Below are 56,398 nucleotides of genomic sequence, written 5' to 3' on the forward strand. Positions count from 1 at the left end.
CCGAACGCATGCTCGATCCCGTGCATCTGCAAAACCTTAACAAACGCCTCTTCCGTCGTCATCTTCATGTGGGTGCTCTCCAAACAAGAGTGAGTGAAACCGGGCACTGTGCCCGGCGTTTGATATGGTTTTGGCGCAAGGGTGCGACCTGCGTTAGGGCCAAAACGAAAGCCGGATTAGGTCCAGATGAGGCTTAAACGGCCCGAATTGCATCTGCGATCAGTTTCACGCCGGGCGAGATACGGTCAGTTGGAATTGAAGAGTAGCCAAGTCGATAGAAATTCTGTGGCCTGTCCGGTCCCGAGAAGAACGGTGCGCCGGGCTCAATGTGAACACCCTGGTTTTGCAGTCTTAATGCCAGTTGAGTTGTGTCGACATGCTCAGGGGCTGACATCCACATTGAAGAGCCGCCGATCACACCCCGCCCAGCCACGGTCAGCCCACTTTCCGCGATGGCTTTGTCCATCGCGTCGCGCCGCTCCTGCAAGGCCTTCGACATACGCCGAATTTGCGCGTCGTAGTGGCCCAACGACAGGAAATACGCCGCCGTGCGTTGAATGTGGCCTGGTGGGTGGCGCAGGACCAATGAGCGCAGCGCACGTGCCTCGCGGATAAAAGGTTCCGAGCCGACCATGTACCCGAGTCGCAGCCCTGGAAACAGCGACTTGGAAAAACTACCGACATAGATCACGCGGCCATCCCGGTCCATGGATTTCAGCGCCGGCGAAGGCGCACCCCGAAAGGCCATCTCAAACTCGTAATCATCCTCGACGACCATCGCGTCGAGTTCGCGTGCCCGATCCAGCAATTGGTTGCGGCGGTCGATCGGCATCGTCGCGGTCGTCGGGCTTTGATGGCTGGGGGTGGTAAAGATGACGTCCGCTTCGTCGGGAATCGCCTCGGGAGGCAGACCGTCCCGGTCCACGCTCAAGGGTGTGACCGCGCAGTCCCAATGGTTCAGAAGGCTGCGCAGCGCATAGTAACATGGGTCTTCTATGACGGCCGTGCGATTGTGGGTCAGCAAAATGCGCGATGCCAGCCAGAGCGCGTTTTGTGCGCCCAGAGTGATCAAGATCTCTTCGGGGCGGGCCGCGATGCCACGGCGTGGTAGAGTGTGACGGGCAATAAACTCGATCAACAACGGATCATCCAGATCCACGTAATCTCCGGTCAGTGAATCGAAATCTTTATGCCCCAGCGCGCGGACGGCGCATAACCTCCAATTGGCGTGGTCAAACAAGGTTCGGTCAGCCTGCCCGTAGATGAACGGGTAACGGTACTCTCGCCAGTCGCTGGGTTTTGGCAGAACGTCGCTGTCCAGAAAGCGGCGTGCCAGTGCCTTGTCCCAGTCGACGGATTCGGTGCCGCGCTGGACAGGTGAATACTTGGGGGGGACAGGTGCGTTTTGCGATACGTAGTACCCGGACCGCCCCTTGGCCGTCAGGTAGTCATTGGCCAACAGTTCGGTGTAGGCCAATGTCACCGTTATTCGGCTGACCCCCAGATGCGCGGCCAGTTTGCGTGACGAAGGGAGTTTTTCTCCGACGTGAAAGCGACCCGACAAGATGCCTTCGGCAATCATCTGCTGGATCTGGGCCTGCAATGTGCCCTGACCATTGAGTTCAAGAAAGAATGTATCGACCGAAATCCCCATGCCTGCTTATAGGGTGGACTTAAGGGCGGGGCAATCTGGACTTACATCGCAGTCACGAATTTTTGTCAGCAGGGTTGACCGAAGATCCCCTTCGAGCTAAATAACTAAAAATCTAGTTTAGTGGAGATAATGGATGTGGGAAGCTGCTGCTGCGGGGTTTTCTGCCATGGGCTCTGAAGCCCGGCTGAAAGTCCTGAAGACGCTGGTCCGGGCTGGCAAAGCCGGATTGACCGTTGGCGAGATACAGGACCGGACAGGGATTGCCCCTTCGACACTGGCCCATCACCTGCGGTTTCTTGCGGCCGGTGGTGTGGTCGAACAGGAAAAGGTCGGTCGCACCACGATCAACCGCGCCAGTTACGACGAATTGAGAAATCTTGCGCAATTCATTCTCAGCGAGTGTTGCGCCGACGAAGTTGGAAAGGCTGCGAACGATGGCTGAGTTGACACAGAACCCGCGCATGACTGCCAAAGGGGTACTGGACCTGATCAAGACGCCCTGGACGCTGATCGTCGTCATTCTTGCGGCGGTGGCAATCCTGGATCCCGGAAACTTGACCGGGGTGGTGACATTCGCAGCCAAGGCTCTGGCGCATACAGGGCAATATATTCTGTTTGCAGTGCTTCTGCTGTCTTACCTCAAGGCGACCGGCGCAGAGGTGATGGTGGCGCGTGCCTTTGAAGGGCGCGAAACCCGGATGATCTTTCTGGCTGCCTTGTTCGGTGGTCTTGCACCGTTCTGTTCTTGCGAGGTTATCCCCTTTATCGCGGGTCTTCTGGCCCTTGGTGCGCCGTTGTCCGCAGTCATGGCGTTCTGGCTCAGCTCACCCTTGATCGATCCGCCGACGCTTTTGATTACCGCCGGTGCGCTGGGATGGCCCTTTGCCATCGGCAAGGCTGTCGCTGCGGTTGCGCTTGGCCTGTTCGGTGGGTTCGCGGTTCGGTTGCTGATGCGCAAAGGTGCGTTTGCCCAGCCTTTGCGCGAATACAAGCCCGCCGGATGCTGCGGGTGTGGTCCGAAAATGGACGACAAACCTGTCTGGAAATTCTGGCAGGAGCCCGAGCGCCGCGTCCGGTTCCGTTCGGAATTCATGCACAACGGTCTGTTCCTGTTGAAATGGCTAGCGCTGGCTTATGTGCTTGAGGCTCTGCTGGTTAACTATGTGCCTGCCGACCTGATCGCCGGCGTGGTTGGCGGAGAAGGCGTGCTGCCAATCGTCGTTGCTGCGCTGGTGGGTATGCCGGCATACCTGAACTCGTACGTGGCACCGCCTTTGCTGGCAGGGTTGATGGAGCAAGGTATGACGGCGGGTGCTGCCATGTCGTTCATGGTTGCCGGTGCTGTCAGTTCCATCCCGGCGATGGCCGCGGTCTGGTCATTGGTCAAACCACGCGTCTTTGCAGCCTATCTGACCCTGGGCGTCGGTGGCGCAATCGTTGCTGGTATCATCTTTCAATTGGTATGAACGCAAAAGCCGCCCGGTGTCAGCATCGGGCGGCTTTGTTCTTTCGGTTCCGTCGATCAACTGCCGTCGCAGAGACGCGGCAATTTGAACCGGTATCGGGCTTCTCCGCTTTCGACATATACGCGCTTTTCGATACAGGCCGTCGTGCCCACTGTCTGCGAAATCTGCGCATCCGTGGACGTAATCGATGTAGCGGAACCATCCGGCAAGCGGACCGATGCCACGACGCCGTTTTTCAGATCTCCGTTCACCGGAGTTGCAGACAGTACCGGGACGGTCAGGAACGCCTCATGCTCGTGTTCGCCTTCATCCCCCAGCAGGAACAATGTCGTGACGATGGCAATCATGACAACGCCGCCGGCCAGACCAAGCCCCCACGTTTTCAGAAAGGCATAAATCGTGACGGCGCGATGCGGGCCAAATACCGCGGATAGAACATTCAGCATGGCAAGTCCGTGAAAAAAGCCCCAGCCGAAATGGCCGAGGCTGTTTGCGTGTTATGTGCGAGGATCTTCTTCTTCGTCATCCGCCCCACCCTTGGGCAGGTTGAAGAAGCTGTCTGCGTCAAGGATCGGCTCGTCTTCTTTCTCGTCCGACGGCTCGTCGGACAGCGAGAAGGTTTCCAGACCTTCAATTGCGGTCGGGATCTTCGGCGCTGCGTCCATTTCCAGCGACTGCTCGGTCGACACCAGCTTGCGACGTTCGTCATCGCTCATCACGCCGCCTTCAGCCGCTTTCTTGGCCGCCGCTTTCTGCACGGCGGTGTCCAGTTCGGACTGTTTGCACAGACCCAGAGCAACAGGATCAATCGGCTGCATGTTGGCGATGTTCCAGTGCGTGCGTTCGCGGATCGACTGGATTGTGGGCTTGGTGGTGCCTACCAGCTTGGCTATCTGGCCGTCGCTGAGTTCCGGATGGAACTTGACCAGCCACAGGATCGAGTTCGGACGGTCCTGACGCTTGGACAAAGGCGTATAGCGCGGACCACGACGCTTTTCCTCGCCAGCGGCCGACGGGTTGAACTTGAGCTTCAGCTTGTGAAGCGGGTTGTTCTGCGCCGCGTCGATCTCTTCCTGGGTCAGCTGGTTGTTGGCGATCGGGTCAAAGCCCTTGACGCCGGCGGCGACGTCGCCATCAGCGATACCCTGCACTTCCAACTCGTGCATTCCTACGAAATCCGCGATCTGCTTGAAGCTGATCGTGGTGTTGTCCACCAGCCATACGGCGGTTGCCTTGGCCATAAGCGGTTTTGCCATCAGCCCGTCTCCTATACATACATCTGTCCCGTCGCCGGAATTCGGCGGCCCCTTGGTTTTTGGGGCAGGTTTCCGTTGTCGGGGAACTTGGCCCGTATATAGTCGCGCAAAGGCAAGAAGGGAAGAGGCGAATGCGCCAAGGGATTATGGGGCTGGTTTTGTGGGTCTTAAGTGCGATGGCTGCGCTGGCCGAGGGCGAAAAGGCGGGCGAGTTCGACTACTACGTTCTGTCGCTCAGCTGGTCGCCCAACTGGTGTGCGCGCGAAGGTGATGCGCGCGGATCGGATCAGTGTGATGATCGGCATGATCACGGTTGGATACTGCACGGGCTTTGGCCACAGTTCCATCAGGGCTGGCCGTCCTACTGCCGTACCCCCGCAAGCCCACCTTCGCGACGCATGACGCGGGAAATGGAGGATATTCAGGGCAGTTCCGGCCTTGCTTGGCATCAATGGAAGAAACACGGCACATGTTCGGGATTGTCGGCATCCGACTACTTTGCCTTGTCCCGGCGGGCTTATGAAGCGGTCAAGCGCCCTCAGGTGTTCCGCAAGCTGGATTCGTCCGTCAAACTGCCGGCTTCGGTGGTCGAGGAGGCATTCCTGAAGGCCAACCCGGAATTGGAGCGCGACATGATCACGATCACCTGCAAACAGGGCTATATCGAAGAGGTCCGCTTGTGCCTGTCCCGTGATCTTGCGCCCGTCCCCTGTGGGCGTGACGTCATCCGCGACTGTACGGCCAAGGACGCGCTTTTTGATCCGATTCGTTAAAGCTTTTTGTTCTGACAGTCCCGCGCATACTCGAGCGCTTTGGACGTTCCCTTGAGGTCGATGGCCATCACCACCTCACCTGCGGGGTTGTAGACGGTCATCGTTTTGTTCTGAGCAATAGCGTTCACAAAGCTCCGATCGGTGAAAAACACGGTCGCGCCCGGCACGTCGCGCTGGTTGAAGCCGATGGCAGTGGCATCATAGCTTTTGCCGTCCAGATCAAACCGGATCGGGTAGCTCTCACCCTGCTTAATGTCGCCCCAAGCCTTGTTGTAGACAGCGAAGTACCCGCGATTGTCCAATGCGTCATAGCCCAGTCGCACGACTGAGAGATCCTGATACACCGTCTGGATCAGGCACCCGTTGCCAAGTGCGGGGTCCATCATGATGTTCCAGCCTTCGACGTAGCCTTTGTCGATCAGCTCTTTTGAAAGGGCGGCGGTTGCGGTGAAGGCGGCGAAGGTAAGGGCTAGAAGGCGGGTCATAGCACATCCACAAATCAGACAATCTATTAATGTCATTGTAAATTGTCGTAGAAGTTAGACAATCTGTTAATTTCCAAGGGGCTGTGTCAGGTCTCGTCGCCGTTGGAACAAATCTCAAGTCTCAGGTTAACAATTGCCTGGTTTGGAACGTCTTCTGAATTCAGCGACCCTCCAACAGCTAACCATTCGGAGTATTCAGGGTTAATGCAATCAACGTATAGAACGCCGAAAAAATCGCCATACTTACCTTCACCGCGAACATAGACGTGCCTGTCTGTTTGTTCATCATATCTTTTGTCTTCCGGAATAGCGCTCCACCATTGTTTGTATGGCGGCGGTAGATCGTGGGTGTCTTCGTATAAGTAGAGAGTTTCAGCGGCAATGGGCGAGGAGAAAGCAGCAACAATTGCAACAAACGCTAAGTGTTTCATCGTGTTTGATAATCCGTCAAATTAACAGAAAGCAACTCATCCAATAACTATACCGCTGTCAAGGTGGGTACCGCGATATTTGAGCGAGCGCTGTGCGCTGTGCAGGCGACGACTGACGCAAAAGCCGCGCGAACAAAAAGAACTAGGAAATAGAACTACAGTTCCTTCCGCGCCCGCAGCGCGGCCGTGATCGTCCCGTCGTCCAGATAATCCAGTTCTCCGCCAATCGGCACACCCTGCGCCAGTGACGTCAGGCGGACCTGCCCCTCAAGCTGATCGGCGATGTAGTGGGCGGTGGTCTGGCCATCGACGGTGGCGTTCAGCGCCAGGATGACCTCGGTAATCCCTTCGGCCACAACCCGGTCCTTGAGGCGGGGAATGCGCAACTCGTCGGGGCCGACCCCATCCAGCGCCGACAGCGTGCCGCCCAGAACGTGGTAGCGGCCTTTGAAGACCCCGGCGCGCTCCATCGCCCACAGATCGGCCACGTCTTCGACCACGCACAGCTCTCCGGTCGCGCGGTCCTCGCTGTTGCAGATATCGCAGATGTCAGTGGTGCCCACGTTGCCGCAATTCAGGCATTCGCGGGCGGTGATCGCGACCTGCTGCATGGCATCAGACAGGGGCGTCAGCAGCAGGGCACGTTTGCGGATCAGATGCAGAACGGCGCGGCGGGCCGAGCGGGGGCCGAGGCCGGGCAGCTTGGCCATCAGGTCGATCAGGTTGTCGATGTCGCTGTTCGAACTCATGGCCAATCCTGTCTTGCGCCGGAGGGAGCCTCCGGCGGGAGTATTTTGGAAAAGATGAAGATCAGAACGGCAGCTTGATGTCTGCGGGCAAGCCCATGCTTTCTGTCAGCTTGGCCATTTCTTCCTGCGAACGTTCGGCTGCCTTGGTCTGGGCATCCTTGATGGCCGCCAGGATCAGGTCTTCGACCACTTCCTTGTCATCGCCGTTGAAGATGGACGGGTCGATATCCAGACCTTTGAGTTCACCCTTGGCTGTCGCCGTTGCCTTGACAAGGCCTGCACCGGATTCGCCGACAACCATCATGTTGTTCAGCTCTTCCTGCATCTCGGTCATCTTGGTTTGCAGGTCTTGCGCGGATTTCATCATCTTGGCCATGTCGCCCAGACCGCCAAGCCCGCCGAGTCCTTTCAGCATAGTATTCTCCTGTGTCTCCGTTTGCGCTCTAGATACGGGCAGCAGCCACATGGCACAAGGGTTCTCCCGCCGGTGGGTGGCTCAACCGTTCCGTCCGGCATGTTGACCGGCGCAGGCGCCAGCAGGAACCTACCGCCCATCTGCGACGCCAGATTTGCCAGCAGGCCCGACAAGCGCAGATCGTCCTTGGCGCGCATTTGGTCTGCAACCGAGAGTGATTGAATGGGGCACAGAAACTCGGGGCGGGGTTCGAATGGCCAGGGAGCACCCGGATCAGAGTTGTCACGGGTCACCTTCCGCTGGCCGATGTCGCAACAAACGATCTGAGACATGCAGGCAGAGGGGATATGCGCACAAGTCCCTGCCTCACATCAAGGGTGGATGTGTTCGATTGAAACCGGGGGGAAGGGCGGCGCGGGGTCAATCTTCCTCGAACGGGTCCCACTCGTCTTCCACCTCGGGAAGCGCTTCGGTCTCGACCTTGGCGGCGCGTTGTTCCGGCGTCTCGATACTGGTGATTCTCGCCTTGGGGAATTGCGCCAGCACAGCCTGAACCAAAGGGTGTTGTTCGGCCTCGGATTTCAGCGCCAGCTCGGCTTCGTCCCGTATTTCTGCAATTGTGGGGGCTTCTCCGTCCGAGACGATCGAGACCGCCCACCGGTTTCCTGTCCAGCGTTGCAAGGCAGAGCCCAGCCGTGGAGCCAGATCCGCCGGTGCCTGGGCGGCTGGTGTGAATTCGATTCGTCCGGGTTGATAGGACACGAGGCGCACGCCGTTTTCCACCTCGACCAGCAGCTTCACGTCGCGATTGGTCCGGATCAGTTCGACCACGTGGTCGAAGGTCGGGTACCGCGCAAGGGCCGTTTGGGTATCCTGCGCCAGGGCTGCAACCGGCGCACCACCGGCACCGCGAGAGGGCGATGCGAAGGCAGGCGGATGGGCCGCGCCAGCCGGCGCCGGACCGGCGGCGCCCGGTCGGGATATCGAAACGCCGCCATTGGGCCCGCCCGGCGGCAGTGGCGGGGTATCCTGCAATCGCTTGATCAGTTCTTCGGGGCTGGGCAAATCAGCCACATGAGTCAGGCGGATAACGGCCATTTCAGCGGCCATCATGGCGTTGGGGGCAGCCGAGACTTCCTCGAGTGCCTTCAGCAGCATTTGCCACATCCGGGTCAGGACCCGCATCGGCAGAGCCTCGGCCATCTGTTGGCCCCGGGTCCGTTCGTCCGGAGAAACCGTCGGGTCCTGCGCCGCGTCAGGCGTGATCTTCACGACGGACACCCAATGCGTGATCTCGGCCAGATCGCGCAGCACCGCCAGCGGGTCCGCGCCTTCGGCGTATTGGCCGCTCAACTCGGTAAGTGCTCCGGCGGCATCGCCGCGCAGGATCATATCCATAAGGTCCAGAACCCGGCCACGGTCTGCCAGTCCAAGCATTGCACGAACCTGATCGGCGGTCGTCTCGCCAGCCCCGTGTGAAATCGCCTGATCCAGCAACGAGGTCGCATCCCGGGCCGATCCTTCCGCTGCTCGGGTGATCAGCGCCAGCGCGTCTTCGGCGATCCGGGCGTTTTCCGATTCGGCGATCTTGCGCAGAAGGCCAATCATGTCTTCGGGTTCAATCCGGCGCAGGTCGAACCGCTGGCAGCGGGAAAGCACAGTGACAGGCACTTTGCGGATTTCAGTGGTCGCGAAGATGAACTTCACATGCGCGGGCGGTTCTTCCAACGTCTTGAGCAGCGCGTTGAAGGCGCTGGTCGAGAGCATGTGGACCTCGTCGATGATATAAATCTTGTAACGCGCGCTGGCGGCGCGATAGCGCACGCTGTCGATGATCTCGCGGATATCGTTGACGCCTGTGCGGCTGGCGGCGTCCATCTCCATCACGTCGACATGGCGGCCTTCCATGATGGCGACACAATGTTCGCACTGACCGCAGGGTTCGGTTGTGGGGCCGCCGGTTCCGTCCGGACCGATGCAATTCATGCCCTTAGCGATGATCCTCGCGGTCGTGGTTTTGCCGGTGCCACGAATGCCAGTCATGATGAAGGCCTGCGCGATCCGATCGGCCGCGAACGCGTTTTTCAGGGTGCGCACCATGGCATCCTGACCCACCAGATCGGCAAAGGTTTCCGGGCGATATTTGCGGGCGAGAACCTGATAGGCGGGGCTGGAGCTGTCTGTCATGTCTTCTCGTTGGGATTCGGGGCTTGGGCACAGCGTAGTGGCCACCGTTGCCCGCGTCCACAGCGTGGTGTGATGATTTTTGTTTTAGAAACGAGTCGCTTTCGCACTAAACTGCGTTAGCAGATTTAATGGCTCATTTTTGTAAAGAGTTCTTTGGGGAGGACACGTTTCATGTCGCAGTTGGTGATCTACGCCCTGCAAGTCGGTGGCGGAACGCTGGCACTGACCTCGATGCCCGGACGTGGCGGGGATTATTTCAGCGATCTGGATATGATCGCAGGCTGGCAGCCGGGGCTTGTTGTATCGATGACAACGGATGTCGAGATGCTTCAGGATGGGGCGAAGGATTTCGGCAGCGACATTCAAAGCCGCGCCAGCAGATGGGTTCACCTGCCGATCGAAGATTTCGGAGCGCCGACACAAGCGATTGATGACGCGTGGCCGTCCGTCAGCGCCGCAGCCCGACACGCGCTGTCAGGAGGAGGTCGCGTTTTGGTGCATTGCCGTGGGGGCTGTGGCAGGTCAGGTATGGTTGTTCTGCGGCTGATGATTGAATGCGGCGAACGCGCGGACACAGCGCTGGAACGATTGCGGGCGGTGCGCCCCTGCGCCGTCGAAACGGATGCGCAACTGGCCTGGGCCTCGCAGCGTGCGCAGGCACAGGTCAGTCTGGACTCAGATTGAAATCTGCGCGGGCGCGCAAACAGGTTTTCGCGGCCGGATCGTGGAAACTTCGATCATCGCGCAGGGTGGGGTTTGCACGACGCCGGATGGCATCGCACTGACCGTGTTTCGGAAGATCAGGTCGGCATAACCGTTCAGCGGCTCAATTGCGGCTTCGGGCTGCGTGCCGCAAAAGACACGAATGCTGTCTGATTGCGCGCGGAAAATTGCATGACATCCTTCGGTGCAATGTGACAGCTCGCTGCTGCCCTCAATCTCGAAATCATCACTTGTGGCCGAGGTCGCCTGGGTCATGGCTTCGGATATCGAGCGCGCCAGCCGCGCCAAAGCGGGGCAGGTTTTGCCCGTCCGCTGACATACTGTTGCACTGAATTCATGCGTTTTTGTCTTCCAGATCATCCTGCGCCCTCCGCGCGTGGTGGACAGGATATTTGGGACAGGTGGGACAGCGTGATGCCGTCAGGACCTGCCCGGACACCCCGTCCGAGTTTCGGTTTCGTTTCCGATGGCAGGTCTCCTGACTTGCGGGTCATCGCTTTGCCGACCTTCCCAGCCTTTGGGGCCAGTGGTGTTTTGGCATCGCTTACCGTTTACAGTTGCGGGGGCAGTCGCGGATTTGGTTGTTGCCTGCATGACCAGACATTACCGCACCGTGTTCCCTTTTCATCCCGACCCCTTGTGGAGGCCGGAAACCATCACACAACCGCTAGCGTTTGAGTACGCATCGAGTCAAGCCGATCTTTTGGCCGGACGCTTGGTCATGCTGGATACGATGTAGGTTCATGCATAATGTCGAGGGTGTCGAGGTTCGGAAACCGGATTTACCAAGCGAAAAGCAAGAGATCATGTTGGATACAGAGCAAACGGTATTGACCGAGGAGTTTCGCTTTCCTTCCGGGCAGAAAACACTGTCCGCCCGATTGTATAGCCCGCTGACTTCGCCCGAAATCGTCGTCGTGCTGAACAGTGCAACGGGTGTGCCGCGTGATTATTACCGTCATTTCGCACGATGGCTTGCCGCTGAGAAGGGTATGGCCTGCCTGACCTATGACTATCGCGATTATGGGCATTCCTTGACCGGCCGCCTGAAAGACTCGCGTGCGACCATGGCGGATTGGGCCTTGATCGACATGCCCGCGGCACGGGCGGAAATGCGTCGGCGATACCCGAATGCGAAACACTGGACCATCGGCCATTCCGTCGGCGCGATGTTGGGGCCTGTGCAACCGGATATCGATCTGATTGACCGGATGATCTGTGTGTGTTCGGGGCTTGTGACCCTAAGCGACCATCCGTGGCCCTATCGGGGTTTGGCGGGGTTGTTCTGGTACGGCCATGCTCCGCTTTTGGCCCGAGCCCTTGGCTACCTTCCCGGAAAGGCGATCGGGTTTGGCTCGGACCTGCCGGCATCGGTCTATTGGCAGTGGCGCAAATGGTGTACCGCGCCTTTGAATTATGTGCCTGAAATCGGGCATGAGTTACCTGCGGCGCAGTGGAAGGATTCTGGAACGCCCGTGGATTTGCTCACCTTCGAGGACGACCAGATGGTGCCGCCGGAAGCGGTTTGGCGGCTTGCGGAACTATACGGCCCCGATGCCAACCGTCACCTGCTGAGCCCCGCCGATTTCGGGTTGCCTGAGGTTGGACACATCGGAGCATTTGCCCGGCGCAACGCAGCGGTTTGGCCGCGACTGATCGCCTGACCAGACGCGGCGCAGGACGGGCCGGGCACCGTCCTGCCATCACCGGTTACGAAGCTTCTTTTCCTTCATGACGCCACGGACCATCTTGCCGAACGCTTTGTCCCGCGCCCGGGACTGCGCGACAGTTTCTGAGTTGCGCTGATCTTCGCGCCGAAGCTTGCGCCACCGGTCCAATCGAGCCGGGTCAAGCGTGCCGTGGCTGATCGCCTTTTGCACGGCACATCCGGGCTCGGAGTTGTGCTGGCAATCCGAAAAACGGCAGTCCCGGCTCAACGCGGCAAGGTCCGAGAAAACGTCGTCGATCCCGTCCTGAGCGTCCAGCAGGCGCAACGCGCGCATACCGGGTGTATCGATCAACCAGCCGCCGTTGCGCATCCGGTGCAGTGCCCGAGCGGTCGTCGTGTGCCGGCCCCGCGCGTCATCCTCGCGAATGTCCGAGGTGGCGAGATCCTGACCGGTCATGGTATTGGCAAGCGTCGTCTTGCCAACGCCCGACGAGCCAACCAGCGCTCCGGTCTGGCTTTTGGGGCACCAGGACAGAACCTTTTCAACCTCTGCCGGGTCCAGCGCGTTGATCGCCAGAACCGTCAGGAACGGGTCCAATGATTGTACCTGTCCCGAGAAACTGTCAGGGTCCGCCGATTTGTCGGCCTTCGTCAGAACGACGACCGGGTAACACCCGGCCTGATGCGCAAGCGCCAGATATCGTTCCAGCCGGGGCAGATTGAAATCGGCATTGCAGGAACTGACGATGATCAGCACATCGACATTGGCTGCGATCAGTTGCGTCGCGGCACCTGTTCCGGCGGCGCGCCGGTGCAGCAGGCTGCGCCGGTCGAGCAAATGGCGCACGCGTTTGTCGTCGTCGGTGAGAACCCAGTCGCCAACGGCATAGGTGCCGGTTGACTGATCAAGGGTCAGCAACGGGACTTCACCATCCGGGTTCAGCCCGATCAGGCGGTCCCGATGAACGGAAGTGATGCGAAAAGGTGTGCAGGAAGGATAAGCCGCGTGTTGCGCAGCAAAGTGAGAGGACCATCCCAGGTCCGAAAGTGTAAGAAACATTGGTCTGCCTGTCGTCAGAAACAGCACTCCCGACGGATGGCAATCGCTCATCCCCGGGTCATGTGTTCAGGCAGTCAGTTGATACCGTGAGGTCAGAACCGTGCTGCCCGAAGGGTCTTTGCTACAATCATAAAGCCCTCCTGCGGCCAAGGTTCATTAAGGTTCATAAAGTGAGAGGTTGGACATCGACCCAAGCGGGGCTCGTTGTGGCTGCTTCCTTCCGGACCTGACCAGGTTGGCGAGGCGCTCGCCCGCGCCAACCTCTCGACTCTGGATATAGGGAAGGCTTCGGCAAAAGACAACCCGTCAGAGCGTCAGGCGAATGCGCGCAAAACCCTGTTTGTCAGGTTCCAGAATCTTGGGGGCGAACCTGTTCAATTCGTCGACATATTTCAAAGCACCGGGCCCTGTCCGAAGAATGGTCTTCATCCCCGATTTCGGCATCAGCGAGAACGGATAAGGTTGCCGGGCCAATGGGTCGGGTGGCAGGCGGTGCGTCATGTAATCCCGCAAAATGTCCCGGATATCCAGCGGGGGCAGATCTATGGCAGGGGCCGATGACACATGCGGGAAATGTCCGCCTCCGCTTGCGCGATAATTATCGAGCGCAACGACAAATGTCTGATCCGGCCGCACGGCTTGGCCCGCGCAAGTCAGATGATGCACTCGCCTGTGGCCGGGATGGATCATTTGCCCCCCGACATCGTAACGCGCCTGTTGCGACGGGTCGATCTGATAGGACAGGCCAAAGATGACATCGAAATTGTATCCCGCCCGATCCCGGTCGAACAGTTCTGCCTCGGCATCGGGGAATTGTTGGTTGAATGCACTGGCTGACATCTCCAACCATTCCAGCAGCTGCGCGCCCGTGATCTGAACCGCGCGCAACTCGTTGGGAAAGACATGCAGGTCCGCCACGTGACGCAGACAGATTTCACCGGGCGGCACGTCCGTGTAGTGCCTGGGGCCAGAGCGTCCGCCGCATTTGGCTGGTGACGCGGCTGACAACAGCGGCAGCTCTGCAAGCGGGGTGCCGTGTAAAAAAGGGCGCAACGCGGCTGCTTGTGCGGCGGCAACAAGCGTCAATCCACGATCCGGCGCACAGAAGCTGAAATAGCTGTGCAATGTCTCCGAGACGTGCGCAACGGGCGCTGCCATGTCCTGACGGGTCTGCTGATGTGCGTGTTCAACCAGATTCGCGATTGCCAAATCTTCGCCAATCGCGGTGCCGTCCACCGAAACCGGGCGCAATTCGGCGTGGCTGTCAACAACACGCAGCCCCGACTGGGGCTGTAGGGTAACGGCCAGATCGATTACTCCAAGATATGCGCCTGCCGAGCCGGGCATGACAACCGGCGTTCCATGCACCAGCCCTTTCACGTAATCCACATTCGGGGTTTGCGCGCCGGTGCGTGCGGGAAGGGTCAGGTGAGTGTGCCCGGCGACCACAGCGTCGATGCCCTCGATCGCGGCCAGGGGAATAACGGCATTTTCAGTGTCGGTCGCTGTGTCCGGGTGTCCAAGCCCGGAATGGGCGAGCGCCACGATCAGATCGCACCCCTTTACGCGCAAAAGACGCGTCAGGGACCGGGCCGCGACAACGATGTCGTCCGCCTCTACGGTTTCGTTCAGATTGTGTTCTTCCCAACGTGTTGTTTGCGGTGGCAGAACCGAAAACACGCCGACGCGAATGGGTACATCCTTGTTTCCCACCGACACGATACGGTCGAGGATCGCAAAACGCTGCCATGATTGTCGTTCTCCGGACCGATGAAGATTGCCGCACAGAACCGGGCACGGGGCTTGCGCAAGGGTCTTGTCCAATGTCGGCAGCCCGAACCCGAAATCATGATTGCCCAGACCAATCGCATCATAGTCCAGCGCCTTGAATGCCTGCATCATCGGGTGTGGCGTGTCGTTCCGAACGGCCCATTCGCCCATCGGCGTTCCCTGGAGCGAATCCCCGTTGTCGAACATCAGTACCAGCGCGTCTGTGGCCTCGTGTCGGGCCTTGCGGATCAGGCTGGCGGTGCGAGTCAACCCAAGCGTTGGGTCTGGTGTGTCCGCGTAATAGTCAAAACCGGTCAGATGCATGTGCAGGTCGGAGGTGGCAAGAATACGAATACGCCCACGGTCTTTTGTGGGGTGAGCCTGCGTCGTTGGGTTTTGCTTCACTTTTGTTGTTCTGCTTTTGAATGTGGCAATGGGCTAAAATCATCAAAACGCAGTCTAGATGATTTTTCCGAGGCTGCCATGCGGCTTTTCGGCGGCGCGTCTGTGCGTTTTGCGTCTTGAATTGCCATTGCAACAGGGCCTGAGACATGGCAGCCCTGTGCGCAAGACCAGAAGGAATTCCAATGAAAAAAGCAGAGCAGGTGACTTTCGGCGGCTCGGGCCTGAATCGGGCAGCACATCTTCGTGGGGATTCCGAGAAGCTGTCCGAGATGGCGCGCAACCCTGCCGCGCGATGCATATTGTTGTGGCGAGGCAAGCTTTTGGTCGTGGGCGCGGCGCTGGATCAGCTTGCCCTGACGCAGATGACCCACCCGCTGGTCAGCGATGGCCCCGGCGGCGTAATCGAAGCACCGGTTTTTCTGGGCCTGAGTGCCGAGGGCGCTCCCCTGTTTGCCGCGGATATCTCGGCCTGGGCGGCAGAGGGATTGGATCTGACCGGCCTGGGAGAGTTCGTGGACAGATCCGAACAGCAGCATCCTGATTTGCCCCAAGGACATGTCTTTGCCGAGCTTCGCCGGATCATGGCGCGATTGTCGCCCCGTGATGCCGAACTGGCCGCATCGGCCAAGGCGGTTGTCGGTTGGCACGAAACACATCGCTTCTGTGCCCGCTGCGGCGCAGCCAGTGATGTGTCGCAAGGGGGGTGGCAGCGCAGTTGCCCGTCTTGCGGCGGGCAGCATTTTCCGCGCACGGATCCGGTTGTGATCATGTTGATTACGCATGGAGACAGTGTGCTTATAGGGCGATCTCCGGGGTGGCCCGAGGGGATGTTTTCCTTGCTGGCAGGATTTGTCGAACCCGGCGAAACGCTGGAAGCGGCGGTGCGCCGCGAGGTGATGGAAGAGGCAGGCGTACCTGTTGGCGAGGTGTCTTACCTGTCCAGCCAGCCCTGGCCTTTCCCGGCATCCCTGATGTTCGGATGCGCCGGCGAGGCCCTGTCGCGCGACATCGTGATCGATCCGGTCGAGATCGAAGAGGCGATGTGGGTCAGCAAATCCGAAATGATGCAGGCATTTGCCGGCGAACATCCCCGGTTGTTGCCGGCGCGCAAGGGGGCTATCGCTCATTTTCTGCTTCAGAACTGGCTTGCGGATACGCTGGACTGAGGAAAAACTGGTGAAGCCATAAACAGCAAAGGTCACTATGCAGTTTTCAGCGCGGGAAGATATCGAAGCCCCTATCAATTCGGTATTCGACATGGTGTCGGATTTCGAGAGGTTCGAGCGTATGGCGATGCGTCGTGGCATCGATGTGCGGCGTCTGGACACTGATGCAATGGTGATTGCTGGCACCGAATGGAAAACGGAATTCAGGTTGCGTGGAAAGCCGCGTCAGATGTCGGTGGTGATGACGGACTATGACAAGCCGTCGCAAATGCGGTTCGAGGCGGCCAGCAAAGGGATGACCGGCCTGACGACAGTGGATTTTCTGGCCCTGTCCCCGCGTCGGACACGCCTGAGCGTTGAGATGTCCTTGGCCGCAAAATCCTTGCCCGCGCGGTTGCTGTTGCAGTCCATGAAGCTTGGACAGTCAAAGTTCCGCAAGCAATTCCAGCTGCGGTTCAGCGAGTTTGCGCGTGAACTGGAGCAGCGCCATTTCCACAGCGGGCAGTAAGACCCGGCGGAGGATGCTTTGAACATGTACGACCCTAGAGATGTGCGGGAAAGCGACGCAGACGGTCTAGCTGACGTACTGAGCGAGATATTCAAAGCAGGAAAACGTTTGACCGCAGGCAGCAAGGACTTTGTTCACGAGCGCTATATTCACGACCCCCAACGTATCAGGTGCACGGTCGCAGTTGATCCGGACGGTCGAATTCTGGGCTTTCAATCCCTGAAGGAGGCAGAGAAAGACAACCTGTACGGAACACCTGTTGGATGGGGCGTAATCGGAACGCATATCCGTCCGTCTGCTGCGCGGATGGGAATTGGTCGAAAGCTGTTTGCCTGCTCACTGGAAGCCGCTCGAGCGCATGGTTTGCCAGCCATCGACGCAACGATTGGCAAGGACAACGCCGAAGGTCTGGCCTATTACGAGGCGATGGGTTTCAGGGCATACAGGCATGCCCCCGGTGAGATATCCAAGGTATTCAGACTGGATGCCTAGCGGTTCGGAAGCTGTGGAGGACGGATGGCGAGCATAATCTTCCTGCACGGGGCGTCGAGCAGCGGAAAGAGCACGATTGCGCGGGCATTGCAGCAGAGTATCAAGGAGCCGTTCTGGCATATCTCGATTGATCATCTGCGCGATTCCGGTGTTCTGCCTACGGCCGGGTACAAAAACGGAGCGTTTGACTGGAAGGCAGACCGCGCAAAGGTTTTTGACGGGTTTCATGCATCACTGGCCGCCTATGCGGATGCGGGTAACAACCTGATAATAGAACATATCCTGGACACCCCGAAATGGGCTGATGATCTGAGATCGCTGTTGGCTCAGCACGACATCCTGTTCGTGGCGGTTCATTGCCCGCTGGCCCTGTTGGTTGAGCGCGAGCGCCTTCGGGGCGACCGCGAACTGGGCAGCGCTGCGCGCGACCATTCCTTGATTCACGACGGCAGGGTTTACGACATCGAGATCGACTCGGCCGAAGGTGTCGAGGCAAATGTTCAATCGATACTTCAGGCGTGGCGCGGTGATACGCGCCGATCCGAGTTTGGCAGGAATGCCGAATGATGTCTCAGCCGCGCGGATGGGCCGCTGGGTAGACGCCAAGAATCTCGACATTGGTCGTGAAATGTTCCAGCTCGTCCATGGCCAGCTGCACGTTGCGGTCTTCGGGATGTCCAACGATGTCCGCATAAAACTGCGTTGCCGTGAAGGACCCGTCGACCATATAGCTTTCCAGCTTGGTCATGTTGATCCCGTTCGTGGCAAAGCCACCCATTGCCTTGTAAAGCGCGGCCGGGATGTTGCGGACCTGAAACACGAAGCTGGTGATCATTTCATACTCACCCCGACGAGACAGATCCGCCTCTCGTGACATGACAAGGAAACGGGTCGTGTTGTCGTCATTGTCCTCGATATGGCGGGCCAGCACGTTCAGGTCGTAGATTTCAGCCGCAAGTTCGCTGGCCAGAGCGGCGGAATGCAAATCCCCGATTTCGGCCACTTCACGCGCAGCGCGGGCATTGTCGGGACTGACACGGCCGCGAATACCGTGTTCTTTCAGGAAGCCGGAACACTGCGGCAGCAGCACCAGATGTGAATGCGCTTCGGTGATGTCCTCCAGCTTGGCGCCGGGTACACCAAGAAGGTTGATGTGAACACGCACGAACGCTTCATCGATGATATGAAGCCCGCTATGCGGCAGCAGCCGGTGAATGTCGGCAACCCGACCATAGGTCGTGTTTTCGACCGGCAGCATCGCCAGATCGGCCGCGCCCGAGCGAACTGATTCGATCACGTCCTCGAATGTGCGGCAGGGCAGGGCCTCCATTTCGGGGCGTGCGTTGCGGCAGGCCTCGTGACTGTAGGCGCCGGGTTCGCCCTGAAAAGCAATGCGATTGGTCATTTGGTCGATTCCATGCAACAAGTTCGCGATTTGGTCGTTTCGTCGCGGTGTCTATACCTTGCCTCTCGCAAGTGGAAGCCTTAGACACCTGCCCAGACAGCTGAAATGGACACGCGATCAATGTTCGACACGATGACAGTTACCAAGGCCGCCGCAGGCCTGTTCGGCACTTTCCTGGTGCTGCTTCTGGCCAAATGGGGGGCGGACATCCTCTATGCTTCCGGTGGCCATGGCTCGGCTGAGGCCGCCTACATTATCGAAACCGAAAGCTCGGGCGAAAGCGCCGACGGCGAAGAGGTGGTCTTCGAAGATCTGCTGGCCGCCGCTGACGTCGAGAAGGGCGCGAAAGTATTCCGCAAGTGCACCGCGTGCCACAAGCTGGAAGACGGCGCGAATGGCACCGGCCCTTATCTGTACGGCGTTGTTGATCGCCCGGTCGCTTCGGCAAAAGGTTTCACCGGTTATTCAGCCGCTATGCAGGCGCATGGTGGAAACTGGACGCCCGAAGCGCTGGATGCGTTCCTGACCAAGCCCAGCAGCTATATCTCGGGCACTTCGATGAGCTTTGCCGGCTTGAAAAAACCGCAGGACCGCGCAGACGTGATTGCCTATCTGCAAACAATCGGCAACTGATTGCCTGACAGGCCAGACAAGTTGAGAGCCGCTGCCCCGCGCAGCGGCTTTTTTTATCTGAAGGGAACTTCACAAAGCGCACACGCATTCTAAACTTGAAACTGTCAGCGTTGGCACTTTAGCTAGCGTATGCGACAAAAAAGATGACAATGACCCAGAGGATGAGCCACATGATATCCCTAATGCCTGCTGCACGTGATCTTAAGGTCAGGCCATTGGCTGGCATATTCGGGCTTTGTGCTGTTCTGCTCTCACCGCAAGCCGCTTTGGCATTGGACGAGGGGGTTACCCGCAGTCATGGATATTCGTATTTCGGAAATCTGGATTACCCTGCTGACTATCCGCATCTGAATTACGTGAATCCAGATGCGCCCAAAGGTGGTGAGTTGTCCTTGGCGGCTTCAGGGACGTTCGATTCCCTCAATCCCTATTCCCGCAAGGGGCGCGCAGGCGCCTTGACGACGCTGCAATATGACCGCCTGTTCGAAAGCTCGGATGACGGAGTCGGGCAGTATTACGGCGTGCTGGCGGAAAGCCTGGAATATGATGAAGGGCGCAACTACGTCATTTTCCATTTGCGACCCGAAGCAACCTTTTGGGATGGCACGCCGGTGACGGCCGAGGATGTTGTATACAGCCACCGCCTGTTCATCGAACAGGGCCTGCCTTCGTACGCCCAGGCCGTGGGTCGCATGGTGACGGGGGCCGAAGCGCTGGATGATCACACGGTCAAGTTCACGTTCAATCCGGAAGTCACCCGCCGCAGTTTGATCGAAACCGTTGGGTCGACCCCCGTCTTTTCGAAAGCATGGTTCGAGGCGGACGAGTCCCGGCGCCTGGATGAGCCGCGGCTGGAAGTGGCGGTCGGATCGGGCCCCTACAAACTCGACAGCTATGACATCAATCGCCGTATCGTTTACAAGCGACGAGACGACTATTGGGGTAAGGATCTGCCATTCAATGTCGGTCGCAACAATTTCGATACGATCCGCGTCGAGTATTTTGCCGATCAGACAGCGGCGTTCGAGGGGTTCAAGGCCGGTGAATACACGTTGCGGATTGAAAGTGATCCCAAGCTTTGGGCGACGGCGTATGATTTCCCGAAGATGAACGAAGGTGTGATCGTACGGGACGAGATACCGGATGGCAGCCCGCCAACACCGTCAGGCTTCGTCTTCAACCTCGGAAAACCGCAGTTTTCAGACAAGAACGTACGCAAGGCCCTTGCCCTGGCCTTCAATTTCGAATGGGCCAATGAATCCCTGCTGTTTGGTCTGAATTCACCGCGCAATTCCTTTACACAAGGCACCCCGCTGGAAGCGCATGGCTTGCCCGAGGGCGATGAGCTGGCGTTTCTTCAAGGGCTGGGTGAGGTTGTGCCCGAGGACCTTCTTTCAGAACCTGCCGTGACGGTTCACGAGTCAAACCCCGCGCGTCTGAATGATCGCAGAAATCTGCGAAAAGCCGCGAAACTGCTGGACGAGGCCGGGTGGCCGGTCGGCGATGGCAACGTGCGGCGCAACGCGGAAGGGCAGACGCTCAGGGTGGATTTCCCCTATCCTTCAAACCTGCCGACTTCGACGGCCACGATGATTGAAACCTATGTCCAGAACCTGCAAGCCATTGGCGTGGATGCGTCGGCGGAAAAGGTTGACCCGGCGCAATACACGCTGCGCAGCCGCGAGCGGGACTATGACATGGTCTATTCCACACGATACGGGTCCTTTTTGTCGACCGGCGGCGGGTTGAGCCAGATGTACGGGTCGAAAGAGGCTGCATTCAGTCTTTTCAACCCGGCCGGATTGGCCAGCCCTTTGGTTGACGCAATCATCGAAGCATCCTTTGATACCGACAATCAGGCGGATCAGGACGCGGCGTTGAAGGCGTTGGATCGCGCCCTCAGGTATGAGTTCTTCGTGATCCCCGTAGGATACATCGCTGACCACTGGGTGGCATATTACGATATGTATGAATACCCGGAAAACCTGCCGCCTTATTCGCTGGGCTATCTGGATCTGTGGTGGATCAATCCGGAAAAAGAGGCTGCACTGAAAGCGAAAGGCGCGCTGCGATAACATGGGCGCCTATATTCTAAGACGTTTGTTGCTGATCATCCCGACCCTTCTGGGCATCATGATCGTCAACTTCACGCTGGTACAATTCGTGCCTGGCGGTCCGGTCGAGCAGATCATTGCCCAGATCGAAGGTCAGGGGGATGTATTCGCCGGATTTGCAGGTGCGGGCGATGCCGGCGCGGGTTCAGAGCCGGCGGGCGGCGTTTTCGACGACAAATATGTCGGTGCGCGGGGCCTGCCGCCCGAGTTCATTGCTGAACTTGAAAAGGAATTCGGCTTCGACAAACCGCCTCTGGAGCGGTTCCTGATCATGATGGGCAACTATCTGACGCTGGACTTCGGCGAAAGCTATTTCCGCTCGATCAGCGTGATTGATCTGGTGCTCGAGAAAATGCCGGTCTCGATCTCGCTGGGCCTGTGGTCAACATTGATTGCCTATCTGGTTTCGATCCCTCTGGGCATTCGCAAGGCGATCAGGGACGGTTCGCAGTTCGACACGTGGACCAGCGCTGCGATCATCGTGGCCTATGCGATCCCTGGCTTTCTGTTTGCCATCCTGCTGCTGGTGCTTTTCGCCGGTGGATCCTATTGGCAGATCTTCCCGCTGCGGGGGCTGACATCCGACAACTGGGACAGCCTGAGTCTCTTTGGCAAGATCGCGGATTACTTCTGGCATATCGCGCTGCCGACGATTGCGCTGACGATCTCGGCCTTTGCGACGCTGACGCTGCTGACCAAGAACTCGTTTCTCGATGAGATCAAAAAGCAATATGTCATGACCGCCCGCGCCAAAGGTCTGAGCGAACGCAAGGTGCTGTATGGCCATGTGTTCCGCAACGCGATGCTGATCGTCATAGCCGGATTTCCGGCCGTGTTCATAGGCGTGTTCTTCGGAGGCTCGATCATCATTGAAACGATCTTCTCACTTGATGGTCTGGGACGTCTGGGTTTTGAAGCTGCCGTGGCGCGGGATTACCCGGTGATCTTCGGCACGCTGTTCATCTTTGGCCTGATGGGCCTGGTCGTCGGTATCATCAGCGACCTGATGTATGTGCTGGTCGACCCGCGCATCGATTTCGAAAAGCGGGAGGGGTAAATGGCATTGTCCCCCCTGAACCAGCGCCGCTGGAGCAATTTCTGCCGCAACAGGCGCGCTTTCTGGTCATTGATCATTTTCTCAGTGCTGTTCGGTCTGTCGCTGTTTGCCGAGTTCATCGCCAACGATAAACCGATCCTCGTGAAATACCGGGGTGAGTTCTATACGCCGGTCTTCAACTTCTACGCGGAAACCGATTTTGGCGGAGACTTCCAGACGGAGGCGATCTATCGCGACCCCGAGGTTCAGTGCCTGATAGACAGCGGCGGCCATGAAGAATGTTTTGACGATCCTGAAGGCATTATCGAACAGATCGACGCCGGCACGTTCCAGGCGGAAGGGTTCGAGCGTGGCTGGTCGATTTGGCCGTTGATCCCTTATTCCTACAACACATCGGTCGATCGCCCCGGGGCTGCGCCCTTGCCACCCAACGGCCAGAACCTGCTGGGCACCGATGACACCAAGCGCGATGTGCTGGCAAGGGTGATTTACGGCTTCCGCCTGTCGATCCTGTTCACGCTGATCGTGACGGGCGCCGCCAGTCTGATCGGTATTTTCGCCGGTGCCATACAGGGCTTCTTCGGCGGTTGGCTGGATCTGATCTTTCAGCGGATCATCGAGATCTGGTCAGCGACGCCCTCGCTTTACGTCATCATCATCATGTTCGCGGTGCTGGGGCGCAGCTTCTGGCTGCTGGTCGCGTTGATGATCCTGTTCAGCTGGACCGGGCTGGTTGGCGTGGTGCGCGCAGAATTCCTGCGGGCGCGAAACCTTGAATATGTGCGCGCTGCGCGGGCGCTGGGCGTGGGCAACATGACCATCATGTTCCGCCACATGCTGCCCAACGCGATGGTGGCCACGCTGACCTTCATGCCCTTCATCGTCACGGGCACCATAGGCGGGCTGGCTTCGCTGGATTATCTGGGTTTTGGCCTTCCCTCTTCGGCCCCCTCGCTGGGAGAGCTTACCTTGCAGGCGAAACAGAACCTTCAGGCCCCGTGGCTGGCCTTCACGGCCTTTTTCACCTTTGCCATCATGCTGTCCCTGCTGGTCTTCATCTTTGAGGGCGTGCGGGATGCGTTCGATCCCAGAAAGACCTTCTCATGAGCCTGCTGGATGTAAACAACCTGAAGGTCTCGTTCCGGCAGGACGGTCAGATCAGTGCTGCGGTTCGGGGCGTGTCGTTCCATGTCGATCGCGGGGAAACCGTGGCGCTGGTGGGCGAATCCGGATCGGGCAAATCTGTCACCGCGCTCAGTACCGTATCGTTGCTGGGCGACAGCGCCATCGTCGAAGGGTCCGTCACCTATGACGGGCAGGAGATGATCGGCGCCTCGGAGCAGCGCCTGATGGACGTGCGCGGCAATGACATCAGCTTCATTTTCCAAGAGCCGATGACATCGCTGAACCCGCTGCACACGATCCAGAAGCAGATGGCGGAATCGTTGGCCCTGCATCAGGGGGTGACGGGTGATGTCGCGCGCGAACGGATTCTTGAACTGTTGAACAAGGTCGGTATCCGCGACCCCGAAGACCGGCTGGACAGCTATCCGCACCAGTTGTCAGGCGGACAGCGGCAGCGGGTGATGATCGCCATGGCGCTGGCGAACAAGCCGGACATCCTGATCGCCGATGAACCGACGACGGCGTTGGATGTAACCATTCAGGCACAGATCCTCGAGTTGCTGGCCAGTTTGCAGAAATCCGAAAACATGGGGATGCTGTTCATCACCCACGATCTGGGCATTGTGCGCCGGATCGCTGATCGGGTCTGTGTGATGAAGGATGGTGAGATCGTCGAGACCGGTGCGACTGCCGAGATCTTCGACAACCCGCAGCACCCCTATACCCGCAAGCTCCTGGCCGCGGAACCTTCGGGTCAGCCAGACGCCGTTGCAACAGATGCCGAGGAAGTCGCGCGCACCGATCATCTGAAGGTCTGGTTCCCGATCCAGCGGGGATTTCTGAAACGCACGGTCGGCTATGTGAAGGCGGTGAATGACGCCTCGCTGAGTGTACGCGCGGGTGAGACTTTGGGGATCGTGGGTGAAAGCGGGTCGGGCAAGACCACGCTGGCGCTGGCGATCATGCGTCTGATCGCGTCCGAAGGCGGCATCACCTTCCGCGATCAGGATGTTCGAAAATGGTCCACGCGCGAGCTGCGCCGACTGCGCAAGGATATGCAGATCGTGTTTCAGGACCCGTTCGGCAGCCTCAGCCCACGTATGACCTGTCAGCAGATCATCGCGGAAGGTCTGGCCATTCACAACGTCGATCCTCATCGCGCGCCGCGCGAGCTGGTCGCTGAGGTGATGACCGAAGTGGGCCTGGATCCTGCGGCGATGGACCGGTATCCGCACGAGTTTTCGGGCGGGCAGCGTCAGCGCATCGCGATTGCGCGCGCGATGGTCTTGCGACCCAAGCTGCTGGTACTGGACGAACCGACCAGCGCGCTGGACATGACGGTTCAGGTTCAGATCGTCGATCTGCTGCGCGATCTGCAAAAGAAATACGGGCTGGCCTATCTGTTCATCAGCCATGATCTGAAAGTTGTGCGGGCGATGTCGCACAAGGTGATCGTCATGCGAAACGGAGATGTGGTTGAAATGGGCACGGCCGAGGATTTGTTCGAAAATGCCCAGACTGACTATACCCGTGAATTGATTGCTGCGGCGGGCTGAAATCAGCCCGCCACCGTCAGGCCGTCAGGCGCTTGCCTTTTCTTTGGATGCCGCTTTCGGCACCGGTCCGCGCAGTTCTTCATAGTGATCAAAGCTCAGCTTGACCCACCCGGTTCCGCGCGTGGCGCTGGCAAGAGTGCGATGCAACTCATCCTCGGCCACGGCGGGTATCAGGGCGTTGAAAATCTCCCAGCCTGATGCGTTTGGGTTGCCCTCAAATCCCAGAACCTGTCCTTGCAGAGAGCTGATCGTCGGCACCAGGTCGCCAACAAAATCAGAAGGCAGGTGGATTTCGGCGTTCAGGATCGGCTGCAAAACAACGGGCTTGGCCTGTGGCAGCGCTTCGCGCACGGCGTTCTTGCCCGCGGTGCGGAAGGCATAATCGGAACTGTCCACGTTGTGATGCTTGCCGTCATGCAGCGTGACCTTCACATCCACCACCGGAAAGCCCTCGGGGCCTCGCTCCAGCGCGTCCCTGGCGCCCTGTTCCACGGATGGGATGTAATTCTTGGGCACCGCGCCTCCCTTGACCACCTCTTCGAACTGGAACCCAGATCCGCGCGGCAGCGGTGCGACCGAGATCACGACATCCGCGAATTGCCCGGCCCCGCCGGATTGTTTGCGGTGTCTGTGGCGATGTTCGACAGGTGTTCGGATGGTTTCGCGATAGGCGGTTTCGACTTGGTCGGCTTCAATCTCGATCCCGAAATCCTCGGCCAGCTTGGCGGTCACGCGTCGCATGTGCTGCGGACCCTGAGACCCAAGAACGGCGTGGCCGGTAAGCTCATCCTGTTGCAGGTGAAGGCCGGGGTCGATCTCGGTCAGACGGCTCAGGGCGTTGGACAGGCGCACATCGTCCCGCTCATGCGCAGGCGAGACGATCTGACGATGCGCCACCGGATGCGAGGCCGCCCATTCCGGCAGTTCCGTCGCCGAATTGCTGTCGTAGATATAGCCGGGGTTGAGGTGATCGGATTTCACCGCCAGACCAATCTGCCCGGCCTCAAGCGTGGCGATCTGGGTTTTGGCATCCAGCGTTGTCAGGTTGCCGACGGTCTCACCGCCCAAGGCTTCATGGGCTTGCACGCCGTCCCCCAGGCCGCGCAGTACGACGATTTTTCCGATGTGTTTTTTGACATCCGCAAAACCGGCAATGGCGCGGGCGCTGTCTCCGGCCTCGTCGCGCCCGGCGGCGATATCAAATTCGGGGGCTTCGTGTCGCAGGGCCTTCATCAGGCGCGTCAGCCCGTTGCCGTGGCTTGCGGCACCCAGACAGGCGGGAATCAACTGATGGTTCTTCAGGACCTGTGCCGCCAGGTCATAGACCTCGTCGCTTGGCGGCTGTTTGTCTTCGATGAGCTGTTCCAGCAGGGTGTCATCGAAATCGGACAGGGTCTCCAGCAGCTCGGTTCGGGCCTCCTGCTCACGGTCTTCGACGGATTGAGGCAGTTCGATCAGGGCCGAGGGCTGGCCCTCCTGATATTTCCAAGCCCGTTCCGAGATCAGATCAACCGCCCCGATGATCGTATCCCCTTCGCGGATCGGGACCTGACGCAGGGCGATGTGATGGGTGCAGTATGTTTGCAATGCGGCGATGATATCGCGGATGCGGCCGTTGGGATTGTCCATCCGGTTGATGAAGAGAAAACACGGGATGCCGGCCTCTTCTACCAGTCGCAGGTAGGGCGCGCACAAAACGGCGGCATTCGGGTCGGGGGGCACGACAACTACGGCAGCGTCCGATATAGCCATTGCGGGTCCGACATAGGCCAGAGCATCGCCGCCCCCGTCAACGTCGATCGCGCACCAGGGCTCGTCCAGGTAAGAAAAACCGTGCAAATGCACGGTTTCGGAAACATCGAATGTGGTGGGGCGCCCGTCGAGGCGGCTGATGGCCTCGACAAGCGTAGATTTGCCCGATTGACTGGGCCCGAGGACGGTGAATACGCGCATGAGTGTTGTCCCTCTTTCAGGTTGCAGATTGGCTGCACGAAAGGGACCGACCGACGCGTTGGCGTCGACAAGGATTGTCTGTATTTTGCCCGCCTCAGGCCGCAGAGCGAGATGTCGCCCTACAGCATGAGTGTGGGAAAAACCGCAGGCGTGCGTCAAGCCCCTGATGTGTTTTGCGCGTGACGGGCCGAATGCTGCCCGCCGAAAAAGGGTCAGATGGCCGAGCTGTGCCCGGCTTTGCTGAGGTCATAGGCGTCAAAGCTGCGGGCGATCATCCGGGTCAGCGCCCGCGCTTCGGGCGGTATGAAAAGCCCGGTTTCAGTGATTTGCAGCATCCCGTCGAAAGATGCATTGGCTGCGTGATACATCTCGTCCAGTTCAGCGGCTGATACATCGTGATCCCGCAGGATTTCTGCCGTGTCGATTTTGAAATCGCACATCAGTGCCTCGATCAGGCGGGCACGCAGAATGTCCTGACCCTTGAAGAGGTGCCCTCGGGATGTCGAAAACTGCCCATCGCGAATGGCTTTGGTGTGGACAGAGGTGGCCGGAGCGTTTTGCGCGTAGCCTTGCGGGAAGCGCGAGATCGAGCTGGCCCCGACACCAATCAGAACATCGGCCTGATCGTCGGTGTAACCCTGGAAGTTCCGCTTGAGGCGGCCCGCGCGCAAAGCGTGGGTCAGCCCGTCATCCTGAGTGGCGAAATGGTCGATGCCGATTTCGGCATAATTGTCCCAAAGAAACAAACGCCGGGCCGTGTCGAACAGCTCGAGGCGCTGTTCGGGTGTGGGCAGGGCGTCCGACGGAATAAGCTGCTGCCGCTTGGCCATCCAAGGCACATGGGCATAGCCGTAAAGCGCCACGCGATCCGGGCTGAGCGACAGGAGCTTCTGTACGCTTTCCGTCATGCGCGCCTTGGTCTGATGCGGCAGGCCGTAAAGAATATCCGCATTCAGGCTGGCGATGCCGCGTGCGCGGATCATGTCGATGGCGTCGCGCGTGGTGTCATAGCTTTGGATGCGGCCGATGGTTTTCTGGATTTCGTCGTCGAAATCCTGCACCCCGATCGAAGCACGGTTCATGCCCGCGTCTGCCAGCGCATCCAGACGCGCCTCGTCAATCTCGTTCGGATCGATCTCGACCGAGAATTCGGCATCAGGCCCCATGGGCACGATACCCAGGATGTGTTGTGCCAGTTCACGCATCAGTTGGGCGTTCAGCAACGTTGGCGTGCCACCGCCCCAGTGCAGGCGCGACAGAACCACACCTTCGGGCAAACGTGCTGCCAGAAGATCCAGTTCGGCCTTCAGAACGTCGACATAGGCGATCACCGGATTGTCGGTTTGTGTTCCTTGTGTCCGGCAGGCACAGAACCAGCATAGCCTGCGGCAGAATGGAACATGGATGTACAAGGAAATGGCACTGCCGGGTTTGATCCCGGAAATCCAGTCGCCAAACATATCTGCTCCCACGTCGTTGCTGAAGTGGGGGGCGGTGGGATAGCTTGTGTAACGCGGTACTTTCGCGTCAAATAGTCCAAGCTTTGCCAATTGTGGTTTCACTATCATGGCGATACCCTTAGGGGACAGAGGACACTGGTGCTTTGATGGAGATCAAGTGGGAACGCGCATGACAGTAAAAGCACAATTTGACCATTCAAATTGCGGAGATTGCCCGATACGTCATCGCGCCGTCTGTGCCCGGTGTGATGCTGACGAGCTGGAAGAGCTTGAAAGCATTAAATATTACCGCAGTTTTGAAGCGGGTCAGACGATCATCTGGTCTGGGGATCAGATGAGTTTCGTCGGCTCGGTCGTGGCCGGAATCGCGTCGTTGACCCAGACGATGGAAGATGGCCGCACCCAAATGGTTGGTCTGCTGCTGCCCAGCGATTTCGTTGGCCGGCCGGGTCGCGATACTGCACCTTATGATGTCCAGGCGACGACGGATGTCGTGATGTGCTGTTTCCGCAAGAAACCGTTCGAAGAGCTGATGGACCAAACCCCACATATTGCGCATCGTCTTTTGCAGATGACGTTGGACGAGCTTGATGCCGCTCGCGAGTGGATGCTGGTTCTGGGGCGCAAAACGGCGCGTGAGAAGATTGCCAGCCTGCTGTCGATCATTGCGCGCCGGGACGCTTCGGTCAGCCAAAAGGGTCTGACTGGATCTATAGTGTTCGACCTGCCCCTGACCCGAGAAGCAATGGCGGATTACCTTGGTTTGACACTGGAAACGGTCAGTCGCCAGATTTCGGCTTTGAAAAAAGACGGGGTGATCACACTTGAAGGAAAGCGACACGTGACCATCCCCGATCTGGGCCGCCTGATGGAAGAGGCAGGTGACGATTCGGATGGCGGCTTTCCGGTCTGACGCGAACGGTTTTTGACCGCCAACAGCCGTCGCGGTCTTGTTCGCAGGAATGTCTGATTCAGGAGATCGACATGGAATTTACCAGTTTGTTGGCAATGCTTTTGGTCGGCGCAATCGCCGGTTGGCTGTCTGGCAAGATCATGGAAGGCCGGGGGTTCGGTCTTTTCGGCAACATCATTGTCGGAATCGTCGGCGCGTTTCTTGCGGGGTTGATTTTTCCGGCACTTGGATTTGCCGTTGGCGGCGGCCTGCTGTCGTCTATCTTCTTCGCAACAGTAGGCGCCGTGATCCTGTTGTTCCTGATAGGCCTCATCCGCAGAGGATGACAAAAGCCGCCAAGTCAGGCGGCTTTTGAAGGGCGGATCAATGGGCAAGGAATACGGGTACGCTAGACTGCTCCAGCATGTTGCGTGTTGCGCCGCCCAGAATGGCCTCGCGAAAACGGGAATGACCGTAAGCGCCCATGACGATCAGATCCGATTCTGTATCGGATGCGTGGCGGTTGAGAATATCCGACACGCGCGTCATGCTTTTGCTCAGCACATCAATCTCACATTTGACCCCGTGTCGGGCCAGCATCTGTGACAGCAATCCGCCGGGGTCAGACCGGTCGGGTCCATGACGGGGTGGATCGATGACCACGATTCGGACCAGCTCGGCCTGTTTCAGGAAGGGCAGGGCGTGACGAATGGCGCACATGGCCTCGACGCTTTCGTTCCAGCCTATCATGATATTGCGCGGCACCGTCAGGGGTTCGACGTCGTCCGGTACGACCAGAACCGGGCAATGCCCTTCGAACATGGCTGCTTCGATGATGGGCTCGGCCTCGGCCCCACGGTCTTTGCCGTAGGGGTGCGGCAGGATCACCAGATCGGAAAACCGTGCCCTATGCGCAACATGGCGTCCGATATCAGCGATTTGCGCGACGCCATGCTCGGCGGACCAGCGAACGCCGGACTTGCCAAGGTAATCATTGGCAAAATTCAACAGCTCCTGGGCCTCGGCGTTGGCCCGGCTCAGTGTTTCCTGAACGATAAGCGCATTGGCACCCGCATAGTAATAACCTGTCTGACTGCGATCAACCCCCAGGCACAGGGCTTCGGCATGGGCATCCTGAGATTCTGCCATGGCCACCATCTGCGCCAGAGCGGCGGGTGCTGTCTTCGTTTCGGTCATGACAGTGAGTAGAGATTTGTAAGTCATCGCGACCTCATGATTCGGGCATTTGGTCTCATGTGACCAGTTGGCCTGTTTCCTCTACAATGCGTGTCACAGAAAACGCAGAACTGTCTTGATACAGATCAAAGCAGTAACAGCCGCCGTGCTTCAGAACGGCAGCCAGTCAAATGGGTTTCGCGCGTCACAAGAATCAAAAGCGCGCGGGGCATGGCAAAGGGACGCAATATGTCGAATTACATCAAGCTGATCGTGCTTGGTCTGATCGCGCTGTTTGCAGCGATCGGAACCAATTATGCACGTGATTTGGCGTATCAGGTACATGCGCTGCTGGTGATGCTTATCGCCGGTGGCTTGTTCATCTGGACGCTTCGAAACACTGACGAGCCGGACATCCTCGTGGATCGGTCCGGAGAGTATATGGACGACGTGGTCCGCTATGGCGTGATCGCAACGGCTTTCTGGGGCGTGGTTGGATTCTTGGTGGGAACCTTCATCGCGTTTCAGTTGGCCTTTCCAGTGCTGAATTTCGAATGGGCGCAGGGGTATCTGAACTTTGGTCGTTTGCGTCCGCTGCACACGTCGGCAGTGATTTTTGCCTTTGGTGGCAACGCGCTGATCGCAACGTCGTTCTACGTCGTTCAACGTACCAGCGCCGCGCGTCTTTGGGGCGGCAATCTGGCCTGGTTCGTTTTCTGGGGCTATCAGCTGTTCATCGTGCTGGCGGCGACCGGCTATGTTCTGGGCGGAACGCAGTCCAAGGAATATGCCGAACCTGAATGGTATGTCGATCTGTGGCTGACCATTGTCTGGGTCGCCTACCTGGCCGTGTTCCTGGGCACGATCGTCAAGCGGAAAGAGCCGCATATCTATGTGGCCAACTGGTTCTACCTGGCCTTTATCGTCACCGTTGCGATGCTGCACCTGGTCAACAACATGACCGTTCCTGTCAGCATCTGGGGTTCGAAATCGGTCATCGTCTGGTCGGGCGTGCAAGACGCCATGATCCAGTGGTGGTACGGCCACAACGCCGTGGGCTTCTTCCTGACTGCCGGCTTCCTGGGCATGATGTACTATTTCATCCCGAAACAGGCCGAGCGCCCTGTATTCTCGTACAAGCTGTCGATCATCCACTTCTGGGCACTGATATTCCTGTATATCTGGGCCGGTCCGCACCACCTGCACTATACCGCGCTGCCTGACTGGGCTTCGACGCTGGGCATGGTGTTCTCGGTGGTCCTGTGGATGCCGTCCTGGGGTGGTATGATCAACGGTCTGATGACCCTGTCGGGCGCATGGGACAAGCTGCGCACCGACCCGGTGATCCGGATGATGGTGATCTCGGTCGGCTTCTACGGCATGTCCACCTTCGAAGGCCCGATGATGTCGATCCGTGCGGTGAACTCGCTGTCGCATTACACCGACTGGACCATCGGTCACGTGCACTCGGGTGCGCTGGGCTGGAACGGCATGATCACCTTCGGCGCGCTGTACTTCCTGGTGCCCGTCCTGTGGAAGCGTGAGCGTCTTTACTCGCTGCAAATGGTCAGCTGGCACTTCTGGCTCGCCACCATCGGCATCGTGCTTTACGCGGCGTCGATGTGGGTCACCGGCATCATGGAAGGCCTGATGTGGCGTGAAGTGGATGCCAACGGCTTCCTGGTGAACTCGTTCGCCGACACTGTGGCCGCCAAGTTCCCGATGTATGTGGTGCGTGCTCTGGGTGGCGTGATGTTCGTCGCTGGTGCCTTGATCATGTGCTACAACCTGTGGATGACCGTCCGGAAAGCGCCGGCCAAAGAGGCCAGCCTGACCGTCGCGGTCCCGGCTGAATAAGGAGGGCCGGAGCAATGGCAATTCTCGACAAACACAAGATCCTCGAGACCAACGCGACCCTCCTGCTGATCTTCAGCTTCCTGGTCGTGACCATCGGTGGCATCGTTCAGATCACCCCGCTGTTCTATCTTGAGAACACAATCGAGAAGGTGGAGGGCATGCGCCCTTACACCCCTCTCGAGATGGCGGGGCGTGAGATCTACATCCGCGAAGGCTGCTATGTCTGCCACAGTCAGATGATCCGCCCGATGCGGGACGAGGTCGAACGGTACGGCCACTACTCGCTGGCGGCGGAATCGATGTACGATCACCCGTTCCAGTGGGGGTCCAAACGCACCGGGCCGGATCTGGCTCGTGTGGGTGGCCGCTACTCGGATCAATGGCACGTGGACCATCTGCGTGATCCGCAATCGGTGGTGCCGGAATCGGTGATGCCGAAATACGGCTTCCTCGAGCATCGCAAAATTGACGGCAAGTACATCGGTGATGTGATGGCCACCAATGCTCTGGTCGGGACACCCTATTCCGAAGAGATGCTGGAAAACGCACAAGCCGACTTCCTCGCTCAGGCCGACCCGGACAGCGACTATGACGGGCTGCTGGAGCGCTATGGCGACAAGGTCAACGTGCGCAACTTCGACGGCCAGCCCGAGTTGACCGAAGCTGATGCGTTGGTTGCCTATCTTCAGATGCTGGGCACGTTGGTCGATTTTTCGACCTTCACCCCGGACGCAAGCCGCTAAAGGAGAATCGTGATGGAAGAATACACAATTCTCAGGCAGTTCGCGGATAGCTGGATGTTGCTGCTGTTGTTCGCCTTCTTCGTTGGCATCGTCATCTGGGTTTTCCGCCCCGGTGCTAAGCAGGAATACAAGGACACCGCCAACATCCCCTTCCGGCATCAAGACAAACCCGCCACATCCAAGGAGGCGCGGCAATGAGCAAGACACCTGAAAAACAGCCGGGTGATCCGAACACAACCGGGCACAGCTGGGACGGGATCGAAGAGTTCGACAACCCGATGCCGCGCTGGTGGCTGTGGACATTCTATGTGACCATTATCTGGGCCGTGATCTACACGATCTTGTATCCAGCATGGCCCCTGGTGCAGTCGGCAACCGCCGGCGTCCTGGGCTGGTCTACACGGGCTTTGGTCCAGCAGGAGATGGTCGCATTCGAAGAGGCAAACGCACCCTGGAACGCCAAACTGGTGGAAACACCGCTGGAAGACATCGCAAAAGACGCTGAGCTTCAGCAATATGCCGTGAACTCCGGTGGTGCCGTGTTCCGTACCTGGTGTGCGCAGTGCCACGGTTCCGGTGCACAGGGCGCGCCGGGTTTCCCGAACCTGCTGGATGACGCCTGGCTGTGGGGTGGTACGATGGAAGACATCGTCTACACCGTCAGCTATGGTATCCGGAACGAAGAAAGCGACGATGCACGCTATTCCGAGATGCCTGCCTTCGGTGAAATCCTCGAGCATGATGAAATCACGCAGGTGGTTCAGTATGTCATGTCGCTGAGCAACGCACAGACCGATGACGCGGCGGCACAGGCGGGCAAGGTTGTCTTCGAAGACAATTGCGCGTCCTGCCATGGCGAGGATGGTACGGGTGACATCTTCCAGGGGGCACCGAACCTGACCGACGCAATCTGGCTATATGGTGGCAGCGAAGAGACTTTGACTGAAACTGTGACCTACAGCCGCTTTGGCGTCATGCCGAACTGGGATACCCGCCTGACCGAGGCGCAGATCCGTGCGGTATCCGCCTATGTCCACCAGTTGGGTGGTGGCCAGTAAGACCTAGAGGGCAACCTTCGGGCGGTTCGCCGCCCGAAGGCTGTAGCACCGGCTGTTCCATCTGTTCGCGCGTTTCCTGAACAGCCGGTGCTTTTTTACACTGAATTCCAGTTGTTTTGCCATTCCGTTCTTTGCAACGACGGCTGACCATCCGCATTCGGGCAGGTCTGACCCGGGGCTGCGACAATTGGTCGGTACTTGGAAAACCGCATGTACCACGTGCAGCCGGTATCGCGCCACAAGCAGTTTTTCCGCCAAAATCGGCTGAAAATCGGCTGAAAATCGGGTAAAATACTTCATTTCCTGCGCCGGCAAGATGGGGCGATCTTCAAAAGATGTTTGCTCGATGCGCTTTTTGACCCATGTCAAAGTTCGCCTGTGCATGATCTGGAACAAGACGTCTTCAGAAGACCCATTTGTGGAGCCAGCCAGTGAGCGATTCCGATCCCGCCCCCAGCCTTTACGCCGCGCGTGAACCGATCTTTCCAAGACGTGTTTCGGGCAAGTTCCGCAACCTGAAATGGATCATCCTCATCGTGACGCTGGGCATCTACTACGTGACGCCTTGGATCAGATGGGATCGTGGCCCCAGCCTGCCGGATCAGGCTGTTCTGCTGGATCTGGCGAATCGGCGTTTCTATTTCTTCTGGATCGAGATCTGGCCGCACGAATTCTACTTTGTCGCCGGTCTGCTGATCATGGCAGGTTTGGGTCTGTTCCTGTTTACGTCAGCCCTGGGTCGCGTGTGGTGCGGATATGCGTGCCCGCAGACCGTCTGGACGGATCTGTTCATTCTGGTCGAGCGGTGGATTGAAGGTGACAGAAACGCCCGCCTGCGCCTGCACCGTCAGGAAAAGCTCGATTTCCGCAAAGCTCGCTTGCGGATCACCAAATGGACGGTCTGGTTTCTGATCGGATTGGCGACGGGTGGTGCCTGGGTGTTCTATTTCGCGGATGCACCGACGCTGGCCCGCGATCTTGTGACGGGCAACGCGCATCCCGTAGCCTACACGACGATGTTGATCCTGACGGGTACAACCTTCTTCTTCGGCGGGTTCGCCCGCGAGCAGATCTGTATCTATGCCTGCCCATGGCCGCGCATTCAGGCGGCGATGATGGATGAGGACACGCTGGTTGTCGGCTACCGCGAATGGCGGGGTGAACCGCGTGGCAAAGGCAAACGGACGGCCGATTCTGAATTGGGAGATTGTATCGACTGTATGGCCTGCGTGAATGTCTGCCCTGTCGGGATCGATATCCGGGATGGTCAGCAGCTGGAATGCATCACCTGTGCCCTTTGCATCGACGCGTGTGACGACATGATGGCCAAGATCGGTAAGCCACGAGGGCTGATCGACTACATGGCGTTGAGTGACGAAGCCCATGAGCGATCCGGTAAACCCGCCAAGAATGTCTGGAAGCACATTCTGAGGCCGCGGACAATCATGTATACCACGTTATGGGCGCTGGTCGGATTCGGGCTGCTGTTTGCACTGTTCATCCGTTCTGACATCGATCTGACTGTTGCGCCGGTGCGCAACCCCACCTTCGTCACCCTGTCGGACGGTACGATCCGCAACACCTATGACGTTCGTCTGCGCAACAAGCACGGTGAGGACCGTCTGTTCAAACTGTCTTTGGCGGGCGATCCGGCGATGCGACTGGAAATCGAGGGAACCAAGATCGATACTGTGAATGTCACGGCGGATACGGCACAATTGACCCGTGTATATGTGTTGGCACCTCGCGACAGCGGTCCGGCCGCAGCAGAGGCGACACCAGTGCGGATCTGGGTCGAAGACCTCAGCAGCGGCGAACGCGCCTACAAGGACACCACGTTTAACGGACGAGGGAACTGATCATGGCCGAACGGAAATTCACCGGAAAGCACGCTTTGGCCGTGTTTGTCGGCGCTTTTGGCGTGATCATCGCGGTGAACCTCGTGCTGGCCTACAATGCGGTGAAAACCTTTCCCGGGCTCGAGGTGAAGAACTCCTATGTCGCCAGTCAGGAGTTCAACGAGCGCCTGAAAGAGCAACAGGCGCTGGGCTGGACCGTTCGGGCTGAAACCAAAGGTGGCCTTCTGATCCTGCACATCACCGACGAAAGCGGTGCGCCGGTTGAGGTGCGCGAATTGCAGGCCGTGGTCGGCAGGGCAACCCATGTGCGCGACGACTTTGTGCCGGATTTTACGTTTGATGGCACGGCCTATGCCACGCCTGCCACACTGGGCAAGGGCAACTGGAACATCAGATTGGTGGCGCGTGACGGAAACGGGGCCGAATTCTCGCAGCGCGTTCCGCTATACGTGAAGGGGTAGGCATGACGGCTCAGCTTTCATCCGGTACAGCGGCCTGCCCGGGCTGCCTTGCGGCCCCGGCAGAACCCGCCCGGCCCATACCGGAGGATGTGCAGATCGCCTTGTCGCTGCCGGGCATTCATTGCTCGGCCTGTATCGCGACGGTCGAGCGTGAACTGAACGCGCATCCCGGCGTCGAAGATGCCCGGGTGAACCTGACGCTCAAACGCGCGATGATCAAAGCCACGCCGGAAACGCGCGCAAGCGATCTGATCCCGGTGCTTGAACAGGCAGGATTCGAAGCACATGAGCTTGATCCGGGGGCTTTGTCCGCAACGCAGACGGACAAGGCCGGGCGTGATCTTCTGATGCGCCTGGCCGTGGCCGGGTTTGCATCCATGAACGTGATGTTGCTGTCGGTGTCGGTGTGGTCCGGTGCGACGGATGCAACACGGGACATGTTCCACTGGATTTCAGCGGCCATTGCACTGCCGGCCATTGCGTTCTCGGCCCAGCCGTTCTTTGCCAATGCCTGGAGCGCCCTGCGCGTGCGACGGCTGAATATGGATGTGCCGATTGTGCTGGCGATCCTGTTGGCGCTGGTCACGTCGCTTTGGGAAACCGCGTTGAGTGGCGAGCATGCCTATTTCGACGCCGCTCTGACATTGACCTTCTTTCTGCTGGCCGGACGGTATCTTGATTACCGCACCCGTGCCGCAGCGCGATCTGCGGCCGAGGAATTGACAGCGTTGGAAGTTCCCCGCGCCATTCGTGTGGTCGATGGGGCCGAAGATGAAGTTCCCGTAGCCGAATTGTGTGTCGGAGATCTGATCCTTGTGCGACCGGGTGGGCGCATGCCGGTGGACGGCCAGATCGTGTCGGGTCAGTCCGAATTGGATCGATCCCTTCTGACGGGTGAAACGGTGCCTGTTTTTGCCGAAGCCGGGCAGGTTGTGAGCGCGGGTGAAGTCAACCTGACGGGTCCGCTGACAATCCGGGCAACGGCGGTGGGTGAAGACACGTCGCTCCATCGTATGGCTGATCTGGTCGCTATCGCCGAGTCTGGCCGGTCCCGCTATACCTCGTTGGCCGACAAGGCTGCCAAGCTCTATGCGCCCGGGGTTCATATTCTGTCGGCGCTCAGCTTTGTTGGGTGGTACATCTATTCCGGTGACGTGCGCACGGCACTGAACATCGCGGCGGCTGTTCTGATTATTACCTGCCCCTGTGCGTTGGGCCTTGCCGTGCCTGCGGTAACCACGGCCGCGTCGGGCCGGTTGTTCCGCAAAGGGATGCTGATCAAGCACGCCACTGCACTGGAGCGGCTGTCCGAAGCCGACACGGTTGTATTCGACAAGACGGGCACGCTGACATCCGGCGCGCCGGAACTGGTCAATCTAGGAGACCATGCCCGCGCCAAGGTCGAGGTCGCTCTGGCGCTGGCCGAGGCCTCTGCGCATCCCTTGTCCGTATCACTGGCAAAAGCGGCGCGTGCGGCAGGGATCAAACCAGCAAATGTGCGGGGAATAGCCGAGGTTCCCGGCTATGGCACCGAGGGGGAATTCCGCGGTCAACGCGTTCGCCTGGGTCGGGCGGCCTGGGTCGGCGCGGATCAGGGCACCGACACTTCGGCCTGGTTGGCAATCGGCGAGGACGCACCCGTGGCCTTCCGATTCTCGGACGCGTTGCGCCCGGGCGCCGCTGAGGCGGTGGATGCCCTGCGTGCTTCGGGCAAACATGTGCTTCTGATGTCAGGGGATTCGCAGGGGGCGGTGCGCGCCTTGGCGGAAAAACTGGGAATCACGGATTGGATCGCCGAGGCATTGCCGCAGGACAAGGCAAGACGCATTCAGAATCTCAGCGATGAAGGCCACAGAGTTCTGATGGTTGGCGACGGGCTGAACGATACCGCTGCTTTGGCGGCGGCGCATGTGTCGATCTCTCCGGCCTCTGCGCTGGATGCGGCGCGGGTCGCGTCGGATATCGTGCTGTTGGGCAACGATCTTTCACCCATTGCGGATGCGTGCGACACGGCCGTCAAGGCCACCAGGCGCATTCGCGAGAACTTCAGAATCGCAACCATTTACAACGTGATCGCTGTTCCTCTGGCCGTTGCCGGACTGGCGACGCCACTGATCGCGGCCTTGGCGATGTCGACCTCGTCCATTACCGTGTCCCTGAACGCCCTGCGGCTGAGGTAACCTGAATGGAAGTGCTTGCCTATCTGATCCCGATTTCCCTGTTTCTGGGGGGCGTTGGTCTGGCCGCCTTTGTCTATACCGTTCGTTCGAACCAGTACGAAGACCCCGAAGGTGACGCGCGCCGGATCCTGAGCGACGAATGGGATGACAAACCCAAACCCTGAACGAATGCCCGATACAGGCAGAGTTGAACCAACTGCCCTTGAAATTGCCGCAATGCCCGGCTATGTCCGGCCCATCCGCTAGCAGAGAGAACACGCCAAATGGCCACCACCAATCCGATCCAGTTCATTCAGCAGGTCCGAGCCGAAGTCTCAAAGGTCGTCTGGCCGACCCGGCGCGAGGTGCTGTTGACCACGGTAATGGTCTTCATCATGGCGGCGTTGACGGCTGTATTTTTCGCTTTGGTCGATCTGGGTATCCGGGGTGGTCTGCAACTGATCCTGGGTGCTTTCAGCTAGACGGAATCGGCGCGCTGAAACGTCTCTGCCCCCTTGCGCTGCGGGCAATGTCAGAGTAGGTGACGCGGTACTATTCGGAATGGGCGTGTGGCGATTCGGGCTGCGCGCCGCTTTTTATTCCGGATGGCGTGACAAGATTTTAATGACGGGTGTGTCCGGTACGCTTGATGCCCCGAAGACAAACAAGGACGACAGGTTCATGGCGAAACGGTGGTACTCGGTCAGCGTTCTTTCGAATTTCGAAAAGAAGATCGCAGAACAGATCCGCACGTCGGTGGCTGAACAGGGCCTTGAGGATGATATCGACGAAGTTCTGGTGCCCACCGAAGAGGTGATCGAAGTGCGCCGGGGCAAGAAGGTCACGACCGAACGCCGCTTTATGCCCGGCTACGTGCTGGTGCATATGGAAATGTCGGATCAGGGGTACCACCTGATCAACTCGATCAACCGCGTCACCGGTTTCCTGGGCCCGCAAGGCCGCCCGATGCCGATGCGCGATGCTGAGGTCAATCAGATCCTCAATCGTGTTCAGGAAGGTGAAGAAGCACCTAAGCTGATGATCAGCTTCGAGGTCGGTGAGAAGGTCAAGGTCAACGACGGCCCGTTCGAGGATTTCGACGGCATGGTCGAAGGTGTGGACGACGAAAACCAGAAGCTGAAGGTTTCGGTTTCGATCTTCGGACGGGAAACTCCGGTCGAGCTGGACTTCACGCAGGTCACCAAGCAGAGCTGAGGAAACTCTCCCAAAGAATTGAAACGCCGCGATGCCAAGGGCAACGCGGCGTTTTTTTGTTCAGGTATTCGCTGAAAACGTATCGACCTATTGCGCCTGAACCATGGCCGCGCGCAAGAGTTGCGGGCGGTCGGTCTGGGATGGCAGGAACACAGCCTGCGATCCGGCATCCAGTGCCGAAAGGCTCGCGTCATACCACTGCATCGCAAGGTCGCGACGTTTCTGCACACCGAAGCCTTCGCGCAGATGGTGGCCAATCAACTCGCCATAGGCCGGCTCACCCATTGCGACCAGCATCAGGGCAGATCCAAGCGCGGCATCCATGTTGTCCTGACGATAGCCGATCGCCAGGCAGACCTTGCTTGTCGCGGCAAGATCTTGGGGGCTGAGGCCCGAGTCCAGCGCCAGCTTGCGCATCTGGGTTTCAGCCTCGGTTTTCGAGTTGATCGACAGAGCATCAACCTGAGGCGCCACCATTTCACCGTATGAATCGCATTGGGCGCTGACCTGCTCCGGTGTCAGTCCCTGGATATCCTGAATCAGATCTTCACCGCGCGCCATCGCGTAGCTGCGGGCAAGGCAGAACTGTTCACTGAGCGCAAAGTCGGGATCGGACATGTTCGCCAGGGTCGTATAGCCGCCATTGGTAGATGTTTGCAGCATGACCCCGCTACAGCGATTGGCCAGCGACGGGCCTCCGGTGCCGCCGGAAAACAGGCTCGGCAGGCTGGCAGACGTTGTTTCGGTTGTCTCGGGCTCAGGTTCTTGCGGTGTCGCAACCGGAACAGGTTGTGCCGGGGCGGTTTGTGCCGGAGCCTGAGGGGCAGCAGCCAAAGCAGATCCCGTTTGCACCTGACGGCGATACGCCATCAGAAGCGGTTGACCCGCAAGTTGCGTCGTCGCCTGTCCACCGCTTGTAGCCCAGTAATAGGCTTGCATCAGAAAGTCATACTGATACGGCTGAAAATCATAGCCGTTTACAGGATAACCCATCGAGGCCTGATAGCGTTCGATTGCGGACCGGGTGCCGCGACCGACCTGACCATCGACCCTTCCTGCATTGTACCCGAAGTAATTGAGCGCGGTCTGGGTTTGCGCACCTTGCGTGGTCGATGGAATACCTGACCGATAGGTGCGGTTCGATGTGGTTGTTCGCTGAGATTTCTTCTTTTGTTGGTCCTTGCCAATTGCGTAACCAACGATCCCGCCGACGACCGCACCACCAAGAAACTCTCCAGCGTCGGCCCGCGCCGTTTGAGGGATGGCCGCAGCAAGAGAAAAGGCGATGCCAAGAGTTAAAGCCAAACGAAGTATCATAATTAACCTCCACCAATAATCACATTTTTAACGGATTATAGCACGGTCATCCATGTTGTGGGGAAGCAAGCGCCAATGTTGCGATTGATCGGCGGCGAACTGGTGGTTTTTCACGTCTTTGCAAATTGTTAGAGGAATTCGAAACTGTACGGAGACACGCGTGCAGCCTCGCAGGCGGCAAGAATCCTCTCGGGGTTTGATTCGGTGTTGTCCGATTGGCGCGCCAACCACTTGTCATCTCTCCTGATCCCATGTAAACGCCGCCTCTATCGTCTTCGGGCGAGATTCTCTCGTGGGAGGTTGCCGGGGTCGCGATCCCGGACCGGACCACGCAACATAATCTGGGTGGGACGCGTTTCACCCAAGTTGAAAGGAAAACCAAATGGCCAAGAAGCTTGCTGGTACAATGAAACTGCAGGTTCCTGCAGGTCAGGCGAACCCGTCGCCGCCAGTTGGTCCGGCGCTGGGTCAGCGCGGCATCAACATCATGGAATTCTGCAAGGCGTTCAACGCCAAGACCGCAGACATGGAGCCCGGCGCTCCGTGCCCGACCGTGATCACCTATTATCAGGACAAGTCCTTCACCATGGACATCAAGACGCCGCCCGCGTCTTATTACCTGAAAAAAGCGGCTGGTCTGAAGCCGGTCGGCAAGCGTAACCGCCCCCGTGGCGCGGAGAACCCCGGCCGTGAGACCGTGGCAACCGTGACCACCAAGCAGGTGCGCGAGATCGCCGAAGCCAAAATGAAGGATCTGAACGCGACCGACGTTGAAGGCGCAATGAAGATCATCCTGGGCTCGGCCCGTTCCATGGGCATCGAGGTGAAATAAGATGGCAAAACTCGGTAAACGTACCCGCGCTGCGCGCGAAGCTGTCGCCGGCAAGGAAAACCTGTCGGTTGAAGAAGCAGTTGCCCTGGTCAAAGCCAACGCAACCTCGAAATTCGACGAGACCATCGAAATCGCGATGAACCTGGGCGTTGACACCCGTCACGCAGACCAGATGGTTCGCGGTGTTGTCGGCCTGCCGAACGGCACAGGTAAAGCGATGCGCGTTGCCGTGTTCGCACGTGGCCCCAAGGCGGACGAAGCGAAAGAAGCAGGCGCGGATATCGTTGGTGCAGAAGACCTGATGGAAAGCATCCAGGCCGGCAACATCGACTTTGACCGTTGCATCGCAACCCCGGACATGATGCCGATCGTCGGTCGTCTGGGTAAGGTTCTGGGCCCCCGCAACCTGATGCCGAACCCCAAGGTCGGCACCGTGACCATGGACGTGAAAGCGGCCGTGGAAGCAGCCAAGGGTGGTGAAGTTCAGTTCAAGGCGGAAAAAGGTGGTGTCGTGCACGCAGGCGTTGGCAAGGCGTCGTTCGACGAAGCCAAGCTGGCGGAAAACGTTCGTGCCTTCATCTCGGCCGTTGCCAAGGCGAAACCGTCGGGCGCCAAGGGCACCTATATGAAGAAAATCGCGCTGAGCTCGACCATGGGCCCAGGCGTGACCGTGGATGTGGCGCAAGCTTCGGGCGAATAAGCCGACACGTTCTTTCGGAAAGTCGAGCCCCGGGCGGTCATCCTGCCCGGGGTTTTCTTTTGCTCTCAGATAGCAGGTTCGACTGTGACCTGATTGGGTATTTCGCGCACGCGTGCCTTGTCGGCCTCCAGCCTGAGGTCGCGCTCGGCAACGGTCAATGCCTGGTTCGCAGCCGCCCGGGCCGCGGTTGTCATTGCTCCGTCTTGAGTCTGCGTCAGTCGGGTCAGCGCGCTGAGAATGGCCTCGTGGACTTCGACTTTGTCACCGGCATCCCGGGAAATGGCCGCATAAGCGTCACGCAGGAACGTGTCGATCGCGATCTCGGGGGCATGGATTCTCGGGAATTGCGGGTCGGCGGGTTGGGTGGGCCGCGAGCCAAGTGGCAGGAGAACCCGCAGCAACCTCTCGACCATCTGAATTGCCGTCATTGGGTCGTTGATACCCGGCGAGAGCGCGCGCTGCGCGATTTCGGACAGGGTTTGAATGCCAAAGCGGGGGTCTTGATTGAAGCTGCGCTCGGTCCCGATCACGAAGGCTTCCCCGATGGTTTCACCATCCATTTTCCGGGTCGTTCTGGCCAGGGGCTGGCCTTCCGTCACGAATTGCCCCGGCAGCGCCATGATCCAGATCTCGCAGTCATTCTCTTCGGCGCAGGAGTTCAGCATACCGACATCCACGTGGCGCACATTCCCTGTCGAACTGGCCCGCACGTCGTGACCTGTTTGCGGAACATCCGCGGCGGCTTGATACGGAATGGCTCCGAGGCACGGCAGTTCTATGGCTCGGGCCATGGTGCCCCTGGCGTTGTTTTCTATCTTGCGCGCCGTTTCGGAGATGCTGCCATAGCTGGGCAATTGGTCGATCCAGAGCAAGAGCGCCAGTGTCACCAAAAAGATCACCACCAAGGTGAACGCAAGCGCAACGGCGATGGACTGCTGGGTGTAGACCCCGGTTTCGACAAGGATCAGCGATACGAGCGCGAAGATGAATGCGCCGAGAAACGTGGCCAGCACGTTTTGCGAGACACTGTCTTCTTCGATCACCTGCTGGGCGCGCGGGGAGGACTGGTTCGAGGCCCATCGCTGTGCCGCGACCATGATCGACAGCGAAAAGGTCGTGACCGCCAGCATGGACGACGCCAGAATGCCGAGGATCTTTGCCACGGCCTCGGTGCTCAGCCGTTGTGTGAGAAAGTCGGGGACGAAGCCGCCGAGGTAGGTGCCAATCCCTGCGCTGACCACGGCGAGAGCGGCGATCAGGCTGGTGCGAACCCACAATTGGCGAGAAATCTGACGAAACAGGAATTGCGGCTTGGAAATGGATTTCAACTTGATCATCCGTTGATCCTGTTCGGGTTTGCGGTCATTGTCTACCGGCTTGGGGTTCGGGCCAATTTACCCCTTGGAAACCCCGGCCATCTGCCCTAATAAGACCTGCGGAACAAAGCGTGCGATTCGTCGTGCGCTTTGTTTTGTTTCGTCCAAGACGGTGGGTGGGTCCATTCGGCCCCTTAATTCCCTGCCTGAGACGGGTAAGACCAAAGAATTCTGGGGGTCCCACCCTCGGGCGCATTTTGGCCAATCCCGTAACAAGGACCTGAACGCCGAAGCGAAAGCTGCGGCAAATATGAGCCGGGGTGAGATTTCGCCCCTAACTTGGAGAGAACTGTGGATAGAGCCCAGAAAGAGAAAGTGGTCGAGGAACTCGGCCAAATCTTCGAAAGCTCTGGCGTCGTAGTGGTTGCCCACTACGCCGGTCTGACAGTTGCCGAGATGCAGGACCTGCGCGCGCGTGCACGCGAAGCGGGCGGTTCCGTGCGTGTTGCCAAGAACAGGCTCGCCAAAATCGCCCTCGAGGGTAAGCCGTGTGAAAACATGGCCGACCTGCTGACAGGGATGACCGTTCTGACCTATTCCGAGGACCCTGTGGCAGCAGCCAAAGTGGCCGAGGACTTCGCCAAGGAGAACAAGAAGTTCGAAATCCTTGGCGGTGCAATGGGCGAGAACGCTCTGGACCGCAAAGGCGTCGAAGCTGTTTCGAAAATGCCGTCTCGCGAGGAGCTTATTGCTTCGATCGTGGGCTGCATTGGCGCACCTGCTTCGAACATCGCCGGCGCGATTGGCGCACCTGCAAGCAATATCGCAAGCATCCTTTCCACCATCGAAGAGAAGGCGGAAGCTGCGTAAGCGGTTGGCACTGAATGATCTGCGTGGGGCGCATGCCCTGACGTTGGAACACACACTGTAAACGGAAAGAGCTGATAAAATGGCTGATCTGAAAGCACTCGCAGAAAGCATCGTGGGTCTGACCCTGCTGGAAGCACAAGAACTGAAAACCATCCTCAAAGACGAATACGGCATCGAGCCCGCAGCTGGCGGCGCCGTAATGGTCGCAGGTGCAGCTGGCGACGCCGGCGGTGCAGCTGAGGAAGAAAAAACCGAATTCGACGTCGTTCTGAAGAACGCCGGCGCATCGAAAATCAACGTCATCAAAGAAGTTCGCGGCATCACCGGCCTGGGCCTGAAAGAAGCCAAGGAACTGGTCGAAGCCGGCGGCAAGATCAAAGAAGGCGTGGACAAAGCAGAAGCAGAAGACGTCAAAGCCAAGCTGGAAGCAGCTGGCGCCGAAGTCGAGCTGGCCTAAGCTTGGTCTCAGGTGCATCGCTGATGTGCCGAAAAATTTGGCTGGGTCCGGAGAAATCCGGGTCCAGCCGAACCTGTCTTAGAAAGGGCCTCAAGACCTGAGGCGTTTTCTAAGACACGGTTTTCGGATCGGGAGGCCGCCTTCGGGACGGTGGCCATGAATTGATCCGGGCGTGTTGTCTCGATTGTGCAAGATGCCGGGGCCCGACGGTGTCTTTGCCCGCTGAGAACATCGAAAGGTGACATCTGACATGGCTCAAACGTTCCTTGGCCAGAAACGTCTTCGTAAATATTACGGCAAAATCCGCGAAGTGCTGGAAATGCCGAACCTCATTGAGGTCCAGAAATCTTCTTATGATCTTTTCCTGCGCTCCGGCGATGCAGAGCAGCCGACGGACGGCGAAGGCATCAAAGGTGTGTTCCAGTCGGTTTTCCCGATCAAGGATTTCAACGAAACCTCCGTTCTGGAATTCGTGAAATACGATCTGGAAAAACCCAAATACGACGTCGAAGAATGTATGCAACGCGACATGACCTACAGCGCGCCGCTGAAGGTTACACTGCGTCTGATCGTGTTCGATGTCGATGAGGATACCGGTGCTAAATCGGTAAAAGACATCAAGGAACAGGATGTCTTCATGGGCGATATGCCTTTGATGACGCCGAACGGCACCTTTGTCGTGAACGGGACCGAGCGTGTGATCGTATCGCAGATGCACCGTTCGCCCGGCGTGTTCTTTGACCATGACAAAGGCAAGACCCATTCCTCGGGCAAGCTGCTGTTTGCCTGCCGTATCATCCCGTATCGCGGCAGCTGGCTGGACTTTGAGTTCGACGCCAAGGACATCGTGTTCGCCCGGATCGACCGTCGCCGCAAACTGCCTGTGACAACCCTGCTTTATGCGCTGGGTCTGGATCAGGAAGCGATCATGGACGCGTATTACAACACCGTGTCCTACAAGCTGGACAAGAATAAGGGTTGGGTCACTCCGTTCTTCCCCGAGCGCGTGCGCGGCACCCGCCCGACCTATGATCTGATCGACGCCAAATCAGGTGAAGTGATTGCTGAAGCGGGCAAGAAAGTAACGCCTCGCGCGGTCAAGAAGCTGATCGACGAAGGCACCGTTACCGATCTGCTGGTTCCGTTTGATCACATCGTTGGCAAGTATGTCGCCAAGGACATCATCAACGAAGAAACCGGCGCGATCTATGTCGAAGCCGGTGATGAACTGACGCTGGAATATGACAAAGATGGCGACCTGATCGGCGGTACCGTCAAGGAACTGATCGACGCGGGCATCACCGACATCCCGGTTCTGGACATCGACAACGTCAATGTCGGCCCGTACATGCGCAACACCATGGCTCAGGACAAGAACGTGAACCGTGAAAGCGCGCTGATGGATATCTACCGCGTCATGCGTCCGGGTGAGCCGCCCACCGTCGAGGCTGCGTCGGCCCTGTTCGACACGCTGTTTTTCGACAGCGAGCGTTATGACCTGTCCGCCGTCGGCCGCGTGAAGATGAATATGCGTCTGGCACTGGACGCGCCCGACACCCTGCGTACTCTGCGCCGCGAAGACATCGTGGCCTGCATCAAGGCGCTGGTGGAACTGCGTGACGGCAAAGGCGATGTGGACGATATCGACCACCTCGGCAACCGTCGTGTGCGTTCGGTCGGCGAACTGATGGAAAACCAGTACCGCGTCGGCCTGCTGCGCATGGAACGCGCCATCAAGGAGCGCATGTCGTCGGTCGAGATCGACACCGTCATGCCGCAGGATCTGATCAACGCGAAACCGGCCGCGGCCGCGGTGCGTGAATTCTTCGGCAGCTCGCAGCTGTCGCAGTTCATGGACCAGACCAACCCGCTGTCGGAAGTCACCCACAAACGCCGTCTTTCGGCGCTTGGCCCCGGTGGTCTGACCCGTGAGCGTGCGGGCTTCGAGGTGCGCGACGTTCACCCGACCCACTATGGCCGGATGTGCCCGATCGAAACGCCGGAAGGCCCGAACATCGGTCTGATCAACTCGCTGGCCACCTTTGCCCGCGTGAACAAGTACGGCTTCATCGAAACGCCTTATCGCGTCGTGAAAGACGGGCAGGTGACCGACGAGGTCCACTACATGTCCGCGACCGAGGAAATGCGTCACACCGTGGCGCAGGCCAACGCGACGCTGGATGAAAGCGGCAAGTTCATCAACGATCTGGTCTCGACCCGTCAGGCGGGTGACTACACCCTGGCCCCGCGCGAGAATGTCGACCTGATCGACGTGTCGCCGAAACAGCTGGTGTCGGTTGCGGCCTCGCTGATTCCGTTCCTGGAAAACGACGACGCGAACCGCGCTCTGATGGGCTCGAACATGCAACGTCAGGCGGTTCCGCTGCTGCGGGCCGAGGCACCGCTGGTCGGCACCGGCATCGAAGAAAAGGTTGCCATCGACTCGGGCGCTGCAATTCAGGCGAAACGCGCCGGTATCATCGACCAGGTCGATGCCCAGCGTATCGTGATCCGCGCCACCGAAGATCTGGAACTGGGCGACGCTGGCGTGGACATCTATCGTCTGCGCAAGTTCCAGCGGTCGAACCAGAACACCTGCATCAACCAGCGTCCGCTGATCAAGGTGGGTGACACCGTCCAGAAGGGCGAGGTCATTGCCGATGGTCCGTCGACCGATATGGGTGAACTGGCTTTGGGTAAGAACGTGGTCGTCGCGTTCATGCCGTGGAACGGTTACAACTACGAAGACTCGATCCTGATCTCGGAACGTATCGCGCGTGATGACGTCTTTACCTCGGTCCATATCGAGGAATTCGAAGTCGCCGCCCGTGACACCAAGCTGGGCCCGGAAGAGATCACCCGCGACATCCCGAACGTTGGTGAAGAAGCGCTGCGCAACCTCGACGAGGCGGGCATCGTTTACATCGGCGCGGATGTGGAGCCGGGCGATATTCTGGTCGGCAAGATCACTCCGAAGGGCGAAAGCCCGATGACCCCGGAAGAAAAGCTGCTGCGCGCCATTTTCGGTGAAAAAGCATCTGACGTGCGCGACACCTCGCTGCGCGTGAAGCCGGGCGATTACGGTACGGTCGTCGAGGTTCGCGTCTTCAACCGCCACGGCGTCGAAAAAGACGAGCGTGCGTTGCAGATCGAGCGTGAGGAAGTCGAACGTCTGGCCCGTGACCGGGACGACGAGCTGGCGATCCTTGACCGCAACATCTATGCGCGTCTGCAAGGTCTGATCCTGGGTAAAACCGCTGTCAAAGGCCCGAAAGGCGTCAAGGCAGGGTCGGTGATCACCGAGGAGCTGCTGGAAACCCTGACCCGTGGTCAGTGGTGGCAGCTGGCGCTGGAAGACGAGAAGGACGCGCAGATCGTCGAAGCTCTGAACGAGCAGTACGAAGTGCAAAAGCGTGCTCTGGACGCCCGTTTCGAGGACAAGGTCGAGAAAGTCCGTCGTGGCGACGATCTGCCGCCGGGTGTGATGAAGATGGTCAAAGTCTTCATCGCCGTGAAACGCAAGTTGCAGCCGGGCGACAAGATGGCCGGTCGTCACGGGAACAAGGGTGTGATTTCCAAGGTTGTTCCGATGGAAGACATGCCGTTCCTGGCCGATGGTACGCCGGTTGACTTCTGTCTGAACCCGCTGGGTGTGCCTTCGCGTATGAACGTTGGTCAGATCCTTGAAACCCACATGGGTTGGGCCGCACGCGGTCTGGGTCTGAACATCGATGAGGCGCTGCAGGAATACCGCCGTTCAGGCGACTTAACGCCGGTCCGTGACGCGATGAAACACGCCTATGGCGAGGATGTCTATGAAGAGGGCATCAGCGGCATGGACGAGGATCAGCTGATCGAAGCGGCCAGCAACGTCACCCGCGGTGTTCCGATCGCTACCCCGGTCTTTGACGGCGCCAAAGAGGCGGACGTCAACGATGCGCTGGTGCGTGCGGGCTTCTCGCAAAGCGGTCAGTCGATCCTGTTCGACGGTCGTACGGGTGAGCAATTCGCACGTCCGGTGACCGTGGGCATCAAGTACCTGCTGAAACTGCACCACCTTGTGGACGACAAAATCCACGCGCGTTCGACCGGGCCGTACAGCCTGGTCACCCAGCAGCCGCTGGGTGGTAAGGCGCAGTTCGGTGGTCAGCGCTTTGGTGAGATGGAGGTCTGGGCTCTGGAAGCTTACGGCGCCGCCTACACCCTGCAGGAGATGCTGACGGTGAAATCGGATGACGTCGCCGGCCGGACCAAGGTCTATGAGTCGATCGTCAAGGGCGAGGATAACTTTGAAGCGGGCGTACCGGAATCGTTCAACGTTCTGGTGAAAGAAGTCCGTGGCCTCGGCCTGAATATGGAACTCCTGGATGCGGAGGTTGAGGAGTGAGGGCGCTGCCCTTTCTCCCGTCCCCCCTTCCGCAAGATTTGAGGTAACAAATGAACCAGGAAATCACCAACAACCCGTTCAACCCGCTGACGCCGCCGAAAGTCTTTGACGAAATCAAAGTCTCATTGGCCAGCCCTGAACGGATTCTGTCTTGGTCCTATGGTGAGATCAAGAAACCCGAAACCATCAACTACCGGACGTTCAAGCCTGAACGTGACGGTCTGTTCTGCGCGCGTATCTTTGGCCCGATCAAAGATTACGAATGCCTGTGCGGCAAATATAAGCGGATGAAGTATCGCGGCGTTGTCTGCGAAAAGTGTGGCGTGGAAGTCACCCTGCAAAAAGTCCGCCGCGAGCGTATGGGCCATATCGAACTGGCCGCGCCCGTTGCACATATCTGGTTCCTGAAATCGTTGCCGTCCCGCATCGGTCTGATGCTGGACATGACGCTGCGCGATCTGGAACGTGTTCTGTACTTTGAAAACTATGTCGTCATCGAGCCCGGTCTGACTGACCTGACCTACGGCCAGATGCTGACCGAAGAAGAGTACATGGATGCGCAGGATGCCTATGGCATGGACGCGTTCACCGCCAATATCGGTGCCGAAGCCATCCGTGAGATGCTGGCCCAGATCGATCTGGAAGCCGAAGCCGAGCAGCTGCGCGCTGATCTGGCCGAAGCAACCGGCGAGCTGAAGCCCAAGAAGATCATCAAGCGTCTGAAGGTCGTTGAATCCTTCCTCGAGTCGGGCAACCGGCCCGAATGGATGGTGATGACCGTGATCCCGGTCATTCCGCCGGAACTGCGTCCGCTGGTTCCGCTGGATGGTGGCCGTTTTGCGACCTCGGATCTGAACGATCTGTATCGCCGCGTCATCAACCGGAACAACCGCCTGAAGCGTCTGATCGAGCTGCGCGCGCCTGACATCATCGTCCGCAACGAAAAGCGGATGCTGCAGGAATCCGTGGATGCTCTGTTCGACAACGGCCGTCGTGGCCGCGTGATCACCGGCGCCAACAAGCGTCCGCTGAAATCGCTGTCGGACATGCTGAAAGGTAAGCAGGGCCGCTTCCGTCAGAACCTTCTGGGTAAGCGCGTCGACTTCTCGGGCCGTTCGGTCATTGTGACCGGTCCGGAACTCAAGCTGCACCAGTGTGGTCTGCCCAAGAAGATGGCGCTGGAGCTGTTCAAGCCGTTCATCTATTCGCGCCTTGAAGCCAAGGGTCTGTCTTCGACCGTGAAACAGGCGAAGAAACTGGTCGAGAAAGAACGTCCCGAAGTGTGGGATATCCTCGATGAGGTGATCCGCGAACACCCTGTCATGCTGAACCGTGCGCCGACGCTGCACCGTCTTGGCATTCAGGCGTTCGAGCCGGTTCTGATCGAAGGTAAAGCCATCCAGCTGCACCCGCTGGTCTGTTCGGCCTTCAACGCCGACTTCGACGGCGACCAGATGGCCGTTCACGTCCCGCTGAGTCTTGAGGCACAGCTGGAAGCGCGTGTTCTGATGATGTCGACGAACAACGTTCTGTCGCCTGCAAACGGCGCGCCGATCATCGTTCCGTCGCAGGATATGATCCTGGGTCTGTACTATGTGACCCTGGAACGCGAAGGCATGCCGGGCGAAGGCAAGGTCTTTGGGTCGATCGACGAAGTTCAGCATGCGCTGGACGCGGGCGAGGTGCATCTGCACTCGAAAATCACTGCCCGGATCGCGCAGATCGACGAAGAAGGCAACGAAGTTCAGAAGCGTTATGAAACCACTCCGGGCCGTCTGCGTCTGGGTGCGTTGCTGCCGATGAACAACAAGGCACCGTTCGATCTGGTCAACCGTCTGCTGCGGAAAAAAGAAGTGCAGCAGGTGATCGACACCGTCTACCGTTACTGCGGTCAGAAAGAGTCGGTGATCTTCTGTGACCAGATCATGTCGATGGGCTTCAAGGAAGCGTTCAAGGCGGGCATCTCGTTCGGCAAGGATGACATGGTCATCCCGGACGACAAGTGGAGCATCGTCGACGAAACGCGCAGTCAGGTGAAAGACTTTGAACAGCAGTACATGGACGGCCTGATCACTCAGGGCGAAAAGTACAACAAGGTTGTCGATGCCTGGTCGAAGTGTAACGACCGCGTGACCGAGGCGATGATGAGCACGATCTCGGACGTTGCCAAGGCCGAAGACGGGTCGGACATGGAGCCGAACTCGGTCTACATGATGGCCCACTCGGGTGCGCGTGGCTCGGTCACTCAGATGAAACAGCTGGGCGGTATGCGCGGCCTGATGGCCAAGCCGAACGGTGACATCATCGAGACGCCGATCATCTCGAACTTCAAGGAAGGTCTGACCGTTCTCGAGTACTTCAACTCGACCCACGGTGCCCGTAAGGGTCTGTCGGATACCGCTCTGAAGACGGCAAACTCGGGTTACCTGACCCGTCGTCTGGTGGACGTGGCGCAGGACTGCATCGTTCGTGAGATCGACTGCGGCACCGAGCGTGCGATCACCGCCGAAGCAGCCGTGAATGACGGTGAGGTTGTCGCCTCGCTGGCCGAACGTGTGCTGGGCCGTGTAGCCGCTGACGATGTTCTGCGTCCGGGCACCGATGAGGTGATCGTCGCAGCCGGTCAGCTCATCGACGAACGTATGGCCGACATGATCGACGAAGCCGGTGTTCAGTCGATGCGCATCCGCTCGCCTCTGACCTGCGAATCCGAGGAAGGCGTCTGTGCGACCTGCTATGGTCGTGACCTTGCACGCGGTACCATGGTGAACACGGGTGAAGCTGTCGGTATCATCGCGGCGCAGTCCATCGGTGAACCCGGTACACAGCTGACCATGCGGACCTTCCACATCGGTGGTGTTGCGCAAGGTGGTCAGCAGTCGTTCCAGGAAGCCAGCCAGGAAGGTGTCGTTTCCTTCGAGAACCCGCAGATTCTGGTCAACGCAGCAGGCGAAAGCCTGGTCATGGGCCGGAACATGAAGTTGGTGATCAAGGACGAACACGGCGAAGAGCGTGCCAGCCACAAGCTGGGCTACGGCTCCAAGCTGTTCGTCAAGGACGGCACCAAGGTGGCCCGTGGCGACAAGCTGTTCGAGTGGGATCCCTACACCCTGCCGATCATCGCCGAGAAAGCCGGTACTGCAAAATATGTCGATCTGGTTTCGGGCCTCGCTGTCCGCGACGAGACCGACGAAGCAACCGGCATGACCCAGAAGATCGTGATCGACTGGCGCGCCGCCCCCAAGGGCAGCGACCTCAAGCCCGAGATCATTCTGGTGGACGACAACGGCGAGCCGGTCCGCAACGACGCGGGCAACCCGGTTCACTATCCGATGTCGGTGGATGCGATCCTGTCGGTCGAAGATGGCCAGAAGATCGAGGCCGGCGACGTCGTCGCGCGTATTCCGCGCGAAGGTGCCAAGACCAAAGACATCACCGGTGGTCTGCCGCGTGTGGCCGAACTGTTCGAAGCGCGCCGTCCCAAGGATCACGCGATCATCGCCGAGGCAGATGGTTACGTGCGCTTTGGCCGCGACTACAAGAACAAGCGCCGCATCAGCATCGAGCCGGCGGACGAGTCCATGGAGACCATCGAATACATGGTGCCCAAGGGCAAGCACATCCCGGTCGCCGAAGGGGATTTCATCCAGAAGGGTGAATACCTGATGGACGGTAACCCTGCGCCGCATGACATCCTGTCCATCATGGGTGTCGAAGCGCTGGCGGATTACATGATCGACGAAGTGCAGGACGTGTATCGCCTGCAAGGCGTGAAGATCAACGACAAGCACATCGAGGTCATCGTGCGCCAGATGTTGCAGAAGTGGGAGATCCTGGATTCGGGCGACACCACCCTGCTGAAAGGCGAACATGTCGACAAGCAGGAGTTCGACGCGGCCAACGAGAAGACCATCGCCCGCGGTGGTCGCCCTGCTCAGGGTGAGCCGATCCTGCTGGGGATCACCAAAGCTTCGTTGCAGACGCGCTCGTTCATCTCGGCGGCGTCGTTCCAGGAGACCACCCGCGTGCTGACCGAAGCTTCGGTTCAGGGCAAGAAGGACAAGCTGGTCGGCCTGAAAGAGAACGTCATCGTCGGTCGCCTGATCCCCGCCGGTACCGGTGGGGCAACCCAGGCCGTCCGCCACATCGCGCAGTCGCGTGACAACGTGGTGATCGAAGCACGCCGGGAAGAGGCCGAGGCCGCCGCCGCCCTGGCCGCACCGATCATGGATGATGATATGGTCGGGGATGAGCTGGACGTTCTGGTCGAAACACCGGAAAGCCGCGAATAAACCGCGTCATTCAAAACCAAAAAAAGGCCCTGCGATTTCGTGGGGCCTTTTTTGTTGCCGCTTCAGGTACGCAATTGTGAACCTTCGTGACAGAGCGCAGCCTTTGACCCTATTGCATCTGGCTTGTGGTTCTGCAATCGGTAGTTTAGCGCTGTACTGTGTTTTCGGATTATTTCGAGCTGACCCATGGACATCAAAAGCAACTCTTTCGAGGACCGTGTGGCGCGGATCAAACAGCGTTCGGAAGAAAACACGCGCAAGTCGCCTCTGCCTCGAACCGAGAGTATCTGGCAACGCCTGGGTTATCCCGCTGCGTTTCTGGGGGCCTTTTTTCTGGGTGTTTTTGCGGTCTTCCTGTCCCGCCTGATTCAATATCAATCGGTTGGCATTCCGGTGCCCGGCAAGGTAGGAACGCAGGATTTCGTCAGCCTCGGCCTTGCAGGCGGGGCCTGCATCATGGTCATGCTGTTTCTGAAAGGAAAACTGCGAGAGTTCGCCGGGGCGCTCACTGTTGGCGCGTTGGTGACGACCTTTTCCTTTCATAATTTCGTGTGGAAATATCCAGTGTTTTTCGAACTTGTATACGGAGAAGACTGGGTGGAGTTTGTAAAAGACACGACAGAGCCTTCAAGCCTGAATCTGTTCGGGACCATCCTCCCGTTCGGTTGATGATCTCTGCACCCCTTGTGCGTTGTTGACATCCAGCCCGACTCGGCGGCCAATGCGGGGCGATCTATAGCCTCGGAGCCCGAAGCAGCATGACTCCAAACACAAAAGGCGCTTTGCTGATGATGGGCAGCATGGCTGCCTTTACGCTGAACGACACGCTGGTGAAGGTTGCCTTGCAGGACCTGCCATTGTTTCAGTTGGTGGCCATGCGCGGGTTTCTGGCGGTATTTCTGATCTATGTACTTGCCCGGTCACTAGGCGCGTTGCATCTGAATTTTTCGCGCCATGACAAGTGGCTGGTTGCACTGCGCTGCCTTGCAGAGCTGGCGGCGACATTCTTTTTCCTGACGGCGCTGAAGAACATGCCGCTTGCCAATGTTACGGCCATTCTTCAGGCATTGCCTCTTACGGTAACCCTGGGTGCTGCGTTGGTTTTTTCCGAACAGGTTGGTTGGCGACGTGCATTGGCAATCGCCGTGGGTTTCGCCGGAATGCTGCTGATCGTAAGACCCGGGCCAGAGGGGTTCAGCGTGTATTCCATCTATGCGCTGGTTGCAGTGGCCTCGATTACAGTTCGGGACCTCATCACGCGACGCATGTCAGCCGACGTGCCGTCAATGCTGGTTACGCTGGCCACTTCGGTTTCCATTGCAGGGGCCGCGGCAATGGCCTCGGTTTTCGAAGGATGGGTTCCGGTTTCGGCAACAGCGGGTTCCCTGGTCGCGGCGGCGGCCGTGTTTGTGCTACTTGGCTATTTGTTCAGCGTCATGGTCATGCGTCAGGGAGATGTCGGATTCGTTGCACCGTTCAGGTATTCCAGCCTGATCTGGGCGCTCGGGTTGGGTTGGGTCGTGTTTGACGAATGGCCCGACAGCCTGACGATGCTGGGTGCTGCACTGATCGTGGGTGCTGGCCTGTTCACCTTGTTCCGGGCACGTGCGCGTCAGGGCTTGGCGTGACTCCGTCTGACCATGTCCGGATCAATGGCGAAACGGGTTTGAAACTCGAGCTCTTGCTGCCGGGTAAGAGGGTTGAGCGCGACATCCATGTTTCTGGTTCGTGGTGAGTCATTGAACCGGTTCAATCCCCGTACCCACATCGGACTATCGGGTCGGGTCACAACGGGCATCGCGCGGTTGATCCTGTTATGGGCAAAATTCATGATCGATTTCTGTTGCCCGCCCCGCACGTACATTCCCAGACCGGCTGTTATCAACGGGCGGTGTACGCGAACGGCTTGAATCCCATCAGCATTGGCGCGAGCCAGATAACCGCAGTTGAAGTCAACGGCAACCATCGCGTGCCTTTCGAACAAGCCGATGCAGTCCCTGACACACCCCCGGAACCGCTCGACAAAATCCACGGCCACTGCATCATCGTCGTCGTGACGAAACTGAAGGCAGGGTTGGTCGGGATTGTTCCGCGCCGAATTCAGGATTTCCTGCATGACTTTTCTGTGCCGCCCCGGAGGTTTCGCGACTATGCGCACCTGTTTCAGCCCACCGGTCAGATCGTTGAGGCGGTCGAATGCCGGTTTGGGCAGGCAATCGCCGACCACGATCACCAACTGGAAATCTTCGTCGGACTGTTTTTTGAAACCGGGTAGGGCGACCGTTTCGAACAGGC

Annotated in this window: 53 protein-coding genes, 1 other RNA gene and 1 riboswitch (1 of these 55 cut by a window edge); of the genes, 35 read left to right on the plus strand and 19 right to left on the minus strand. The window is 58.7% G+C overall.

Going from position 1 to position 56,398, the window contains the following annotated elements; genetic code table 11:
- Positions 1 to 197, plus strand: a 197-nt coding sequence (locus tag AC2FFD_RS20735) for a hypothetical protein (RefSeq protein WP_496874043.1), incomplete at its 5' end; no start/stop codon positions are given.
- On the opposite strand, the gene pdxR is transcribed toward AC2FFD_RS20735, so the two are convergent.
- Positions 194 to 1,654: a MocR-like pyridoxine biosynthesis transcription factor PdxR gene (gene pdxR, locus AC2FFD_RS20740; RefSeq protein WP_257599392.1), complete on the minus strand. Its 1,461-nt coding sequence runs from the start codon at positions 1,652 to 1,654 to the stop codon at positions 194 to 196. The two genes, AC2FFD_RS20735 and pdxR, sit on opposite strands and share 4 nt — an antisense overlap.
- A gap of 133 nt (positions 1,655 to 1,787) precedes the next feature.
- Here pdxR and AC2FFD_RS20745 point away from each other — a divergent pair, with 133 nt between their 5' ends.
- Positions 1,788 to 2,096, plus strand: coding sequence for an ArsR/SmtB family transcription factor (locus AC2FFD_RS20745; RefSeq protein ID WP_170347301.1), 309 nt, complete (start codon positions 1,788 to 1,790; stop codon positions 2,094 to 2,096).
- Positions 2,089 to 3,120, plus strand: coding sequence for a permease (locus AC2FFD_RS20750; protein ID WP_496874023.1), 1,032 nt, complete (start codon positions 2,089 to 2,091; stop codon positions 3,118 to 3,120). The genes AC2FFD_RS20745 and AC2FFD_RS20750 overlap by 8 nt, the downstream gene beginning before the upstream one ends.
- A gap of 56 nt (positions 3,121 to 3,176) precedes the next feature.
- On the opposite strand, the gene AC2FFD_RS20755 is transcribed toward AC2FFD_RS20750, so the two are convergent.
- On the minus strand, positions 3,177 to 3,566 hold the full coding sequence (locus tag AC2FFD_RS20755; RefSeq protein WP_170347299.1) for a hypothetical protein: 390 nt from the start codon (positions 3,564 to 3,566) through the stop codon (positions 3,177 to 3,179).
- A gap of 51 nt (positions 3,567 to 3,617) precedes the next feature.
- A complete protein-coding gene (locus AC2FFD_RS20760) occupies positions 3,618 to 4,376 on the minus strand; it encodes a DUF1013 domain-containing protein (protein WP_257599389.1) in 759 nt (252 codons plus the stop codon).
- Positions 4,377 to 4,507: 131 nt separating this feature from the next.
- Between AC2FFD_RS20760 and AC2FFD_RS20765 the strand changes: the two genes are divergently transcribed.
- Positions 4,508 to 5,149 (plus strand): ribonuclease T2 family protein, encoded by a 642-nt coding sequence (locus AC2FFD_RS20765; protein WP_496874024.1) that lies wholly within the window; start codon positions 4,508 to 4,510, stop codon positions 5,147 to 5,149.
- Here AC2FFD_RS20765 and AC2FFD_RS20770 read toward each other — a convergent pair.
- From AC2FFD_RS20770 to AC2FFD_RS20790, 5 genes are all read right to left on the minus strand, one after another.
- The gene (locus tag AC2FFD_RS20770; RefSeq protein ID WP_496874025.1) at positions 5,146 to 5,634 is read right to left on the minus strand and encodes a hypothetical protein; all 489 of its coding nucleotides are present in this window, start codon (positions 5,632 to 5,634) and stop codon (positions 5,146 to 5,148) included. The two genes, AC2FFD_RS20765 and AC2FFD_RS20770, sit on opposite strands and share 4 nt — an antisense overlap.
- Positions 5,635 to 5,720: 86 nt before the next feature.
- Positions 5,721 to 6,065 (minus strand): hypothetical protein, encoded by a 345-nt coding sequence (locus AC2FFD_RS20775; RefSeq protein WP_496874026.1) that lies wholly within the window; start codon positions 6,063 to 6,065, stop codon positions 5,721 to 5,723.
- Between the two features lie 155 nt (positions 6,066 to 6,220).
- Positions 6,221 to 6,814 (minus strand): recombination mediator RecR, encoded by a 594-nt coding sequence (gene recR, locus AC2FFD_RS20780; protein ID WP_496874027.1) that lies wholly within the window; start codon positions 6,812 to 6,814, stop codon positions 6,221 to 6,223.
- Positions 6,815 to 6,875: 61 nt separating this feature from the next.
- Positions 6,876 to 7,229 carry a YbaB/EbfC family nucleoid-associated protein gene (locus AC2FFD_RS20785; protein WP_170347293.1) on the minus strand — a complete coding sequence of 118 codons (354 nt, stop codon included), beginning with the start codon at positions 7,227 to 7,229 and terminating at the stop codon, positions 6,876 to 6,878.
- Positions 7,230 to 7,649: 420 nt separating this feature from the next.
- On the minus strand, positions 7,650 to 9,416 hold the full coding sequence (locus AC2FFD_RS20790) for a DNA polymerase III subunit gamma/tau (RefSeq protein ID WP_496874028.1): 1,767 nt from the start codon (positions 9,414 to 9,416) through the stop codon (positions 7,650 to 7,652).
- A 171-nt stretch (positions 9,417 to 9,587) separates the two neighbouring features.
- Between AC2FFD_RS20790 and AC2FFD_RS20795 the strand changes: the two genes are divergently transcribed.
- On the plus strand, positions 9,588 to 10,100 hold the full coding sequence (locus AC2FFD_RS20795; protein ID WP_170347291.1) for a protein-tyrosine phosphatase family protein: 513 nt from the start codon (positions 9,588 to 9,590) through the stop codon (positions 10,098 to 10,100).
- On the opposite strand, the gene AC2FFD_RS20800 is transcribed toward AC2FFD_RS20795, so the two are convergent.
- Positions 10,092 to 10,499, minus strand: coding sequence for a hypothetical protein (locus tag AC2FFD_RS20800; protein ID WP_496874029.1), 408 nt, complete (start codon positions 10,497 to 10,499; stop codon positions 10,092 to 10,094). The genes AC2FFD_RS20795 and AC2FFD_RS20800 overlap by 9 nt on opposite strands.
- Positions 10,500 to 10,590: 91 nt before the next feature.
- Positions 10,591 to 10,812, minus strand: a riboswitch (cobalamin riboswitch).
- A gap of 70 nt (positions 10,813 to 10,882) precedes the next feature.
- On the opposite strand from AC2FFD_RS20800, the gene AC2FFD_RS20805 reads away from it, so the two are divergent.
- Positions 10,883 to 11,803 (plus strand): alpha/beta hydrolase family protein, encoded by a 921-nt coding sequence (locus tag AC2FFD_RS20805; RefSeq protein ID WP_480486545.1) that lies wholly within the window; start codon positions 10,883 to 10,885, stop codon positions 11,801 to 11,803.
- A 39-nt stretch (positions 11,804 to 11,842) separates the two neighbouring features.
- Here the strand turns inward: AC2FFD_RS20805 and rsgA are convergent, their stop codons facing one another.
- The 3 genes from rsgA to AC2FFD_RS20820 all read right to left on the minus strand — a co-directional run bounded on the left by rsgA (position 11,843) and on the right by AC2FFD_RS20820 (position 15,043).
- Complete coding sequence (gene rsgA / locus AC2FFD_RS20810) at positions 11,843 to 12,868, minus strand: ribosome small subunit-dependent GTPase A (RefSeq protein ID WP_496874030.1); 1,026 nt, start codon at positions 12,866 to 12,868, stop codon at positions 11,843 to 11,845.
- A gap of 168 nt (positions 12,869 to 13,036) precedes the next feature.
- Positions 13,037 to 13,135, minus strand: an RNA gene (gene ffs, locus AC2FFD_RS20815) — signal recognition particle sRNA small type.
- 39 nt (positions 13,136 to 13,174) lie between these two features.
- Positions 13,175 to 15,043: a bifunctional 2',3'-cyclic-nucleotide 2'-phosphodiesterase/3'-nucleotidase gene (locus AC2FFD_RS20820; RefSeq protein ID WP_496874031.1), complete on the minus strand. Its 1,869-nt coding sequence runs from the start codon at positions 15,041 to 15,043 to the stop codon at positions 13,175 to 13,177.
- Positions 15,044 to 15,225: 182 nt separating this feature from the next.
- Here AC2FFD_RS20820 and nudC point away from each other — a divergent pair, with 182 nt between their 5' ends.
- The 4 genes from nudC to AC2FFD_RS20840 are packed head-to-tail and all read left to right on the plus strand — an operon-like array spanning position 15,226 to position 17,776.
- A complete protein-coding gene (gene nudC, locus AC2FFD_RS20825) occupies positions 15,226 to 16,209 on the plus strand; it encodes an NAD(+) diphosphatase (protein ID WP_496874032.1) in 984 nt (327 codons plus the stop codon).
- Positions 16,210 to 16,246: 37 nt separating this feature from the next.
- Positions 16,247 to 16,717, plus strand: coding sequence for an SRPBCC family protein (locus AC2FFD_RS20830; protein WP_425080270.1), 471 nt, complete (start codon positions 16,247 to 16,249; stop codon positions 16,715 to 16,717).
- A 24-nt stretch (positions 16,718 to 16,741) separates the two neighbouring features.
- A complete protein-coding gene (locus AC2FFD_RS20835) occupies positions 16,742 to 17,209 on the plus strand; it encodes a GNAT family N-acetyltransferase (protein WP_496874033.1) in 468 nt (155 codons plus the stop codon).
- Positions 17,210 to 17,233: 24 nt separating this feature from the next.
- A complete protein-coding gene (locus AC2FFD_RS20840; protein WP_170347285.1) occupies positions 17,234 to 17,776 on the plus strand; it encodes a chloramphenicol phosphotransferase CPT family protein in 543 nt (180 codons plus the stop codon).
- 4 nt (positions 17,777 to 17,780) lie between these two features.
- Here the strand turns inward: AC2FFD_RS20840 and AC2FFD_RS20845 are convergent, their stop codons facing one another.
- Positions 17,781 to 18,614 carry a prephenate dehydratase gene (locus tag AC2FFD_RS20845; RefSeq protein WP_170347284.1) on the minus strand — a complete coding sequence of 278 codons (834 nt, stop codon included), beginning with the start codon at positions 18,612 to 18,614 and terminating at the stop codon, positions 17,781 to 17,783.
- A 120-nt stretch (positions 18,615 to 18,734) separates the two neighbouring features.
- Here AC2FFD_RS20845 and AC2FFD_RS20850 point away from each other — a divergent pair, with 120 nt between their 5' ends.
- The 5 genes from AC2FFD_RS20850 to AC2FFD_RS20870 all read left to right on the plus strand — a co-directional run bounded on the left by AC2FFD_RS20850 (position 18,735) and on the right by AC2FFD_RS20870 (position 25,099).
- Positions 18,735 to 19,247: a c-type cytochrome gene (locus tag AC2FFD_RS20850; protein ID WP_170347303.1), complete on the plus strand. Its 513-nt coding sequence runs from the start codon at positions 18,735 to 18,737 to the stop codon at positions 19,245 to 19,247.
- Positions 19,248 to 19,417: 170 nt separating this feature from the next.
- Positions 19,418 to 21,322, plus strand: a complete 1,905-nt coding sequence (locus tag AC2FFD_RS20855; RefSeq protein ID WP_425080267.1) for an extracellular solute-binding protein — start codon at positions 19,418 to 19,420, stop codon at positions 21,320 to 21,322.
- Between the two features lies 1 nt (position 21,323).
- On the plus strand, positions 21,324 to 22,418 hold the full coding sequence (locus AC2FFD_RS20860; protein WP_152459198.1) for a microcin C ABC transporter permease YejB: 1,095 nt from the start codon (positions 21,324 to 21,326) through the stop codon (positions 22,416 to 22,418).
- Positions 22,419 to 23,525 carry an ABC transporter permease gene (locus AC2FFD_RS20865; RefSeq protein WP_210093880.1) on the plus strand — a complete coding sequence of 369 codons (1,107 nt, stop codon included), beginning with the start codon at positions 22,419 to 22,421 and terminating at the stop codon, positions 23,523 to 23,525.
- Complete coding sequence (locus AC2FFD_RS20870; protein WP_171207017.1) at positions 23,522 to 25,099, plus strand: ABC transporter ATP-binding protein; 1,578 nt, start codon at positions 23,522 to 23,524, stop codon at positions 25,097 to 25,099. Before AC2FFD_RS20865 ends, AC2FFD_RS20870 begins: the two co-directional genes overlap by 4 nt.
- A 24-nt stretch (positions 25,100 to 25,123) precedes the next feature.
- On the opposite strand, the gene AC2FFD_RS20875 is transcribed toward AC2FFD_RS20870, so the two are convergent.
- Both AC2FFD_RS20875 and hemN read right to left on the minus strand, forming a co-directional pair.
- Positions 25,124 to 27,052 carry an elongation factor G gene (locus AC2FFD_RS20875; protein ID WP_496874034.1) on the minus strand — a complete coding sequence of 643 codons (1,929 nt, stop codon included), beginning with the start codon at positions 27,050 to 27,052 and terminating at the stop codon, positions 25,124 to 25,126.
- Between the two features lie 212 nt (positions 27,053 to 27,264).
- Positions 27,265 to 28,620, minus strand: coding sequence for an oxygen-independent coproporphyrinogen III oxidase (gene hemN / locus AC2FFD_RS20880; RefSeq protein ID WP_257599374.1), 1,356 nt, complete (start codon positions 28,618 to 28,620; stop codon positions 27,265 to 27,267).
- 61 nt (positions 28,621 to 28,681) lie between these two features.
- On the opposite strand from hemN, the gene fnrL reads away from it, so the two are divergent.
- A complete protein-coding gene (gene fnrL, locus AC2FFD_RS20885; RefSeq protein WP_480686083.1) occupies positions 28,682 to 29,425 on the plus strand; it encodes a transcriptional regulator FnrL in 744 nt (247 codons plus the stop codon).
- 71 nt (positions 29,426 to 29,496) lie between these two features.
- Positions 29,497 to 29,751, plus strand: a complete 255-nt coding sequence (locus AC2FFD_RS20890) for a GlsB/YeaQ/YmgE family stress response membrane protein (RefSeq protein WP_170347277.1) — start codon at positions 29,497 to 29,499, stop codon at positions 29,749 to 29,751.
- A 37-nt stretch (positions 29,752 to 29,788) separates the two neighbouring features.
- On the opposite strand, the gene AC2FFD_RS20895 is transcribed toward AC2FFD_RS20890, so the two are convergent.
- Positions 29,789 to 30,628, minus strand: coding sequence for a universal stress protein (locus AC2FFD_RS20895; RefSeq protein WP_496874035.1), 840 nt, complete (start codon positions 30,626 to 30,628; stop codon positions 29,789 to 29,791).
- Positions 30,629 to 30,829: 201 nt separating this feature from the next.
- Here AC2FFD_RS20895 and ccoN point away from each other — a divergent pair, with 201 nt between their 5' ends.
- The 10 genes from ccoN (at position 30,830) to nusG (ending at position 39,932) form a co-directional block, all read left to right on the plus strand.
- Positions 30,830 to 32,437, plus strand: coding sequence for a cytochrome-c oxidase, cbb3-type subunit I (ccoN, locus tag AC2FFD_RS20900; RefSeq protein WP_170347275.1), 1,608 nt, complete (start codon positions 30,830 to 30,832; stop codon positions 32,435 to 32,437).
- Between the two features lie 14 nt (positions 32,438 to 32,451).
- Positions 32,452 to 33,180 (plus strand): cytochrome-c oxidase, cbb3-type subunit II, encoded by a 729-nt coding sequence (gene ccoO / locus AC2FFD_RS20905; protein WP_170347274.1) that lies wholly within the window; start codon positions 32,452 to 32,454, stop codon positions 33,178 to 33,180.
- Positions 33,181 to 33,192: 12 nt separating this feature from the next.
- Positions 33,193 to 33,378, plus strand: coding sequence for a cbb3-type cytochrome c oxidase subunit 3 (locus AC2FFD_RS20910; RefSeq protein WP_170347273.1), 186 nt, complete (start codon positions 33,193 to 33,195; stop codon positions 33,376 to 33,378).
- Positions 33,375 to 34,238 (plus strand): cytochrome-c oxidase, cbb3-type subunit III, encoded by an 864-nt coding sequence (gene ccoP / locus AC2FFD_RS20915; RefSeq protein ID WP_170347272.1) that lies wholly within the window; start codon positions 33,375 to 33,377, stop codon positions 34,236 to 34,238. The genes AC2FFD_RS20910 and ccoP overlap by 4 nt, the downstream gene beginning before the upstream one ends.
- A gap of 431 nt (positions 34,239 to 34,669) precedes the next feature.
- Entirely contained in the window at positions 34,670 to 36,097 is a 1,428-nt protein-coding gene (gene ccoG / locus AC2FFD_RS20920) for a cytochrome c oxidase accessory protein CcoG (RefSeq protein WP_170347271.1), read from the plus strand.
- Between the two features lie 2 nt (positions 36,098 to 36,099).
- Positions 36,100 to 36,558, plus strand: coding sequence for a FixH family protein (locus AC2FFD_RS20925; protein WP_170347270.1), 459 nt, complete (start codon positions 36,100 to 36,102; stop codon positions 36,556 to 36,558).
- Positions 36,559 to 36,560: 2 nt separating this feature from the next.
- Positions 36,561 to 38,738: a heavy metal translocating P-type ATPase gene (locus AC2FFD_RS20930; protein WP_496874036.1), complete on the plus strand. Its 2,178-nt coding sequence runs from the start codon at positions 36,561 to 36,563 to the stop codon at positions 38,736 to 38,738.
- A gap of 5 nt (positions 38,739 to 38,743) precedes the next feature.
- Positions 38,744 to 38,902 carry a cbb3-type cytochrome oxidase assembly protein CcoS gene (gene ccoS, locus AC2FFD_RS20935; RefSeq protein ID WP_117872195.1) on the plus strand — a complete coding sequence of 53 codons (159 nt, stop codon included), beginning with the start codon at positions 38,744 to 38,746 and terminating at the stop codon, positions 38,900 to 38,902.
- Between the two features lie 99 nt (positions 38,903 to 39,001).
- Positions 39,002 to 39,199: a preprotein translocase subunit SecE gene (gene secE / locus AC2FFD_RS20940; protein ID WP_050605011.1), complete on the plus strand. Its 198-nt coding sequence runs from the start codon at positions 39,002 to 39,004 to the stop codon at positions 39,197 to 39,199.
- Between the two features lie 199 nt (positions 39,200 to 39,398).
- Positions 39,399 to 39,932, plus strand: coding sequence for a transcription termination/antitermination protein NusG (nusG, locus tag AC2FFD_RS20945; RefSeq protein ID WP_152459924.1), 534 nt, complete (start codon positions 39,399 to 39,401; stop codon positions 39,930 to 39,932).
- Positions 39,933 to 40,019: 87 nt separating this feature from the next.
- On the opposite strand, the gene AC2FFD_RS20950 is transcribed toward nusG, so the two are convergent.
- A complete protein-coding gene (locus tag AC2FFD_RS20950) occupies positions 40,020 to 41,249 on the minus strand; it encodes a peptidoglycan-binding domain-containing protein (RefSeq protein ID WP_496874037.1) in 1,230 nt (409 codons plus the stop codon).
- Between the two features lie 382 nt (positions 41,250 to 41,631).
- Here AC2FFD_RS20950 and rplK point away from each other — a divergent pair, with 382 nt between their 5' ends.
- Both rplK and rplA read left to right on the plus strand, forming a co-directional pair.
- Positions 41,632 to 42,081 carry a 50S ribosomal protein L11 gene (rplK, locus tag AC2FFD_RS20955; RefSeq protein ID WP_170347267.1) on the plus strand — a complete coding sequence of 150 codons (450 nt, stop codon included), beginning with the start codon at positions 41,632 to 41,634 and terminating at the stop codon, positions 42,079 to 42,081.
- A 1-nt stretch (position 42,082) separates the two neighbouring features.
- The gene (rplA, locus tag AC2FFD_RS20960) at positions 42,083 to 42,781 is read left to right on the plus strand and encodes a 50S ribosomal protein L1 (protein WP_257599368.1); all 699 of its coding nucleotides are present in this window, start codon (positions 42,083 to 42,085) and stop codon (positions 42,779 to 42,781) included.
- A gap of 65 nt (positions 42,782 to 42,846) precedes the next feature.
- Here rplA and AC2FFD_RS20965 read toward each other — a convergent pair whose 3' ends face one another.
- The gene (locus AC2FFD_RS20965) at positions 42,847 to 44,118 is read right to left on the minus strand and encodes a DUF2254 domain-containing protein (RefSeq protein WP_496874038.1); all 1,272 of its coding nucleotides are present in this window, start codon (positions 44,116 to 44,118) and stop codon (positions 42,847 to 42,849) included.
- Positions 44,119 to 44,448: 330 nt separating this feature from the next.
- On the opposite strand from AC2FFD_RS20965, the gene rplJ reads away from it, so the two are divergent.
- From rplJ to AC2FFD_RS20995, 6 genes are all read left to right on the plus strand, one after another.
- Complete coding sequence (rplJ, locus tag AC2FFD_RS20970) at positions 44,449 to 44,967, plus strand: 50S ribosomal protein L10 (protein ID WP_170347265.1); 519 nt, start codon at positions 44,449 to 44,451, stop codon at positions 44,965 to 44,967.
- Positions 44,968 to 45,046: 79 nt separating this feature from the next.
- Entirely contained in the window at positions 45,047 to 45,424 is a 378-nt protein-coding gene (rplL, locus tag AC2FFD_RS20975) for a 50S ribosomal protein L7/L12 (protein ID WP_152459178.1), read from the plus strand.
- Between the two features lie 250 nt (positions 45,425 to 45,674).
- Positions 45,675 to 49,811, plus strand: coding sequence for a DNA-directed RNA polymerase subunit beta (rpoB, locus tag AC2FFD_RS20980; protein WP_170347264.1), 4,137 nt, complete (start codon positions 45,675 to 45,677; stop codon positions 49,809 to 49,811).
- 50 nt (positions 49,812 to 49,861) lie between these two features.
- A complete protein-coding gene (rpoC, locus tag AC2FFD_RS20985) occupies positions 49,862 to 54,103 on the plus strand; it encodes a DNA-directed RNA polymerase subunit beta' (RefSeq protein WP_480686088.1) in 4,242 nt (1,413 codons plus the stop codon).
- Between the two features lie 186 nt (positions 54,104 to 54,289).
- Positions 54,290 to 54,772 (plus strand): hypothetical protein, encoded by a 483-nt coding sequence (locus AC2FFD_RS20990; RefSeq protein ID WP_425080252.1) that lies wholly within the window; start codon positions 54,290 to 54,292, stop codon positions 54,770 to 54,772.
- Positions 54,773 to 54,861: 89 nt separating this feature from the next.
- Positions 54,862 to 55,731 carry a DMT family transporter gene (locus tag AC2FFD_RS20995; RefSeq protein WP_170347261.1) on the plus strand — a complete coding sequence of 290 codons (870 nt, stop codon included), beginning with the start codon at positions 54,862 to 54,864 and terminating at the stop codon, positions 55,729 to 55,731.
- Here AC2FFD_RS20995 and AC2FFD_RS21000 read toward each other — a convergent pair.
- On the minus strand, positions 55,716 to 56,398 hold the 3' portion of the coding sequence (locus tag AC2FFD_RS21000; protein ID WP_496874042.1) for a putative rhamnosyl transferase. The gene runs 124 nt beyond the window's last position; 683 of the gene's 807 nt are visible here — the last part of the coding sequence; the start codon falls outside the window, past its right edge; it ends in the stop codon at positions 55,716 to 55,718. The two genes, AC2FFD_RS20995 and AC2FFD_RS21000, sit on opposite strands and share 16 nt — an antisense overlap.

The sequence above is a fragment of the Ruegeria sp. YTSC002 genome, assembly GCF_059609845.1.

Bases quoted from the DNA above. Each gene is read 5' to 3' on its own strand.
- AC2FFD_RS20785 (WP_170347293.1), bottom strand. From the start codon at position 7,229: ATGCTGAAAGGACTCGGCGGGCTTGGCGGTCTGGGCGACATGGCCAAG.
- AC2FFD_RS20870 (WP_171207017.1), top strand. From the start codon at position 23,522: ATGAGCCTGCTGGATGTAAACAACCTGAAGGTCTCGTTCCGGCAGGAC.
- AC2FFD_RS20830 (WP_425080270.1), top strand. From the start codon at position 16,247: ATGCAGTTTTCAGCGCGGGAAGATATCGAAGCCCCTATCAATTCGGTA.
- AC2FFD_RS20895 (WP_496874035.1), bottom strand. From the start codon at position 30,628: ATGACTTACAAATCTCTACTCACTGTCATGACCGAAACGAAGACAGCA.
- ccoS (WP_117872195.1), top strand. From the start codon at position 38,744: ATGGAAGTGCTTGCCTATCTGATCCCGATTTCCCTGTTTCTGGGGGGC.
- AC2FFD_RS20930 (WP_496874036.1), top strand. From the start codon at position 36,561: ATGACGGCTCAGCTTTCATCCGGTACAGCGGCCTGCCCGGGCTGCCTT.
- AC2FFD_RS20990 (WP_425080252.1), top strand. From the start codon at position 54,290: ATGGACATCAAAAGCAACTCTTTCGAGGACCGTGTGGCGCGGATCAAA.
- AC2FFD_RS20805 (WP_480486545.1), top strand. From the start codon at position 10,883: ATGCATAATGTCGAGGGTGTCGAGGTTCGGAAACCGGATTTACCAAGC.
- AC2FFD_RS20745 (WP_170347301.1), top strand. From the start codon at position 1,788: ATGTGGGAAGCTGCTGCTGCGGGGTTTTCTGCCATGGGCTCTGAAGCC.
- AC2FFD_RS20925 (WP_170347270.1), top strand. From the start codon at position 36,100: ATGGCCGAACGGAAATTCACCGGAAAGCACGCTTTGGCCGTGTTTGTC.
- rplL (WP_152459178.1), top strand. From the start codon at position 45,047: ATGGCTGATCTGAAAGCACTCGCAGAAAGCATCGTGGGTCTGACCCTG.
- AC2FFD_RS20965 (WP_496874038.1), bottom strand. From the start codon at position 44,118: ATGATCAAGTTGAAATCCATTTCCAAGCCGCAATTCCTGTTTCGTCAG.
- secE (WP_050605011.1), top strand. From the start codon at position 39,002: ATGGCCACCACCAATCCGATCCAGTTCATTCAGCAGGTCCGAGCCGAA.
- AC2FFD_RS20855 (WP_425080267.1), top strand. From the start codon at position 19,418: ATGATATCCCTAATGCCTGCTGCACGTGATCTTAAGGTCAGGCCATTG.
- AC2FFD_RS20755 (WP_170347299.1), bottom strand. From the start codon at position 3,566: ATGCTGAATGTTCTATCCGCGGTATTTGGCCCGCATCGCGCCGTCACG.
- ccoO (WP_170347274.1), top strand. From the start codon at position 32,452: ATGGCAATTCTCGACAAACACAAGATCCTCGAGACCAACGCGACCCTC.
- rpoB (WP_170347264.1), top strand. From the start codon at position 45,675: ATGGCTCAAACGTTCCTTGGCCAGAAACGTCTTCGTAAATATTACGGC.
- fnrL (WP_480686083.1), top strand. From the start codon at position 28,682: ATGACAGTAAAAGCACAATTTGACCATTCAAATTGCGGAGATTGCCCG.
- AC2FFD_RS20850 (WP_170347303.1), top strand. From the start codon at position 18,735: ATGTTCGACACGATGACAGTTACCAAGGCCGCCGCAGGCCTGTTCGGC.
- pdxR (WP_257599392.1), bottom strand. From the start codon at position 1,654: ATGGGGATTTCGGTCGATACATTCTTTCTTGAACTCAATGGTCAGGGC.
- AC2FFD_RS20840 (WP_170347285.1), top strand. From the start codon at position 17,234: ATGGCGAGCATAATCTTCCTGCACGGGGCGTCGAGCAGCGGAAAGAGC.
- AC2FFD_RS20750 (WP_496874023.1), top strand. From the start codon at position 2,089: ATGGCTGAGTTGACACAGAACCCGCGCATGACTGCCAAAGGGGTACTG.
- hemN (WP_257599374.1), bottom strand. From the start codon at position 28,620: ATGATAGTGAAACCACAATTGGCAAAGCTTGGACTATTTGACGCGAAA.
- recR (WP_496874027.1), bottom strand. From the start codon at position 6,814: ATGAGTTCGAACAGCGACATCGACAACCTGATCGACCTGATGGCCAAG.
- ccoP (WP_170347272.1), top strand. From the start codon at position 33,375: ATGAGCAAGACACCTGAAAAACAGCCGGGTGATCCGAACACAACCGGG.
- AC2FFD_RS20790 (WP_496874028.1), bottom strand. From the start codon at position 9,416: ATGACAGACAGCTCCAGCCCCGCCTATCAGGTTCTCGCCCGCAAATAT.
- ccoN (WP_170347275.1), top strand. From the start codon at position 30,830: ATGTCGAATTACATCAAGCTGATCGTGCTTGGTCTGATCGCGCTGTTT.
- rsgA (WP_496874030.1), bottom strand. From the start codon at position 12,868: ATGTTTCTTACACTTTCGGACCTGGGATGGTCCTCTCACTTTGCTGCG.
- AC2FFD_RS20765 (WP_496874024.1), top strand. From the start codon at position 4,508: ATGCGCCAAGGGATTATGGGGCTGGTTTTGTGGGTCTTAAGTGCGATG.
- AC2FFD_RS20890 (WP_170347277.1), top strand. From the start codon at position 29,497: ATGGAATTTACCAGTTTGTTGGCAATGCTTTTGGTCGGCGCAATCGCC.
- rpoC (WP_480686088.1), top strand. From the start codon at position 49,862: ATGAACCAGGAAATCACCAACAACCCGTTCAACCCGCTGACGCCGCCG.
- AC2FFD_RS20770 (WP_496874025.1), bottom strand. From the start codon at position 5,634: ATGACCCGCCTTCTAGCCCTTACCTTCGCCGCCTTCACCGCAACCGCC.
- AC2FFD_RS20865 (WP_210093880.1), top strand. From the start codon at position 22,419: ATGGCATTGTCCCCCCTGAACCAGCGCCGCTGGAGCAATTTCTGCCGC.
- AC2FFD_RS20860 (WP_152459198.1), top strand. From the start codon at position 21,324: ATGGGCGCCTATATTCTAAGACGTTTGTTGCTGATCATCCCGACCCTT.
- AC2FFD_RS20760 (WP_257599389.1), bottom strand. From the start codon at position 4,376: ATGGCAAAACCGCTTATGGCCAAGGCAACCGCCGTATGGCTGGTGGAC.
- AC2FFD_RS20795 (WP_170347291.1), top strand. From the start codon at position 9,588: ATGTCGCAGTTGGTGATCTACGCCCTGCAAGTCGGTGGCGGAACGCTG.
- AC2FFD_RS20835 (WP_496874033.1), top strand. From the start codon at position 16,742: ATGTACGACCCTAGAGATGTGCGGGAAAGCGACGCAGACGGTCTAGCT.
- rplA (WP_257599368.1), top strand. From the start codon at position 42,083: ATGGCAAAACTCGGTAAACGTACCCGCGCTGCGCGCGAAGCTGTCGCC.
- AC2FFD_RS20845 (WP_170347284.1), bottom strand. From the start codon at position 18,614: ATGACCAATCGCATTGCTTTTCAGGGCGAACCCGGCGCCTACAGTCAC.
- nudC (WP_496874032.1), top strand. From the start codon at position 15,226: ATGAAAAAAGCAGAGCAGGTGACTTTCGGCGGCTCGGGCCTGAATCGG.
- rplK (WP_170347267.1), top strand. From the start codon at position 41,632: ATGGCCAAGAAGCTTGCTGGTACAATGAAACTGCAGGTTCCTGCAGGT.
- AC2FFD_RS20995 (WP_170347261.1), top strand. From the start codon at position 54,862: ATGACTCCAAACACAAAAGGCGCTTTGCTGATGATGGGCAGCATGGCT.
- AC2FFD_RS20950 (WP_496874037.1), bottom strand. From the start codon at position 41,249: ATGATACTTCGTTTGGCTTTAACTCTTGGCATCGCCTTTTCTCTTGCT.
- AC2FFD_RS20800 (WP_496874029.1), bottom strand. From the start codon at position 10,499: ATGATCTGGAAGACAAAAACGCATGAATTCAGTGCAACAGTATGTCAG.
- AC2FFD_RS20910 (WP_170347273.1), top strand. From the start codon at position 33,193: ATGGAAGAATACACAATTCTCAGGCAGTTCGCGGATAGCTGGATGTTG.
- nusG (WP_152459924.1), top strand. From the start codon at position 39,399: ATGGCGAAACGGTGGTACTCGGTCAGCGTTCTTTCGAATTTCGAAAAG.
- AC2FFD_RS20875 (WP_496874034.1), bottom strand. From the start codon at position 27,052: ATGCGCGTATTCACCGTCCTCGGGCCCAGTCAATCGGGCAAATCTACG.
- AC2FFD_RS20775 (WP_496874026.1), bottom strand. From the start codon at position 6,065: ATGAAACACTTAGCGTTTGTTGCAATTGTTGCTGCTTTCTCCTCGCCC.